This is a genomic window from Sphingomonas echinoides, assembly GCF_029623395.1.
Classification (GTDB): Bacteria; Pseudomonadota; Alphaproteobacteria; order Sphingomonadales; family Sphingomonadaceae; genus Sphingomonas; species Sphingomonas echinoides_A.
In genome coordinates, this window is the sequence record NZ_JAPYKK010000037.1 from 1 (window position 1) to 42,496 (window position 42,496).

Here is a 42,496-nt window from a genome sequence, read left to right on the forward strand (position 1 = left end):
GCGAACCGCGATGCGTGGCTGTACAAGGGCAGCGACATCACCCCGGATGCGGAATGGAAGTTCGGCACGCTCAAGAACGGGCTGCGCTACGCGGTGCGCAAGAATGGCGTCCCGCCGGGCCAGATCGCGGTGCGGGTGCGGATGGACGTCGGCTCGCTGTACGAAACCGATGCCGAACGTGGCTATGCGCACATGATCGAGCATCTGTCGTTCCGCGGATCGCAATATGTGCCCGATGGCGAGGCGAAGCGGATCTGGCAGCGGATGGGCACGACCTTCGGGTCCGACACCAACGCACAGACCACGACGACGCAGACCGTCTACAAGCTCGATCTGCCGAGCGCGACTGCCGCCGGGATCGACGAGAGCCTCAAGATCCTGTCGGGCATGGTGTCGCGCCCCAACATCACCCCGACCGCGCTCAACGCAGAACGCCCGGCCGTGCTTGCCGAACAGCGCGAGGCCCCGGGGCCGCAGGTGCGTTTCGTCAACGCCCTCAACGCGACCTTCTTCGCCGGGCAGCCGCTCGCGGATCGTTCGCCGATCGGTCATGTGAAGGAGCTCGAAGCCGCGACTGCGGAAAGCGTCAAGGCGTTCCACGATCGCTGGTACCGCCCTGAACGTGCGGTCGTGGTCGTCGCGGGCGATTTCGATCCGGCACAGCTCGAGGCGATGGTCGCCAAGAATTTCGGTGACTGGCGCGGGACTGGTGCGGCGCCCAACGACCCGGATTTCGGCAAGCCCGATCCCAAGCAGCCGACCACCAAGGCGGTGGTCGAACCCGGCATCGCCTCCCGGATCGAAATGGCGATCCTGCGGCCGTGGCAGTACAATGACGATACGGTGATCTTCAACCAGAAGCGCCTCGTCGACTTCCTGGGGCTGTCGATCATCAACCGCCGGCTTGAAACGCTCGCGCGCTCGGGCGGCAGCTTCATCGCCGCGGCGGTGCGGCTCGACGATCCGTCACGCTCCGCAAATGGCACGTTCGTGACCATCTTGCCGGTCGGCAATGCGTGGGAACCTGCGCTCAAGGATGTCCGCGCGGTGATCGCGGATGCGCAGAAAACGCCGCCGACCAAGGCCGAAGTCGAGCGCGAACTCGCTGAGCAGCGCGTCCAGTTCCGCACGCAGGTCGACACCTATCGCGCCGAAGCGGGCGCGAAGGAAGCCGATGACATGGTCCAGGCGGTCGACATCCGCGAGACGACCACCTCGCCCGCGGTGATCCAGAAGGTGTTCGAGGATGCGGTGGCGAAAGGCTTCTTCGCGCCCGACAAGATCCTCGAATCGACCCGTCGTATCTTCGAAGGGACGCCGCCGCGCGCGCTCATCTCCACGCCGACCGCGGAGCAGGGGATCGAGACCTCGCTCGCCAATGCGTTGAAGGCCAACGTCAAGGGGCTGGCGACCAAACGCCGGCGGCAGGGTGCGGTCTCGTTCGACAAGCTGCCCAAGCTCGGCGCGCCCGCCACGATCGCGTCGACCACCCCGATCAAGCCGTTCGACATGCAGGAATATACGCTGTCGAACGGCGTCCGCGTGCTGGTGTATCCGACGACGTCCGAGGATAGCCGGGTCTATGTCCGCGTGCGGTTCGGCAATGGCTACAATGCGTTGCCGGTCGACAAGGAATCGCCCGCGTGGGCCGCCGACCTCGCGCTGACCGCGGGCGGCATCGGCAAGCTCAACCAGGGCGATCTGGATGCGTTGACGACGGGACGGCGGATCGGCCTCGATTTCGGGATCGACGAGGATGCCTTCACCTACAACGCACTGACCTCGCCGACCGACCTTTCCGATCAGTTGCGGATCATCGCGGCGGCAATCTCGTCGCCGGGTTGGGATCCGGCGCCCGTCGCGCGGGCGCGCAGCGTCGCCGTATCGGCCTATCCAGGGTATAGTTCATCGCCCGACGGCGTGTTGCAGCGCGACCTGGAGCGGTTGCTGCACGATGGCGACCCGCGCTGGGGTACGCCGAGCCTGCCCGCGATCGAGGGGACGACCCCTGCGAACTTCCGCGCCTTGTGGGAGCCGTTGCTCAAGACCGGTCCGGTCGAAGTGATGGTGTTCGGCGACATCAAGGCCGACGTCGCGATCGCCGCGGTGCAGAAGACGCTGGGCGCGCTCCCGCCGCGTCCTGCGACGCCCAATTTCGTCGCGCCCCCGGTCCGCTTCCCCGCGCACAACCAGACTCCGGTGGTCCGTACGCATGACGGCCCCGAGAATCAGGCGGCGGCAGTCATCGCCTGGCCGACCGGCAGCGGCGTCGCCGGGTTGACCGATGCGCGACGGCTCGACGTGCTCGCGGCGATCTTCAGCGACCGGCTGTTCGACCGGCTGCGGTCGCAGGCGGGTGCGAGCTACAGCCCGAACGTGTCGAGCAGCTGGCCGGTGGGTCAGCCGGGCGGCGGGCGCATTCTGGCGATCGGGCAGGTAGCGCCGTCGAACGTCCCGCTGTTCTTCAAGCTGTCGCGCGAGATCGCAGAGGAGCTGGTGTCCAAGCCGGTCGACGCGGATGAGCTGAAGCGGACGATCGGGCCGATGCAGCAATCGATCATGCGGCAATCGACCGGCAACCAGTTCTGGATGAACCAGCTCGACGGGGCGACCTATGATCCGGCGCGAATCGTCGCGTTGATGCGTCTTTACAGCGACATTTCGACGATGACCGCCGCGCAGTTGCAGGAAACCGCGGCGAAATATCTGCGTCCGGAGCGCGATTGGACGATGCAGGTGGTGCCCAAGTCGAAGTAACGCCGCTCCCATTCCTTCCGTCATGCTGAACTCGTTTCAGCATCCACCGCGCAATGGGCCCGGATCGGACTTGCTGCGCGGTGGACCCTGAAACGCGTTCAGGGTGACGCCGGGAAGGTTCTACTTCGCGGAACGGTCGAGCCGCTACCCCCGCGCCGTCGCCGATCTCGCCAGCGGCACCCGCATCACGCGGTCGTTCCCGGTCAAAAACAACGTCTTCCCGCCCTCGCCGAACGCGCCATTGGCGATCGGTCCGCCATGCGCGAACCGCGCGATCGGTTCGGCTTCGGGGGTCATCAGGTAGAACCCGCCCGGCGCGCTGCAGAACAGCGTCCCGTCTGCCGCAACCTTCATCCCGTCGGGAAGGCCGGGTCCCTTGAGCACCGACGCATCGAAGAACACCCGCCGCTTGAGCGGCAGCCCACGCGCGTCGAGGTCATAGGCCATGATCCGCGGTGCCTTGTCGTCCGATACCGACACGTAGAGCGTTCGCTCGTCGGGCGAGAGCGCGACCCCGTTGGGATAGGTCAGCGTGCCGTCGATCAGCACGGCCTCTCCGCCCGGTGTCCATCGGTACACACCGTTGTGCGGTAGCTCGCGCAGCGGCGATGTGGCGCCGTCGACCAGCCCATACGGCGGGTCGGTGAAGTAGATCGCACCGTTCCGCGCGATGTGGAGGTCGTTGGGGCTGTTGAACCTTTTGCCCTGATAGCGATCGACCAGCGGCGCGCGCTTCTTGGCTACGAAGTCGTAGCGCATCAGCGCGCGGCTGCCGCTATCGGCGATGACCAACGCGCCGTCGCGACCGAGCGCAAGCCCGTTCGATCCTGCCTCGCGGAACAGCTTGGGGTCGGGATTGGCGAGCCCCGAGGGCGTCAGGAACGGGGTGACACCGCCTGCGCGGGTCCAGCGACGGATCAGGTTGGCGGGAGGGTCGGAGAACAACAGCGCGTTGCTCGCGGGGATCCACACCGGACCTTCGGCCCAGCGGATCCCGCTCGCGATCGTCTCGATCCTGGTGCCCGGCGCGAGAAAGCGGTCTGCAAGCGGGGACAGCCGTTCGAGTGTCGGTTCGGTCATCGCGGCTGCCGCCGTGCCCGACCAGACCGGGATCGTGGCAAGCGCGGCCATGCCGCCGATCATCGTGCGGCGGTTGGGGTGCGTCGGCGCGTGTTCGGCGGGGTCGGGCAGGGAAGGCTGATACGACACGATGGGCGATGTCCGGATATGGCGGATGGTGACGGCATCCTCGCATCCGCCCCGACGTACGTCCAGCCACCACCGGTGGTCGGATTTAAAACGGATACGCATCAGTATGTTAGGACTTGTACAGCCCCTCCAGCCGCGCGCCATACACCTGTTTCAACACGTGCCGCCGGATCTTGAGCGACGGGGTCAGCTGCTCGTTCTCGATCCCGAACGGCTCGTCCGCCAGCACGAAGCGCCGGATCCGTTCGGTGAGCGACAGTTCGGCATTGACGCGTTCGACCGCGTGACCGAGCGCTGTGCGATATTCGCTGTTTTCGGCCAGCCGCGCGAAGTTGCACGCATCACCGTTCCGCGCGCACCATTGCTGGGTCCATTCGGGATCGGGGACGATCACCGCGACCATATACGGCCGCCGGTCGCCGAACAGCATCACCTGGGAAATCTCGGGTTGCAGCGTCAACATCCCCTCGACCTTTTGCGGCGCGACATTCTCGCCCTTGTCGTTGACGATGATGTCCTTCTTGCGATCGGTGATCTGGATCCGGCCCTTGGTATCGATCACCCCGATGTCGCCGGTGTGGAGCCACCCGTCCTTGAGCACGCGCGCGGTCTCCGCGTCGTTGCGCCAATAGCCCTTCATCACCAGCTCGCCACGCACGAGGATCTCCCCGTCTTCGGCGATGCGCACCTCGGTGTTGGGGAGCGGGGGGCCGACCGTGTCCATCTTGATCCCGACCTTGGGCCGGTTGCACGAGATGACCGGCGCGGACTCGGTCTGCCCATACCCTTGCAGTACCGTGATTCCGATTGCGTCGAAGAAGGTCCCGACCTCGGGCGTCAACGGCGCGCCACCCGAGACCATCGCCTTGATCCGCCCGCCGAAGCGCTTCTGGATCTTGGGCCGAAGCGTCGCCGCCAGCAACAAATCCATCGGCTTGTCGAGCAGCCCGGCCTTGCCCGCCGCCCGCTTGCTCCCGAGCGCCTCGGCCCGCCCGAGCAGATAGGTCGAGAGTTTGCCCTGTTTCTCGACCGCCTTGGAAATGCGCGCACGGAGCAGTTCGAACAGTCGCGGCACGACCACCATCATCGTCGGGCGGACTTCCTCGATATTCGCGGCGAGCTTGTCGAGGCCTTCCGAATAATAGATCTGCGACCCCAGCGCGATCGGGAAGAACTGCCCGCCGCTATGTTCATAGGCGTGGCTCAGCGGCAGGAACGAGAGGAAGATCTCGTCGTCCCAGCCGAAATCCTCCGAGATGATCGTGCAGCAGCCGAACACATTGTGGAGGATCGCGCCGTGATGCTGCATCACCCCGCGCGGCGCGCCGCCGGTGCCGCTGGTGTAGATGATGCACGCGGTATCGTCGCGCGTCGCCGTGGTGCGGATCGTCGAGGGTTCGGCGGCATGGTCCGCGAGCAATTTGTCCCAATGGTGGAATTCGAGCGCGCCCTGCTGGCCGCTGCGCAGATCCTCGATGCTGATCACGATCTTGGCGGTCGACGCGCGGATCGCGGCGGGGAGCAAAGTCTTCGCAAGCTTCGCGGTCGAGACGATCACCGCCTTCGCGCCCGAATTCTCGATGATGTGGGTGTGGTCGCGCTCGGTATTGGTCGTGTAGGTCGGCACGGTGATGCACCCCGCCGCCATGATCGCGAGATCGGCGATGCACCATTCGGGACGGTTCTCGCTCACCAGCATGACGCGGTCGCCCGGCACCAGCCCGATCGCCTTCAGCGCCGCCGACAGGCTGGCGACTTCGCGCGCGGTCTGCGTCCAGCTGCGCGAGCGCCAGGCGCCGCCCGCCTTGTGCCAGAGGAACGGCGCGTCGCCTTGCTCGGTCACACGCGCGAGGAACATCGCAACGAGGTTGGGGAAGGTTTCAAGAGTACGCATCGGTCTCTCCCTTTGGCGCGTCGTGTTCGACTGCGCGTGTGTCTTCGGACGGCTTATTCGGGCGGACGGTTGGCGAGCGCGCCGACCCGGACGATCTCGGTCCTGCGCCCGTCCTCGCCGATCGCGACGCCTTCGCTACGCGGATCGGCCGCACCGACCCAGCGGCCATCCACGCGTTCGATCGCATTCGCCTTCAACCCGAGCGGCGCGCTCACCACGCGTTCGCCGAGCGCGCGGAGCGCCGGGATCATCGCGTCGAGCTGCGTGCCCTTTTCCGCCGCCGCGGTCTGGCCCGGAGCATAGAGCAAACCGAGGCCGATCGCATCCTGCGCGCTCATCTTCCAGTCGAGCACCGCGATCAGCGCCTTGGATACCTGCGCGATGATCGTCGAGCCGCCCGCCGCGCCGATCGCGATGCGGACCGATCCGTCGGGGTTATAGACGATCGTCGGCGACATCGAGCTGCGCGGGCGCTTGCCCCCGGCGACGCGGTTGGCGACGAGGTTGCCGTTCTTCTCCGGCACGAAATCGAAGTCGGTCAGCTCATTGTTGAGCTGCACGCCGTCGACCGAAAGGCCTGAGCCGAAATAGCTTTCGATCGTGGTGGTGACTTCGGCGACGTTGCCGCGCCGGTCGACCGTGACGAGATCGCTCGTGCCGGGAACGTCGGCATTGGGCGCGAGCTGGCGCGGCGGGGCGCCGGGGGGCGTGCCCGCGCTGACGCTCGGCATCGTGCGGTCGGGCGCGATCAACGCGGAGCGCTGTGCGAGATAGGCGGGGTCGAGCAAGCCCTTGGCGGGGACGTCGACCTTGTCGGGGTCGCCGAGATACATGTCGCGATCGGCATAGGCGAGGCGTTCGGATTCGGCGAACAGATGCCACGCGACCGGGCTGGTCTTGCCGAGGCCGGCCATGTCGAAGCGTTCAAGCTGCTTGAGGATCATCAGCACGCCGATCCCGCCCGATCCCGGCGGTCCCATGCCGCAGATCTTGTAGACGCGGTACGTGCCGCAGATCGGCGCACGTTCCTTCGCGCGGTAACCCGCGAGGTCGGCGAGCGTCATCTTGGACGGGTTGCGCGGCGAGGTGTTGACCGCCTTCACGATCTGCTGCGCGACCGCGCCCTTGTAGAAGGCGTCGGGGCCCCGCTTGGCGATTTTTGCGAACAACGCGGCTTGTGCGGGGTTGCGAAAGATCGTGCCGACCGCGACGGGTTGATCGCCGACGGGGAAGAACCGCGCCTGCGCGGCGGGATCGAGCCGGTCACTGAACCGGGCCAACCCGTTGTGGAGCCGCGGCGTGACCGTGAAGCCGAGCTGCGCGAGCTTGATCGCGGGGGCGAACAGGCGAGCCCAGGGGAGCACGCCGTAACGCTTGTGCGCGAGCGCCATCATCCGCAGGTTGCCGGGTACGCCGACGCTGCGCCCGCCCGGAACCGCTTGCGTAAACGGGAGGGGTTGGCCGTCCTTGCCATAGAACCAGCGTGCGTCGGCGGCGGCGGGGGCGGCTTCGCGTCCGTCGAAGCTGGTCGTCGCGTTGGCGCTCGCATCGTGGTGGACCATGAAGCTGCCGCCGCCGATGCCCGAATTCTGCGGTTCGACCACGTTGAGTGCGAGCATCGTCGCGATTGCGGCATCGGTCGCGCTGCCGCCGGCTTTCAGGATCTCGACGCCCGCCGCGGCGGCGCGCGGGTCGGCGGCGCTGACCATGCCGGTGCCGACCTGGGCAGCGGCAGGCTTTGGGTCAGTCCTGCGCGCGTCGAGCGCGGTCGGCGCGAGCAGGAGGAGGGCGAGGGTAACGAACGGCTTGTACATCGTTGTGACCGTAGCGGCCTTTATCGGGCAGGCAAGTTCGGGCGATGTCGGGAGCGCGCCCGGTCGGGCCTTACGGTTGGGTCGCGAGCAGATACTCCTGCCGCAGCGCATCGATCGGCTTCAGCCCCTCGCCCGTCTCGAAATGCCAGTAGGTCCAGCCGTTGCACGACGGTGCATTCTGCAAGGTCGCGCCTAGCTTGTGGATCGACCCCGTCGCGCCGCACAGGCTTTCCAGGCTGCCGTCGGCGCGGATCATCGCGCGGTGCTTGCGTCTGGCGTCGACCACGAACCGCCCGGGGGTGAGGAAGCCGTTCTCGACAAGCACCCCGAACGCGACCTTGGGCGCGGCCTTGGGGCTTTGCATCGTCTTGAGCATGCTCTCGTCGAGCGGGAGCGCGGCGGCGATGCGCTCCTCCGCAGCAGCGATATAGTCGGGCTCGCGCTCGATCCCGATCCAGCGCCGACCAAGCCGCTTGGCAACCGCACCGGTCGTGCCGGTCCCGAAGAACGGGTCGAGCACGACGTCGCCGGGTTTGGTGCAGGCAAGGAGGATACGGTACAGCAAAGCCTCTGGTTTCTGCGTCGGGTGGACCTTGATCCCGTCTTTCTTCAACCGCTCGGGCCCGCCGCAGACCGGGAACTCCCAGTCGCTGCGCATCTGGAGCTCGTCGTTGAGCGTCTTCATGCTGCGATAGTTGAAGGTGTAGCGTGCCTTCTCGCCCATCGACGCCCAGATCAGCGTCTCGTGCGCGTTGGTGAAGCGCGTGCCCTTGAAATTGGGCATCGGGTTCGACTTGCGCCACACGATGTCGTTGAGGATCCAGTAGCCGAGATCCTGGATCGCGGCGCCGACCTTGAAGATGTTGTGATAGCTGCCGATCACCCAGATCGCGCCATTGTCCTTGAGGATTCGCTTGGCTTCCGCCAGCCACGCGCGGGTGAACGCGTCATAGGCGTCGAGGCTGTCGAACTTGTCCCATGCGTCGGTCACTGCATCGACATGGCTGCCGTCGGGACGCGCAAGATCGCCGCCGAGCTGGAGATTGTAGGGCGGGTCGGCGAAGATCATGTCGACCGACTTGGCCGGGAGCGCACGCATCGCGGCGATGCAGTCCGAGCGCAGGATCTGGTCGAGCGGAAGCTCCGCCATCGGCACGATCGTCGGGCGCTTGCCGACCTTTATCTTTTCCAACACGCCCATAACCGCCGCCCCTGATTCACTGTCGCGCGCATCCCTGCGAATCTGGGGACTCGCGTCAAGGGGCGATGCGTTAACCAGATTCGTCGCAGATTCGTTTGCCTTGCAGAACATTTCGGGAAGGCGACCAGATGTTGAGTCCGGACTTATCCACAGGCGCAACCGCTGGGGTGTGACGCAAAAGACTCGGGCCGACGCTATTTGCGCGGGGATTTCGCGCGGGCCGCGTCGATCACGGCGTCGACCTCAGCCACGACGCGCTCGGGCTTGATTCGGTGGATGTAATGCGAGGTACCCTTGACAATGCGGTTGGTGCCGATCGTCGACAGCGCCGCCAATCGATCATGCTCCTCGCTCCAGATCGCCGCCATGCGGGGCAGCTCGGCGCGCGCGGCGACCAAGTCGGGCGGCAGGTCCGGGCCATCCGATGCGGTCAACACGCGCAGCGGCATTGCGCCATACCGTCGGCGCGGATCGACCACCATCGCGCTGCTCCGGTCGAACGATTCACTCAGCGACACCTGGCTGCGGAACCGCGCGGGGTCATAACTGCGCTGCGTGATGGTGGCGCGCAGCAGCGGCGGGAAGTCCGCCGGATATTTCACGCAGCGACTGACCTCGGTCGAACTATGATCGGCACCGCCGACCAGATCGGCACAATGCCGCATCGCGCGCAGGCCGCCCGCCTCATATTCGGCACCAGCCGCGGTAAAAGCGGGAAGCTCGCGCGCAAATTGCGCCGCTTGGCCCGGGAAGCTCGGATCGACCAGCACCATCCCGGCGACCTGACCGCGATGCCGGTCGGCGAAGCGCAACGATTCATACGCCCCCATCGAATGCCCGACCAGCACGTAGGGCCCGGCGATCCGGCCCCGGCGCAGCGCGGCTTCGAGGTCGGCGACGGTGGCATCGACGGTTTGCGTCGCCTCGCTCGGGCTGCTCAACCCAAACCCGGCACGATCCCAAGCGCAGACGCGGGTGTGCTTTGCGATATCGGGTTGGATCAAGCTCCACGACACGCCCCAATCGCCCAACCCGGCAGTCAGGATCACGGTCGGGCTGCCAGTACCCATGCAGGTCAGATGAATCGTCCGACCGTCCGCCAACCGTACCGAGTCCACGCCGCTGGCATAGGCATCGAGCGCCGGGTTGGTCACGGGCTTTGGCGAGGGGACTTGCCCCGAGGCGTCGGTACCCAGCAGCACGAACGCGCCGATAAGGATGGGGCCGAGGCGCTTCATATCCTAATTTCCGATGCTCAGGGTTGGCTCAGCGTGTGTAACAGATCAAACGACGCCGCAACGGGCGCGAAGCTGCGCCGATGGAGCGGGCACGGTCCGTGTTCACGCAAAGCACGCAAGTGATCCGGGGCGCCGTAGCCTTTATTGCTGTGCCAGCCATAGTGCGGGTAGGCCTTGGCATAATCGAGCATCAGCGTGTCGCGCGTGTGCTTGGCGATGATCGAGGCAGCGGCGATCGACAGACTGATGGCATCGCCCTTCACGATCGGGCTGGCGGCGAAATCCCATCTGGGCAAGCGGTTGCCATCGACCAACACATGGCCCGGCGCGCAGCCGAGCGCTTCCACCGCCAGCGTCATCGCCTTCATCGTCGCCCAATAGATGTTGAGCACGTCGATCTCGTCCGCCTCGACGATCCCGATCCCGACCGTCGCGCAGTCGCGCAGCCGGTCGTGAAGTCGCAGCCGCTCGGCGGCGGAGAGCTTCTTCGAATCGTTGATTCCGCGCGGGATGCCCTTGGAGGGCAGGATCACCGCGGCGGCGACGACGGGCCCGGCGAGCGGACCGCGTCCCGCTTCGTCGACACCCGCAACGGGTGCAAGGCAGAGTTTTTCGTGTTTGAGGCTAGGCATCAGGCAACCGCCATGGCGGATAGCGGCGGTTCTCGCCAGCATGGTAGAGACAGACCATATTCCCCGCAGGGTCGCGCAGCCGCGCCTCACGCCACAGCCAGCTTTGGTCGGTCGAGAGTTGATCGAAGACGATCCCGGCCGCCTGCAATCGTGCGACGGTGGCATCGAGGTCGTCGCATTCGAAGAACAGCGTTGCCTGCGCTTTCTGCTCGATCGACAGCGTCGCACCACCTGCTGTCTCGAACCGCGCGTAATGGTCTGCGCTTTCCACGATCTGGCGAAGCCCAAGGGCCGCATAAAAGGCACGCGATGCGGCGTGATCGGTGCTGCGCACGGTCACTTGGTTGAGCCGCAGATCCGCGCCGAGGTCGAGCCTGACCGCCTGATGCCCCATCGGACCGTGTCCACCCCCGAGGCCGGGCGCATCACGCAACGCCAGCCGCACGAAGGTGCGCGCCGCCTCGACCGCCTGTGGCAGCGACTGCCCCTGGCCGAGCAGGGTCGCAACCGCCGAGGCGAGCGTGCAGCCGGTGCCATGCGTGCTGGTCGTCTCGATTCGCGGGGCGGACCAGCGTGTGATTTCCCCGTCCGGGCCGATTAGGCGATCGACGACGTCGGCGCCTTCGACATGGCCGCCCTTGGCGAGCAACCGGCAGCCATGCGCCAGGACCGCTGCCTCGCCGCCAAGCGCCGCCAGCTCGGGCGTGTTGGGCGTGACCACTGTGGCGATCCGCATCAAACGCGTGAACGCCGCGATCGTCGCGGGGTCGGCGAGCGTCGCGCCGCTGGTCGCGATCATCACCGGATCGAACACCACCGGCACGTCGAGCGCTTCGAGCCGGTCCGCGACCGCATCGGCGGTTTGGGCGGATCCGATCATCCCGATCTTCACCGCATCCACGCCGATGTCGGACAAACAGGCATCGATCTGCGCAAGCACCATCTCGGTCGGCACAGGCATCACCGCCTGAACGCCACGCGTATTCTGCGCGGTGATTGCGGTGATCGCGGTCATTGCGTGGCCGCCGAGCATCGTGACGGTCTTGATGTCGGCCTGGATACCGGCACCACCGCCCGAATCCGATCCTGCAATGACAAGAATGCGGGGGGTCATGGGCGGCATCGCAGCTGGAAGGTTAGGGGGAAGTTAGGGGTAACCGCCTGCACGATCCGCATCCTCCGGTCGCCGTCGAACCGAACAGTCGCGATCGCACAGAGATGCGGGTTCAAGTGACATGACGCGGGGATCGTCGTACGAAACGGCGGTTGTAGAACAGGCCTGATGGGCGCTCCGGCCGTCAACCGCGGCCCTTCGCCTCCGCCTGCCGGTGATAGCGCACGGTGCCCGCCGGGTGCCGCGCCAGCGCCTCGTCTACCCGCGCCGGGCGGTCCATCAGTTCGCCGCCGCAATTGGAGCAGCGATCGTCAAGCTTCTCGGCGCAGGGTGCGCAGAAGGTGCATTCGAACGAACAGATGAAGGCACCCGCTTCGTCGGCGGGGAGGTCGGTGCCGCAGCGTTCGCAGTCAGGGCGCATTTCAAGCATGACGGGGTTTTAGCGGGGGTTTTGCGCGGCGTCACCCCGCTGCGGGGGACTGCCGGGGCCCCTCGCGTCTGCCGTGTTCCAGCGGGAATCCAGAGCCAAGCAAGACAACGGCTTGCGGTTTTCGCGATTCCTGTTCTCCGGTCTTCGCAGGAGAACCGGGGGAATCGCATTACCCCGCCGCGGTCCGCACCGCGTCGCAGATCCGGTCGACCACCGCTTCGACTTGTGCGGCGTCGTCGCCTTCCGCCATCACGCGGATGACGGGTTCGGTGCCCGAGGGGCGGATCACCAGGCGGCCCTTGCCCCTGAGCTCGGCCTCGGCGTCGGCGATCACCGCCTTGACCGATTCCGCCTCGAGCGGCTTGCCGCCCGCGAAGCGGACGTTCTTGAGCAATTGCGGGAGCGGTTCGAAGCGGTGGAGCAATTCGCTTGCTGGCACGCCGGACCGCGCCAGTTCTGCGAGGATCTGGAGCGCTGCGACGAGCCCGTCGCCGGTCGTCGCATAGTCGGACAGGATGATGTGCCCGGACTGCTCGCCACCGACATTGTACCCCTGTGCGCGCATCGCCTCGAGGACGTGGCGGTCGCCGACCTTGGTGCGGATCAGCCCGATCCCCTGCGTCGCGAGATGGCGTTCGAGCCCGAGGTTGGACATGACCGTCGCGACCAGCCCGCCGCCCTTGAGGCGCCCGGTGCGCGCCCAGCTGCTCGCGATCGTCGCCATCAGCTGGTCACCGTCGACGACATGGCCCTTTTCATCGACCACGATCAGCCGGTCGGCGTCGCCATCCAGCGCGATGCCGAGCTGCGCGCCGGTCTCGACCACCGTGTCACACAGCGTCTTGGGGGCGGTCGATCCGACCCCGTCGTTGATGTTCTTGCCGTTGGGCGTCACGCCGATCGCCACGACGTCCGCGCCGAGTTCCCACAGCGCGGTGGGTGCGACGCGGTAGGCCGCGCCGTTCGCGCAATCGACGACGATCTTCATCCCGTCGAGGCGCAGGTTCTCCGGGAAGGTCGATTTGGCGAAATGGATGTAGCGCCCCTGCGCATCGTCGACGCGCCGCGCGCGGCCGATTTCGGGGGCGGGGCTGAGCGGGATGGCACCGTCGATCAGCGCCTCGATCGCCGTCTCGTCCGCGTCCGACAGCTTGTAGCCGTCCGGACCGAACAATTTGATGCCGTTGTCGGCATACGGATTGTGGCTCGCCGAGATCATCACGCCGAGGTCGGCGCGCATCGATTGCGTGAGCATCGCGACCGCGGGGGTCGGCATCGGACCGAGCAGCACCACGTCCATCCCCACGCTGGTGAACCCCGCAACCATCGCGGATTCGAGCATGTAGCCCGACAGGCGGGTGTCCTTGCCGATCACGACACGGTGGCGGTGCTCGCCGCGGCGGAAGTGCGCGCCCGCCGCCATGCCGACCTGCATCGCCATCGCCGCGGTCATCGGGGCGGTGTTGGTGAGGCCGCGAATTCCGTCGGTACCGAAATATTTTCTTGCCATTACGCGCGCATCCGTTCGGTTATGTGCGTTGCACTCATAAGCGGCCAAAACGGACCGCGCATCTTCAAAAAGGGCTTGCATGTCGCAATCCAGCCGTATCCTGTTGTCGCTCATCCTCGGGCTTGCCGTCGGCGCCGCGCTGGCGGGCTGGGCGCCGGGGGCAGTGGCGCTGACGGTGGAGATCGCCGGACCGATCGGGACCGCGTGGCTCAACGCGTTGCAGATGACGGTGCTGCCACTGGTGTTCTCGCTGCTCGTCACCGGGATCGCCGCGACCGCTGAGGCGGCGCGCAGCGGCGCGGTGGCGGCGCGCGCGATCGGGGTGATCCTGTGCGTCATGGTGTTCAGCGCGGTGATGGCGGCCATCCTGACGCCGCTGTTCCTGAACCTCGCGCCGATGCCCGCCGCGTCGGGTGTCGCGCTGCGCGCCGCGCTGGCGGGTACGGCGCCGGCGGGTCCGGTCCAGCCGCTTGGTGAATTCCTGGTCGGGATGGTGCCGAGCAACGTCGTCGCGGCGGCGGCGAACGGCGGGTTCCTGTCGCTGATCCTGTTCGCCTTGGTGTTCGCCTTTGCGCTCGCCCGGATCGCGCCCGAGCCGCGGGCGTTGCTGATCACCTTCTTCTCGGCGATCCGCGACACGATGCTGGTGGTGATCGGCTGGATCATCTGGATCGCGCCGATCGGCGTGTTTGCGCTCGCGGTGACGGTCGCCGCGAAGACCGGGACCGCCGCGGTCGGCGCTTTGCTGCATTACATCGTCACCGTGTCGAGCGTCGGGGTGGTGGTGTCGCTGTTCGCCTTCCCAATCGCGATATTGGGCGGGCGCATCGCGTTGACCCGGTTCGTGCGTGGTGCGGCGCCCGTGCTGGCGGTGGCGATGAGCACGCAATCCTCGCTCGCCAGCCTGCCAGCGATGTTGCGCAGTTCGGAGGACATGGGCGTGCCGGTGGCGACTTCGGGCGTCGTCCTGCCGATCGCAGTGGCGATGCTGCGTGCGACGGGGCCAGCGATGAACCTTGCGGTTGCGGTCTATGTGGCGAACTGGTTCGGCGTCGAGGTCAGCTTCGCCACGCTGTGCGCGGCGACCGCGGTCGCGGTGCTGACGTCGCTGGGGTCGGTCAGCCTGCCCGGACAGATCAGCTTCATCGGCGCGATCGCGCCGATCGCGGTGACGCTGGGGGTGCCGGTCGCGCCGCTCGGGTTGCTCGTCGCGGTCGAGACGATCCCCGATATCTTCCGCACGATGGGGAATGTCGTGATGGACCTCGCGGTGACGCTGACCGTCTCGGCGCGGAGTGCGCTCGCACCGATGAGCAGCGCGGACGCGTTGTTGCAGGACCGCGCGGGCTAGCGCTGTTTGGGGCTTCTCACGGAACGGGAAGAGGGCAGGGCATCAAACTCTAGCGGTTGGCCCGGTTCGACCCGTCACTTTGCGCCGTAGCCGTTGTACAGCAGCCCGAAGAAGTCGCCCTTGTTCCACCGCGGTCGGGCATCGCCATCGGCGATCTCGCGCGCGATCGCGTAGTTGGCGTTGACGAAGCGGATGCCCTGCGCCCAGTCGATCGGTTGCGACAGGTCGTCTGACACCTGGTGGTAGCGGTGCGCGAAGAACTCCGCGGTCGCGGCCTTGCCCGGACCCTTCTGCCCCGGCCACAGGAATACCGACGGCACGCCTTGCTGGACGAAGCGGTAATGATCCGAGCGGACGAAGATCCCCTGCGCCGGGTCGGGATCGGGCGACATCGTCACCCCGAGCGTGCCCACCGCCTTCGCGACGATCGGTCCCAGCGTCGAGCGATCCGCGCCGAACACGGTCATGTCCTCGAACGGATAGGACAGGATCGGCATGTCGAGATTGACGTCGGCGACGATGCTCTTGATCGGCACGGTCGGGTGGCGCGCGAAATAGTCCGAGCCGACCAGACCCTTTTCCTCGGCGGTGACCGCGAGGAACAGGATCGAGCGGCGCGGCGGCTTGCCTGACGCCTTGAAGCGTTTCGCTTCCTCGATCAGCGCGGCGATCCCGACCGCATTGTCCTCCGCGCCATTGTAGATCAGGTCGCCCTTGCCCTCGGCCTTGACCCCGAGATGGTCGAGATGCGCGGACAGCACGACGACTTCCTTGCCAAGCGTGGGGTCGCTGCCGCGGATCATGCCCGCAACATTCGCGCTGGTGCCGGGCTCGAAGCTCGTCCGCAACGCGACCGCAAGGCTCGCGCCGAGGGGGTCGGCGGTGAAGCGCGCCTCGGCGTCGGTGCTCTTGGCCAGGATTGTCTTCCACGGCGTTCGCGCGCCCGCGAACAGTTTCGCCGCGCCGGTCGCGCTGAGCGTCGCGAGCTGCGGTGCGCCGGTCATGTCGCCGGTGCCGTCCGCCTTGGCCCAGGTCGTCCGCGCGCGATCCCAGGCGCCGCCTGCGGGGGGCAGCGCGGCGGGTGTCAGCAGGATCGTACCGACCGCGCCATGCGCCGCGGCGATCGCCGCCTTGGTCGCGCCGCTCTGGAAATGCGCGCGTTCCTCGCTCTGGAAGCTGGCCGGCGCGCCCGCAAAGAAGGCGACGATCTTGCCGCGCACGTCGACGCCGGCATAATCGTCGCGCTTGTAACGCGGCGCGACGATCCCGTGCCCGACGAACACCACCGGCGCATCGAGCGTGGTCCGCGCCGCACCCGCGACCGCGCCGGGGGTGAAATCGTCCCCGAACAGCAGCGGTTGCGGGCCGGACCCCTTGCGCGTCAGCACGATGTCGCCGTGGTCGGCGGCGCGATAGGCGACGAGCGGGACCTTCTGGAGATAGCCGCCGTCCTGCCCGGCGGGGACCAGCCCTGCCGCGAAGAATTGCGCCGCGACATATTCCGCCGCGATGGCATATTCGGGGCTCGCCGCCTCGCGCCCGCGCATCGCGTCCGAGGCGAGGAACAGGACATGCGCCTTCATCTGCGCCTGATCGTCGGGCAAGGCCGCGGGTGCGGTTTGCGCAGAGGTGGCGGGCGCGAGGACCAGCGTGGCGAGGACCGCGAGAAGGGCTTTGTGCATCATTCCCTCGGGGTAGCAGCGGCGCGGCGGGAGGCAAGCGGGTAGCGCAGGCGATTTCGGTGGCATGGCGGCATTCCGCTGCCTACATCTTTGACCATGCTCGATATCCAGACCAGCCTCGCCCAACCGCACGTCACTCGTCGCGCGGATTACACGCCGCCGGACTGGCAAGTGCCCGAGATCTCGCTCGATTTCGATCTGGACCCGGCGCGGACGCAGGTTCGCGCGACGCTGACGGTGGAACGCAGCGATGCGCATCATCGCCCGCTGCGGCTCGACGGCGAAGGGCAGACGCTGCTGTCGGTGATGGTGGACGGCGTCGCGATCAACGAATGGGTGATCGAGGACGGCGCGCTCGTGCTGCCGCTGACCGGCGCGTCGCATGTCGTCGAGACGGTCGTCGAGATCGCACCCGATCGGAACACGCAGCTGATGGGGCTCTACGCTTCGGGCGGCAATCTCTGCACCCAGTGCGAGGCGGAGGGCTTCCGCCGCATCACCTTCTTCCCCGATCGCCCCGACGTGCTCAGCCGCTACAGCGTGCGGATGACCGCGGACAAGGCGCGCTATCCGGTGCTGCTCGCGAACGGCGATCCCGTCGCGCAGGGCGACGCAGGCGACGCGCGGCATTGGGCGGAGTGGAACGATCCCTTCCCCAAGCCGTGCTATCTCTTCGCGCTGGTCGCGGGCGATCTCGCCGTCAACCGGGGCACGTTCGTCACCAGCTCGGGCCGGACGGTCGAGCTCGGCATCTGGGTTCGCGAGGGCGATCTGCAGCGCACGCATCATGCGCTCGATGCGCTCAAGACGTCGATGGCGTGGGACGAGCGGGTCTATGGCCGCGAATATGACCTCGACGTGTTCAACATCGTCGCGGTCGACGACTTCAACTTCGGCGCGATGGAGAATAAGGGGCTCAACGTCTTCAACAGCCGCTACATCCTGGCGGACCCCGACACCGCGACCGATTACGATTACGACGCGATCGCCGCGGTCGTGGCGCACGAGTATTTCCACAACTGGTCGGGCAACCGCGTCACCTGCCGCGACTGGTTCCAGCTGTCGCTGAAGGAAGGCTTCACGGTTTACCGCGACCAGACCTTCTCCGCCGACCAGGGCTCGGCGGCGGTCAAGCGGATCGAGGACGTGCGTGGGCTTCGCGCGGCGCAATTCCCGGAGGACGCCGGGCCGCTCGCGCATTCGATCCGCCCCGATGCGTATCAGGAAATCTCGAACTTCTACACCGCGACGATCTATAACAAGGGCGCCGAGATCATCCGGATGCTCGCGACGATGCTGGGCGCGGAGCGGTTCCGTTCGGGCACCGATCTGTATTTCGACCGGTTCGACGGGACGGCGGCGACCTGCGAGGACTTCGTGGCGAGCCTCGAGGACGCGAGCGGGGTCGATCTCAAGCAATTCCGCAACTGGTACGGGCAGGCGGGCACCCCGCGCGTCACGGCGTCGTTGACCCACCATCTGGGCTCGGCGCGCGCCGAGCTGGTGCTGACGCAGCGCACCCCGCCGACGCCGGGGCAAGCTGACAAGCTTCCGGTCGTGCTTCCGCTCAAGATCAAGCTGTTCGGCGCGGAGACCGGCCATGCGCTGACCGACGAGCAGACGATCCTGCTGACCGATGCCGAGCAGACGATCGTGTTCGAGACCGTCACCGAGCGGCCCGTCCTGTCGATCAACCGGGGCTTTTCCGCCCCTGCCATCATTGCGACCGACCGGACCGCCGAAGACCTCGCGTTTCTCGGCGCGCATGACGACGATCCGTTCGCGCGCTACGAAGCGCTGCAGCAGTTGATGCTCGACACGCTGGTCGAGGGTGCATCGAACGGTCGCGCGGATCATGCCGCCGTGGTTGCGGCGGTGCGGGGAACGCTTGCGGATGCAGCGCTCGATGCCGCTTTCATCGCTGAGGCAGTGCTGCTGCCATCGGAGAGCTTCATCGGCGATCAGTTGGCGATCGTCGATCCCGAGGCGATCTTCCGTGCGCGCGAGGCGCTGCGGCGCGACATCGGGCGCGGGCTCGAGCAGCAATGGCGCGAAGCGTATGACCGCTCGCAAAGCGACGGCGGCTATGTCTATTCGCCCGAAGCGAAGGGCCAGCGACGGCTCAAGGCGGTCGCGCTGGGGTATATCGCGGCATCGGGCGCGGTGGATGCGGGCGACCTCGCGTTTGCGCAGTTCGAGGCGGCGGACAACATGACCGACCGGCAAAGCGCGCTCGCGACGCTGGTCGGCGGGGATGCGCCGCAGCGCGAGCCCGCACTCGACATTTTCTACAACCGCTACAGCGACAATGCGCTGGTGCTCGACAAGTGGTTCTCGGTACAGGCGATGGCGCCGCGCGACGATACCGGCGCGGCGGTCGAGGCGCTGTCGCGGCACCGCGACTTCACGCTGGCCAATCCCAACCGCGCGCGGGCGTTGATCGGCGCGTTCGGGGTCAATCAGCGCGCGTTCAACGCGGCGTCGGGGGCGGGCTATCGGTTCCTGGCGGACCAGCTGATCGCGCTCGACAAGCTCAATCCGCAGACGGCGGCGAAGCTGATTCCGCCGCTCGGGCGTTGGCGGCGGTTCGATTCGGCGCGGGCCGGGTTGATGCGGGCGGAACTGGAGCGGATCGTGGCAACGCCGGGGCTGTCTAAGGACATGTTCGAACAGGCGTCGAAGAGTCTGGAAGGGTAAGGGGGTCGTCCCCTCTCCTCACACCGTCATCCCCGCCACTTCCGTTATCCCCGCGAAGGCGGGGATCCATACTGGCTGGCGGTGCCCGTCTTATAAGCCGCTAGTATCAATGGTTTCCCGCCTTCGCGGGAATGACGGGGTTACTGTTTGTGGGAACGACGCAAAAAGCTCAGCGCGTCGCGGCAACCTGCGTGCGCGTAGCGGCATGCGCACCTTCGACAGGATGCAGCGTCACAAGCGCGATCGCGCCCAGCGCGAAACCGCCAACGAACTGCCAAACGAAATCCGACTTCAGGATGCTGCGCATCGTCTTACCTCTTCGCAACGGCAAAAGTGCCCATCGCGTCACGGCTCACATCGTCCTGATGCTGCACCGCGACAAGAGATAATTCGCAAACTCAGCGTTGCCGAAAGCTGAACGATCGTTTCGGCTGCGGTTCACCTCAAGGCGGCGCACGCCGCCTGGATCCGCTCGCATGCCGACGTGAGCAACGCATCCGACGTCGCGTAGGAAATCCGCATCGCGGGCGACAGGCCGAACGCCGCGCCCTGCACCGCCGCGACCTTCGCGTCGTCGAGCAGATAGGCGACCATCGCTTCGTCCGTGTCGATCAGCTTGCCCGATGGAGTCGACTTGCCGATCAGTGCGGAGAATTCGGGATAGACGTAGAAGGCGCCGTCGGGCTTGGGGCAAGTGATGCCTTCGGCAGCGTTGAGCATGCCGACGACGAGGTCGCGCCGCACCTGGAACGCCGCCGCGCGCTCCTTGAGGAATGACTGGTCGCCGTTGAGCGCCGCGACCGCCGCGGCCTGCGCGATCGAGCAGGGGTTGCTGGTCGATTGCGACTGGAGCTTGGCCATCGCCTTGATCAACCACGATGCTCCACCCGCATAGCCGATCCGCCAGCCGGTCATCGCATAGGCCTTGGAGCAGCCGTTGACGGTGAGCGTGCGCTCGTAGAGCGACGGGCAGACCTGCGCGATCGTCGCGAAGTCGAAACCGTCGTACAGGATGTGCTCGTACATATCGTCCGAGAAGATCCAGACGTGCGGGTGCCGTTCGAGCACGTCGCCGAGCGCCTTCAATTCGGCAGCGGTATAGGCGGCGCCGGTCGGGTTAGACGGCGAGTTGAGGATGACCCACTTGGTCTTGGGCGTGATCGCCGCTTCGAGCTGCTCGGGGAGCAGTTTGTACCCTTGTGCGGGGCCGGCCGCGACGAACACCGGCGTGCCGCCCGCGAACAGCACGACGTCGGGGTAGCTGACCCAATACGGCGCGGGGACGATGACTTCGTCACCTGCCTCGACCGTGGCGACGATCGCGTTGAACAGCGTGTGCTTGCCGCCGACGTTCACGGTGACCTGGTCGGTCGCGTAGGTCAGGCCGTTGTCGCGCGCGAATTTTGCGACGATGGCAGCCTTCAACTCGGGCGTGCCGTCGACGTTGGTGTACTTGGTCTGGCCGTCACGGATCGCCTTGATCGCGGCTTCCTTGACGAAATCGGGGGTGTCGAAATCGGGCTCGCCCGCCCCCAGGCCGATCACGTCGACGCCCGCGCGCTTCAATTCCTGCACCCGCGACGTGATGGCAAGCGTCGGCGACGGCTTGATACGGTTGAGCGCGGCGGAGGGATTCATAGCAATGAGCCTTGGTCGGGTGGCAACGGACGCGCGAGCGCTTATCGTGCGAAGCGCGACGCCGCAACCGTTCGTCGCGCACGAATCAGTCCGCGAAGCGCGTTGCCGATGAAAAATTCGTTCGTCAGGTCCGCATGGGTGAGATGCCCTTCCACCGCGCGACCGCTCGCCAGCAAGTCGGCGCGCAACACCCCCGGCAACAATCCGTCGGCGAGCGGAGGGGTTACCAGCACATCCCCGCGCGGCACGAACAGCGAGGTGAAGCTTCCTTCGGTCAACCGGCCGTCCGGGCGTTCGAACACGACCTCGAAACAGTCGGAGTCTCGTCGCGCGGTATCGTAGAAGCTTCGGTCGCTCGTTTTGTGGCGCAGTCGGATGTCCGCCGGGGCGACCGGCAGGGGCACGACCTCCACGCTGACCGGTTCGGCGAGCACGGCGGGCATCGCGCCGATTTCGACTGCGACGGCCCCGCTCGGCGACAGCACGAGCCGCACGCGCGCGGCGGTCCGCAACCGGAAGGTCGCGGCCTGCAACTCGTTGCGCGCGATATGCCGGTCGAAGGCGAAGTCGAACGTGCGCGCACTTTCCGCCAGGCGCGCGAGATGCGTCTCCAGCAGCAACAGACCCTGGTATGGGTCGAAGGCCATCGTCTCGATCAGGTCGAAGCGCCGGACGTCGTGCGTCAGAAACGCGAGTTTGGCCTTCGCCTCGTCCCATTCCGCCGCGGGACTCGAATCGGCGACGATCCCACCGCCGGCGCCCAGGTCTGCGGTGTCGGCACCCTTGCGCCACGCGACGGTCCGGATCGCAACGTTCGCCATCGCATCGCCGGTCGCATCGAAGCGAGCGATCGTGCCGGTATAGAGCCCGCGCGGGCTGGCTTCGATCCGGGCGATGGCGTGCATCGCGGCGATCTTGGGGGCGCCCGTGATCGACCCGCACGGGAAGAGCGCCGCGAGCACGTCGACCGCATCAGAGCCTGCCGCAAGGTCTGCGGTGACGGTGGAAACCATCTGATGAACGGTGGGATAACTCTCGACCGCGAACAGGCTCGGCACGGCGACCGACCCGGGGCGGGCGATTCGCGCCAGATCGTTGCGCATCAGATCGACGATCATCAGGTTCTCGGCGCGTTGCTTGGGGTCCTGCGTGAGCGCGGCGGCGGCTGCGGCATCCGTGGCGTAACCAGCTTCGCGCCGCGCCGTGCCCTTCATCGGGCGACAGGTCAGCCGATCCCCCTCCAGCGCGAAGAACAGTTCAGGCGACAGCGACAGGATCGTCGCGTCGCCGGTATCGATCAACGCGCCGAACCCGGCCCCCGCCCGCGTCCGCAGCCGGGCGTAGAGCGACAACGGGTCGCCGTGGACCCGCATCCGCGCACGATAGGTGAGGTTCGCCTGATACAATCCGCCCGCGACGATTTCCGCTAGCACCGCCGCAAACTGCGAGTCGTAGGTCGAGAGTGCAATCTCGGGTTCGGGGGGCGCGTTCCACGCACCGGCGGGGTCGGGGAGCAAACCGGGAACGTCTTCGGGCGCGATCGTGCGATAGCCGTTAAACAGCCCGAACCACGCCAGCGGGAGCGATACGTCTCCCTCCGGAGCCACTCGACCGAGTGCGGGGTCGAACGCGGCCGCGGCATCATAAGCAAAATAGCCCACGGCATCGAGCCCGGCCTTGCGGGCCTCGCGCAGCGCCATCAGGACCGCGTCGATCTCGTTCAGGGTCTGTGCCGTAAGAATCCGAACTGGCTCAACATACAGACGGGCCGGCGCCCCGTCTGCGCGGGCATCGTCGAGCAATACGAAGGGCTTGGTTTGAAGACTGAGCATGGCTGGTTGCCAGATGCCCCGCTTGGCGCGTCCGGGGCAACCCCCGGCGTACGGTCTTTGTGCGAGGCTAGCGGATCCTTGCCCGACTTGCTCCAGCACCCTATCCATCGGTGATGAGCATTCCACCCCTCCGCGCAGCGATTGTCCCGGTTACGCCGCTGCAACAGAATTGCACGTTATTATGGTGTACGGCGACGATGCGCGGTGCGTTCGTCGATCCCGGCGGCGACCTGCCCAAATTGCGCGCGGCGGCGGCGCAGCACGGCGTGACGATCGAAAAGGTCATCCTGACGCACGGCCACATCGACCATTGTGGCGAGGCGAAGCCGCTTGCGGACGAATATGGCGTAGCGATCGAGGGGCCGCACGAAGAGGACCGCTTCCTGACCGCGACCCTGTCCGAGAGTGGGGCGCAATACGGCATTCCGGGGATCAATTTCGAACCCGACCGCTGGCTGGTCGAAGGGGATACGGTGACCGTCGGCGATCTCGTGCTCGACGTTTACGAAACGCCGGGGCACACGCCGGGGCACGTCATTTTCCACCATGCCCCATCGAAGCTCGCGATCGTCGGCGACGTGCTGTTCGCCGGATCGGTCGGACGAACTGATTTTCCACGCGGCAGCCATCCACAACTGATCGAATCGATCGTCACGAAACTATGGCCGCTGGGCGATGAGACGACGTTCCTGCCCGGCCACGGCCCGGCAAGCACGATCGCGCACGAGCGGGCTACCAACATGTTCGTCAGCGACGCCGCACTGGCGGCCTGAGCCACGGTCGGCCTGAGCGGTCGAGCGGGAATACCCGCGACCGCTCAGATTTCCGATCGGGACAACGTAGTCTTTAGCCCGCCGGGGCCACGCTCGGCGCCACGACATGCGTGGCAGGATGCCCCATCAGCGGCACCGCGATGGCATAGCCGCCAAGCCCGAGCAGCAAGCCAAAGGTCACGATCGTCCCGATCATCCGCCCGATCTTCAGGCCATCCATCCCCAGCGCGTGCAGAATGCGCGCGATCAGGAAGGCGGCGCTTGCCGCCCACAACCACCACGAGCTGCCCGATGTGAACTCGATCAGGGCGATCAGGATCAGGATGAAAGGCGCGTATTCGACAAAATTGGCTTGAGCGCGCATCCGGCGAATCAGCATTTCGTTGCCGCCATCGCCGATCATGACCTTCGACTTGGTCCGGACCGCCCCGATGCGAATCGCAAGCCAGAGGTTGATAATCGCCGCAGCGCCCGCGGTTGCGAGCGAGATCGTCATGTCTGAACCGGATATCATCGCAAATTGTCCCCTTATTCGCAGATCGAACCCGTCGCACGCGCGGGCAGCGCTTGCAACGCCGCGCAGAATCGCTATAGCCCGCCATCTTCGCGAGATGTCTGGCCGCCGGTGCCGCTTGCGCGGTCGACCATGACGTCGATTGCGTCGTACCTGGTTCGGGCTTATCGCACCGGTTTAGACAAGTATAAGGTTTCGCCGAAATGGCCGTCCCAAAAAGAAAAACCACGCCGTCCAAGCGCGGCATGCGTCGTTCGCACGACTCGCTGACCATTGCGTCGTTTCAGGAATGCCCGAACTGCGGCGAACTGAAGCGTCCGCATAACCTCTGCACGGCGTGCGGCCATTATAACGGCCGCGAGATCGTCTCGGTCGAAGGCTGATCCTGACGGGATCGGCAACGGATCGTGCCATCGGGCGTGTACAGGGAGCTGCCAGCGTGACGAACAGCTCCCGTATCGCGATCGACGCGATGGGTGGCGACGAAGGGCTGGCAGTCGTGCTGGCCGGAGTCGCCCGCGCACGCCAACGGTTCCAGGATATGCATTTCCTGCTCGTCGGTGACGAGGAGGCGATCGCTGCCGAACTCAAACGGCATCCGGATCTCGCTCCGCACGTTGAAATCGTGCATGCGCCCGAGGTCGTTGGGTCCAGCGAAAAGCCTACGCAGGCGATTCGCCGGTCCAAGAAGACGTCGATGGGGATCGCGATCGATCTGGTGAAGCAGGGTAGGGCCGCCGCGTGCGTCTCCGCTGGCAACACCGGCGCGATGATGGCGATGGCGAAGCTGTCGCTGCGGATGATCCCGGGAATCGATCGCCCTGCGTTGGCCGGTTTGATGCCGACGCTGGGGGATAACGATACCGTCGTGCTCGATCTCGGTGCCAACACCGAGTGCGATGCACGAAACCTCATCCAATTTGCCGTGATGGGGGCCGCGTACGCGCGCACTTCGCTCGATCTCGCGCGTCCGCGAGTCGCGCTGCTCAACATCGGCAGCGAGGACCAGAAGGGGACCGACGTGATCCGGGATGCGGCGCAGGCGTTGCGCCATGCATCGCATCTCCCGTTGCAGTTCACCGGCTTCATCGAGGGCGACAAGCTGTCGCGCGGCGACGTCGATGTGATCGTATGCGACGGATTTTCCGGCAACATCGCGCTCAAGACCGCCGAGGGCACCGCGCGATTCGTTGCGGACTTGCTCAAGCGGGCGTTCCGGTCGTCAGTTCGTTCGAAGATCGGGTTCCTGATCTCCAAGCCCGCGACCGACCTGTTGCGGCATCATCTCGACCCTAACAATCACAATGGCGCGGTTTTCCTCGGCCTCAATGGGCTGGTGGTCAAAAGTCATGGCAGCGCCAATGCGATTGGCGTGGCGACTGCGATCACTGCCGCCGCCAAGATGGTGCGGGATGACCTGACTCGGCGAATCGTCGAGGACTTGCGTGAATTCGAGGCGAAGGCAGCATGATACGTTCGGTAATCGTCGGGACCGGTTCGGCCCTCCCGGCGCGGCGCGTGTCGAATGCGGAACTCGCCGAAACCGTCGATACGACCGACGAATGGATCGTCGAGCGCACCGGCATCCGGTTCCGCCATATCGCCGCCCCAGACGAGACGACTGCGACGCTCGCGGCGGATGCGTGCCGGGCCGCGCTTGGCGCTGCCGGTCTGGCTGCACAGGACATCGACCTGATCGTACTCGCGACCGCGACGCCGGACCAGACCTTTCCGTCGAGCGCGACCAAGGTTCAAGCAAGTCTGGGCATTAACGACTGCGTGGCGTTCGACGTCGCGGCGGTCTGTTCGGGTTTCCTCTACGCGTTGCAGGTCGCCGACAGCATGATCCGCGCCGGTTCGGCACGCCGTGCGCTGGTGATCGGTTCGGAGACGTTCAGCCGCATCCTCGACTGGGAGGATCGCACGACCTGCGTCCTGTTTGGCGACGGGGCCGGCGCGGTCGTTCTCGAAGGTCAGGACAATGGCGATGCGGGCGCGCAGGGGCGCGGAATCCTGTCGACTCGTCTGCACGCGGACGGACGGCATAACGAACTGCTCTACGTCGATGGCGGCCCCTCGACCACCGGAACGGTCGGCAAGGTGCGCATGAAAGGCCGCGAGGTGTTTCGCCACGCCGTCGTCAATTTGGCGGGTGTGATGACCGAGACCCTGGCAGCGTGTGGCCTTTCGGCCGAAGATGTCGATTGGGTCGTACCGCACCAGGCCAATGCCCGGATCCTCGATGCCACCGCGCGCAAATTGGGGCTTTCTCCCGACAAGGTCGTCGTCACGGTCGATCAACATGCCAACACGTCTGCTGCATCGGTTCCACTTGCGCTCGACACTGCGGTAAAGGACGGCCGGATCAAGCGGGGTGACTTGATCGTGCTCGAAGCAATGGGCGGCGGTTTCACTTGGGGCGCCGCAGTCGTCCGTTTTTGAGGCAGACGTTGTTACGCTTCTGTAACTAGAGCTTTCCGTTTGTACCTTCTGTGTGTTAGACCAACGCCTTGCCGCTTGGGGAGGGATACCGGAATGGCACCTGCAGGAACGTTGACACGGGCAGATCTTGCCGAAGCACTACATCATCAAGTCGGACTGTCGCGCGCGGACTCGTCGCGACTGGTCGAACAGATCTTGTCGCACATGTGCGGATCGCTCGCGAAGGGTGAGAATGTGAAGATCTCGGGGTTTGGGACCTTTGTCCTACGAGACAAGGGGGAGCGCGTCGGTCGCAACCCAAAGACGGGAATCGAAGTTCCCATCGCGCCGCGTCGTGTACTGACATTTCGGGCCAGCCAGATGATGCGCGATCGCATCGTCGAAGCAGACTGAGCTTTACCATGACTGAAATGCCAACGCCGCCGATCAAGGCGGAAGGGGCTTACCGTACGATCGGCGAACTATCGCGCGATACGGGTCTGCCGCAGCATATTCTGCGCTATTGGGAAACGCGTTTCCCGCAACTGAGGCCACTTCAACGCGCTGGTAACCGGCGCTATTATCGTCCGACCGACGTGGCGCTGGTGCAGCGCATCGCAAAGATGCTCAACGAGGATGGCTATACCATTCGCGGGGTGCAGCAGGCCTTGATGGCGGAGCGCAAACGTCCCGTTGCCAGGGCGCCGTTGCCCGCCGCGAGTTACGGCACGATCCTCGCCGTGCGCGAGGCCTTGGTCGAGGCATTGGAGCAGGACGCCGCGGCCTGAGGGCGCTCGCGCCGGACTCACCCGCCTCCGTTCGGCCTGAGCGCAGTCGAAGGCCCTTGCCTTACGCGCGGTGCTTCGAATTCGCTCAGCCCGAACGGACGCTGGCTATTGCTTCAAGGCTCAGCGTTCGCGCGTCGCCGCGAACGTGACCTTGGGATAGCGATCCGCGACATAGCCGACGTCCCAAGCGGTCTTCGCCATATAGACCGGGTTATTGTCGCGATCCTTCGCCATCGACGTGCGGTTCAAGTCCATGAACGCCTTGAGATCCGCCGGATCCGCCGCCGACACCCATCGTGCGGTGTCATACGGCGCCATCTCTAGCCCCGCATCGACCTTATACTCCGCCTCAAGCCGCGACAGCAGCACCTCGAGCTGAAGCTGCCCGACCACCCCGATGATCCAGTTCGACCCGATTTCGGGATAGAACACCTGCGTCACGCCCTCTTCGGCCATGTCGTCGAGTGCCTTGCGCAACTGCTTGGTCTTGGTCGGGTCCTTCAATGCGACGCGGCGCAGGATTTCAGGCGCGAAGTTGGGCAGCCCGGTGAAGCGCACGTCCGCGCGCTCGGACAAAGTATCCCCCACCCGCAGCGTGCCGTGGTTGGGAATACCGATGATGTCGCCGGGAAACGCCTCGTCCGCCAGTTCGCGCTCGCGCGCGAAGAACAGGATCGGCGAGTGAATCGCGATCGGCTTGCCGTGGCCGGTCGGGGTCAGCTTCATGCCGCGCTTGAAGGTGCCCGAACACAGCCGCATGAACGCGATGCGATCGCGGTGATTGGGGTCCATGTTCGCCTGGACCTTGAACACGAAGCCGGTGACGTCGGCACGCTCGGGGAGCACCTGCTCGGGTTCGGCGGGTTGCGGGCGCGGACCGGGTGCGTGGCGACCGAGCGCGTCGATCAGTTCGGCGACACCGAACTCCTTCAGTGCCGACCCGAAATAGACCGGGGTCTGGTCGCCGCCACGATAGGCCTCGACATCGAACGCGCCATAACCGCCGAGTGCAAGCTCGGACTCGTCCTGGAGCAACTGCAGCCCCGCCGGGGTCAGCGTCGCTGCGAGCGCGGGGTCGTCGAGCCCGGTGAAGCTCAGCGCCTTGCCGAGGAACTCGCGGCTCGGCCCCTCGGGCTGGCTCAGGCTGTTGGCGTGGAGATCGTACACCCCCTCGAAATCGCTCCCCATCCCGACCGGCCAGCTCATCGGCGTGACATCGAGCTGAAGCATCTCGGCAATCTCGTCGAGCAGTTCGAACGGCGGGCGCCCCTCGCGATCGACCTTGTTGACGAAGGTGATGATCGGCACCGAACGCAACCGGCAGACCTCGAACAGCTTGCGCGTCTGCGCCTCGATCCCGCGCGCGGCGTCGATCACCATGACCGCGGAGTCGACTGCGGTCAGCGTGCGATAGGTGTCTTCGGAAAAGTCCTCATGGCCCGGCGTGTCGAGCAAGTTGAAGGTCAAACCGTTGCGTTCGAACGTCATCACCGACGACGTCACCGAGATGCCGCGCTGCTGCTCGATCTTCATCCAGTCCGAACGCGCACGCCGGTTCTGCCCGCGTGCCTTGACTTCGCCGGCAAGATGGATCGCGCCGCCGAACAGCAGCAGCTTTTCGGTCAGCGTGGTCTTGCCGGCGTCTGGATGGGAGATGATCGCGAAGGTGCGGCGGTCGGACGTATGATTCATCGCTGCGCTGTAGCGCCTCAGCCCTCCAACGTCACCTGCAACCCACAAGCGAGCGTAGCGCCCGGCGCGATCTCGACGATGCCCGGTTTCTCGCGGATGTCGCCCGCGAAGCCCGCCGGGTCGGCGATGCCGTGCCACGGCTCGATACAGATGAACGCGGCACCCGGCTTGGTCCAGATCCCGAGCATCGGCATGTCGGGGAAATCGACGCGAAGCTGCGGCCCGGTCGGCGCACCATAAAGCACGCTGCGCGAACGGACCGAATCCCAGATCAGCGCATCGCGGTCGAACAATGCATCATCGAGCGCGAGCGTGCGACCGTCGAGCGGGGACGGACGGCGTTGTTCGATGATGGCGTTGCCCGCGAGTTCGCGCAGGGCCTCGGGTTCGTCCTCCGCGAAGACGATCCGGTGCTCGCCGCGCGGGAGACCGTAGGGCAAAGGCCAGGCGAAGGCGGGGTGGAAGCCGAAGCTCGCGGGGAGGCTGGTGTCGTTGCGGTTCTCGATCTCCACCCCGATCGCGAGCGTCGCGTCGGTGATCGTGTAGGTCACGCGCAATGCGAAAGCGAAGGGATAGGCAGCGCGAGTTTCTGCATTGTCCTCGAGCAGGAACACCGCGCGCGTTGCGTCGTGTTCGATCAGCGTGAACAGGCTGCGGCGGGCGAAGCCATGCTGTTTCATCGGATAGGCGGTGCCGTCGACGTGCAGCACGTCGCCGTTCAATCGCCCGACGACCGGGAACAGCAGCGGCGCATGGCCCGCCCAGAAGGCAGGATCGGCGTTGGTCATCAATTCGCGGCCGTCCGCGTCGTGAAGATGCGTCAGTTCCGCGCCGAGCAGATTAATCGCGGCGGACAAATGCGGCGTGGCGATGCGGATGAGTTCGGGTGCAGACATCGGACCATTCCTTCGAAGCGGATCAACGCGCCCTATCCATCGGGCTGGGGTCACGCCAGCGCATCGGTGGGTTCGGACCAGAATTCAAGCAGATGGCAGCGGCGTTGATCAGCCGTCGACGCCAACCGCAGCCGCTACATTTGTGAAACCGTCGCGTTCTAGCGCCTTTGCCAGGCCATGTGTGATCCTCTGCGCCAGGCCCGGTCCGCGATAGACCAGCGCGCTGTACAGTTGGACCAGGCTAGCCCCGGCGCGGATGCGGGCATAGGCTTCGTCCGCACTGTCGATCCCGCCTGCCGAGATCAGCGGCATCGCGCCTCCGGTCGCCGTGCGAAAATCGCGCAACCGCTGGCGTGCGAGCGGTGCAAGCGGTGCGCCCGACAGGCCGCCCGTCTCGCCCGCATTGGCCGAGCGCAGGTCGGGGCGCGAGATCGTCGTGTTGCTGACGATCAGCGCATCGACGTGATGGTCGATCGCCGCGCGCGCGATCGCGTCGATCGCGGACGCGTCGAGATCGGGGGCGACCTTGAGGAACAGGCGGGGTGTCTTGCCGATCCGGCGCGCATCGTCTGCGGCGGCGAGCAGGTCGGTCAGTTCGCGGCCATGCTGGAGATCGCGTAGGCCAGGCGTGTTGGGGGACGAGATGTTGACCGTGACGTAATCCGCGATCGGTGCCGCCGCCGCGACGCCGTGGGCGTAATCCGCGATCCGGTCGGGCGCATCCTTGTTCGCGCCGACGTTGATGCCGAGCACCCCGCGCCGCTTCGCGGCCTTCGCGCGGGGGAGGGCGGCGTGGATGCCGCCGTTGTTGAACCCCATCCGGTTGATGACGGCTTCGTCTTCGACCAGGCGGAACAGCCGCGGGCGCGGGTTGCCCGCTTGCGGGAGGGGGGTCAGCGTGCCGATCTCGACGCTGCCGAAGCCTAATCCGAAGAAGCCGTCGATCGCTTCGCCGTTCTTGTCGACCCCGGCGGCGAGCCCGAGCGGGTTGGCGAAATCAAGCCCGGCGACGGTGGTCCGGAGGATCGGGGCGCTTTTGGGGGGCTTACTGGCGAATCTGGACAGCAACGCGATGGTCAGGCCATGCGCCTGCTCCGCATCGAGCGCGAAAAGGGCGGGGCGGATGAGCGGGAAAAGCATGGGGCCTGATGACACTGGTGCTGGCCCGCGTCAAAGCGCGCCGGTGTGTAGCGAGCCGTCCCCCGCCTCGCTACCGTCATGCTGAACTTGTTTCAGCATCCACCGCGCTACGGGCACGGACCGGACTCGTGGCTCCGTGGACCCTGAAACAAGTTCAGGGTGACACCAGCCTTCGACAGGGGTTGACCGACTCACCCTGCACCCCCATCTGCAATCCTACCAATATCGTCCGATTGGAGCTTATGCGTCTTTCTAGCCTTGCCGACTATGCCGTCGTGATGATGTCCGCCGCCGCGCGACATTGCGGCTCGTCGGGTCGGCTGAACGCGACGCAACTTGCCGAGGAGACGGGGCTCCCGTTGCCCACCGTGCAGAAGCTCGTCAGCCGACTGTCTGCGGGCGGGCTGATCGAGAGCACGCGCGGCACCGGTGGCGGTTTCCGCCTCGCGCGCCCCGCCGCGGCGATCTCGCTTGCCGAGATCATCGAGGCGGTCGAGGGGCCGATTGCGATGACGACGTGTGTCGACGAGGGCCGTCACGATTGCGCGCTGGAAGGCGACTGCCGGGTCAAGCCGCACTGGAACGTCGTCAACGGCGCGGTCCGCGGTGCGCTCGATGGCGTCTCACTGGCCAGCCTGTCGAGGGCACCGGCATGACCGACACCACCTTCTTCCTTCGTGGCCTAGTGTCTTTGCGCGAGCCAGACTTTCTCGCACAAAGCCACAAAGCCACGAAGAATTTTAGATTAGCTGAACGCCGCCACGCGGCAGGGATTGCATGATGGCTACCAAGAATGCGCAGGCCTATGAGGCCGTCAACAAGACCTATGAGTGGGGCTTCCACTCCGACATCGAACAGGACTTCGCGCCCAAGGGGCTGAGCGAAGACACCGTCCGGTTCATCTCCGCCAAGAAGGGCGAGCCGCAGTGGATGCTCGACTGGCGGCTCAAGGCGTTCCGTTTGTGGCAGACGCTGGAATCGCCCGACTGGGCGAAGCTCAATCTCGAACCGATCGATTACCAGGACGCGTTCTACTACGCCGAGCCCAAGCCCAAGCCAAAGCTCGGTTCGCTCGACGAGGTCGATCCCGAGATCCTGCGCGTCTACGAGAAGCTCGGCATCCCGATCGCCGAGCAGAAGATGCTCGCGGGGGTTGAGGAGCTTGGCGAGGACGGCCAGCCCAAGCGACGCGTCGCTGTGGACGCCGTGTTCGACTCGGTTTCGGTCGCGACGACGTTCCGCAAGGAGCTCGAGGCCGCGGGCGTCATCTTCCGCAGCATTTCCGAGGCGATCAAGGAATATCCCGAGCTCGTTCGCAAGTGGCTCGGCCGCGTCGTGCCGATGACCGACAATTACTTCGCCACGCTCAACGCCGCGGTGTTCAGCGACGGGACCTTCGTCTACATTCCCGAGGGCGTCCGCTGCCCGATGGAGCTGTCGACCTATTTCCGCATCAACGCCGAGAATACCGGCCAGTTCGAGCGCACGCTGATCGTCGCCGACAAGGGCTCGTACGTCTCGTATCTCGAGGGCTGCACCGCCCCGATGCGCGATGAGAACCAGCTTCACGCCGCGGTGGTCGAGCTGGTTGCCCTCGACGATGCCGAGATCAAATATTCGACCGTCCAGAACTGGTATCCGGGCGACGAGAACGGCAAGGGCGGGATCTACAATTTCGTCACCAAGCGCGCGCTGTGTCAGGGTAAAAACTCGAAGGTGTCGTGGACGCAGGTCGAGACCGGCAGCGCGATCACGTGGAAATATCCGTCGTGCGTGCTCAACGGCGAGAATTCGGTCGGCGAATTCTACTCGGTCGCGGTCACCAACAACCGCCAGCAGGCGGATACCGGCACCAAGATGATCCACAACGGCAAGGGATCGCGCTCGACGATCGTGTCGAAGGGGATCTCAGCTGGGCGGTCGGACAATACTTACCGTGGCTTAGTGCGGGTCGCGCCGGGTGCGGAGGGTGTTCGTAACTTCACCCAGTGTGACTCGCTGCTGCTGGGCGACCAGTGCGGCGCGCATACCGTGCCGTATATCGAGGTGCGCAACCCGTCGGCACAGATCGAGCATGAGGCGACCACTTCGAAGATCTCGGACGATCAGATGTTCTACGCCATGCAGCGCGGGCTCGATTCGGAGAGCGCGGTTGCGTTGATTGTCAACGGGTTCGCCAAGGAGGTGCTGCAGCAGCTGCCGATGGAATTTGCGGTTGAAGCGCAGAAATTGCTCGGGATCTCGCTCGAAGGCTCGGTGGGGTGAACTTCGCCACACACCGGCGTGACGCTGGAAATATTGATACGAATTTGCGGAAGACAGATGCTTAAAATCACCGACCTCCACGCCGAAATCGATGGCAAGGAAATCCTCAAGGGCTTGAGCCTGCAGGTAAATGCGGGCGAGGTCCATGCAATCATGGGCCCGAACGGCGCGGGTAAGTCGACGCTTGGCTATGTGCTTGGCGGGCGGCCGGGGTATGAGGTTACGTCCGGCAGCGTCGAATTTGACGGACAGAATCTGCTCGAGATGGAACCGCATGAGCGCGCTGCTGCGGGGCTGTTCCTGGGTTTTCAGTATCCGGTTGAAATTCCCGGCGTTTCCAACGTCCAGTTCCTGCGCGAGGCGCTCAATGCGCAGCGTAAGGGGCGGGACGAGAAGCCTTTGTCGGGCGCCGAGTTCCTGAAACTCGCGCGGGCGCAGGCCGATGCGCTGAGCATGGACCAGGATATGCTCAAGCGCCCGGTAAACGTTGGTTTTTCCGGCGGCGAGAAGAAGCGCAACGAGATGGTGCAGATGGGGATCGTCGATCCCAAGCTCGCGATTCTCGACGAGACCGATAGCGGGCTCGACATCGATGCGCTGCGGATTGTTGGTGAAGGCATCAACCGAATCATGCGGAAAAGCGACAAAACGGTGATCCTTATCACCCATTACGAGCGGCTTTTGAGCTATGTTGCACCCGATTTCGTGCATGTTTTGTCGGCTGGGCGCATCATTCGTTCGGGCGGGCCGGAACTCGCGGCGGAGCTGGAGCGCGAAGGCTATGCGGGGGTGGTTGCGTGAGCGCGCGCAACACAAAGCCCCTCCCCTTCAGGGGAGGGGTTGGGGTGGGGCAGTACAGTGCACTGCATTCCGATGGTACTCTCTGCGAGGCTTCCCCCACCCCCAGCCCCTCCCCTGAAGGGGAGGGGAGATGAACTTGCTCGCCGTTCCGACCCGCCGCGATGAGACGTGGCATTATAGCAACCTCGAGGCGGTCGCGTCGGTCTGGCCCGTCCAGACCGAAGTGATCGACGTGCCAGCAGGCACATCGATCGCGCGCGTGATCGTGCAGGACGCCGCGACCGACACCGTTGCGATCCGCGATTACCGCGTGATCCTGCGCGAAGGCGCGACTGCGACGTTTCATGTGCTTAACACCGGCGGCAGTTTCGGGCGCGTTGCGATCGACGTGACGTGTCACTCGGGCGCGCATTTCGAGCTTGGCGGCGCGATGCTGGGGACGGGGGAGCAGACGCTCGAGATCGTCACTACGCTCAACCACATCGAGCCCAACGCGACTTCCAACCAGGTGGTGCGTACGGCGCTCGGCGGGCGGGCGACGGGGTCGTATCTCGGCAAGGTTGCGGTCGCGCGGCATGCACAGAAGACCGATGCGTCGCAGAGCGTCAAGGCGATGCTGCTCAGCCGCACCGCGACCGCGAATGCCAAGCCCGAGCTCGAAATCTATGCCGACGACGTGAAGTGCGCGCATGGCGCTACCGTTGGCGAGCTGGATGCCAATGCTTTGTTCTACCTTGCGTCGCGCGGGATTGCGCCGGCGCAGGCGAAGGTGATGCTGCTGGGCGCGTTTATCGGGTCGGTGTTCGACGGGATCGATGATCCGGCCGAGCGCGCGCGGGTCGAGGCGGCGGCGCAGGCTGCGTTGGAGCGGTTGTTGTGAGCGCGCGTGATCTGCTCCCCTCCCTGCAAGGGAGGGGCCGGGGGTGGGTTGGCCCATTGGACGGGCCGCGTTCACCCCTCATGCCGACCCACCCCCGACCCCTCCCTTTCAGGGAGGGGAGGAGATGAACGTGATGACCGCATCGACAACCGCCGCGCTGGATCATGTTGCGGATTTCCCCGCCATCCCAACCGGCTGGGCGTATCTCGATACCGCCGCCACCGCGCAGAAACCGCAGCCGGTGATCGACGCGATCACCCGCGCCTACGACTCGTCCTACGCGACCGTACACCGCGGCGTGTACCAGCGTTCCGCCGACATGACGCTCGCCTATGAAGCCGCGCGCCGCAAAGTCGCGAGCTTCCTGGGTGCGGGCAGCGCGGACGAGATCGTCTTCGTCCGTGGCGCGACCGAGGGGATCAACCTCGTCGCGCACAGCTGGGCGGGGACGCAGCTCAAGGCGGGCGACCGTATCCTGTTGTCGCAGCTCGAGCATCACAGCAACATCGTGCCGTGGCAGATGGTGGCCGAGCGGGTCGGCGCGCAGATCGACGTGCTGCCGCTGACCGCGGATCACCGGATCGACCTCGACGCGATGGCGGCGATGATTACGCCGCAGCACAAGCTCGTCGCGCTCGCGCATGTGTCGAACGTGCTCGGCTCGGTGCTCGACGGCAAGCGCGCGGCGGAGATCGCGCATTCGGTCGGCGCGAAGATCCTGCTCGACGGGTGCCAGTCGGTCCCGCGGATGCGCGTCGACATGGCCGCGCTCGATTGCGATTTCTTCGTCTTCTCCGCGCACAAGCTCTACGGCCCGACCGGGATCGGCGTGTTGTGGGCGCGACCCGAACTGCTCGAGGCGATGCCGCCGTATCAGGGTGGCGGGTCGATGATCGACAGCGTCAGCTTCGAACGCACCACCTACGCGCCGCCCCCGGGTCGGTTCGAGGCGGGAACGCCGCATATCGTCGGCGCGCTCGGGCTGCACGCCGCAATCGATTATGTCGAGTCGATCGGGCTCGACCGGATCCACGCGCACGAAACCGCGCTCGTCACGATGACGCGCGAGGCGCTGTCGCAGATCAACTCGCTGACGCTGTTCGGCCCGGAAGACTCTGCCGGGATTGTCAGTTTTTCGATTCAGGGGGTGCATCCGCACGACATCGGCACCATCTTGGACGAAGCGAAGGTGGCGGTACGTGCCGGCCATCACTGCGCACAGCCGCTGATGGCATCGCTCGGTGTCGATGCGACGGCTAGAGCGAGCTTCGGTGTCTATAACACCGCCGCAGACGTCGAGGCGCTGGTCCGCGGGATCGAGCGCGTGACGCGAATTTTTGGGTAGGACTTTCACATGAGTGACCGGATCGAGATCGAAGAGGTGACGGGCGTCGAGCAGCCCCCGCGCGCCCGCGTCGAAGCTGCAACCGAGACGTTCGAGCGCAAGCGCGACTATCTCGAAGGCTTTCTCACGCAAAAGCCGCAGGCCGATGCTGCGGGTGCGCCCGGCGGCGCGGTGTACGAAGGCGTGATCGAAGCGCTCAAGGACATTTATGACCCGGAAATCCCGGTCAACATCTACGACCTGGGCCTGATCTACGGCGTCGAAGTGACCGAAGCGGGCCATGCCGTCGTGATGATGACGCTGACCACGCCGCATTGCCCGGTCGCGGAATCGATGCCGGGCGAAGTCGAGCTGCGCGTCGGGTCGGTCCCCGGGGTCGGTTCGGCCGAGGTCAACCTCGTCTGGGATCCACCATGGGATCCGGCGAAGATGTCGGACGACGCAAAACTCGAACTGGGGATGCTGTAATGGCGACGATCGCCCGCCCGCGGCCTGCCGCGCTCAACCTGACGCCGTCGGCCGAGGCGCGGATCGCGGAATTGATGCAGCGCGCCCCGGCGGAGGCGATCGGCGTCAAGCTGTCGACGCCCAAGCGCGGGTGCTCGGGCCTCGCCTATTCAGTCGATTACGTCAGCGAGGCGAAACCGTTCGACGAGCGGATCGATACGGCGGGCGGGACGCTGTTCGTCGACGGTGGTTCGATCCTGTATCTGATTGGTTCGACGATGAATTGGGTCGAGGACGACTTCACCGCCGGGTTCGTGTTCAACAACCCGAATGCCAAGGGCGCGTGCGGGTGTGGCGAAAGTTTTACCGTATAAGCAGCTCGATTGGTGCTTTGTCTTGGTTAATGCCCTTTAAATCCGTGCTGCAGCGCGGTAACGCCTTTGCGACGTCATAAGATCGTGAAGGAATCTCTCGATGGCCATTAAACCCCTGCGCAAGGCTGTTTTCCCGGTTGGTGGCCTGGGAACTCGGTTCCTTCCGGCGACCAAGGCGGTCCCCAAGGAAATGCTCCCCGTCGTCGATCGTCCGTTGATCCAATATGCGGTCGATGAAGCGATCGAAGCCGGCATCGAGCAGATGATCTTCGTCACCGGCCGCGGCAAGTCCGCGATCGAGGACCATTTCGATATCGCTTATGAGCTCGAAGCGACGATGTCCGCACGCGGCAAGTCGCTCAAGCTGCTCGAGCAGACGCGGCTTGCGCCGGGTGCGGTCGCTTATGTCCGCCAGCAGGAGCCGATGGGGCTTGGCCATGCGGTGTGGTGCGCGCGCGACATCGTCGGTGACGAGCCGTTCGCGGTGCTGCTCGCGGACGATTTCATGGTCGGCGAGCCGGGCTGCCTCAAGCAGATGGTCGCGGCCTATGAGCAGACCGGTGGCAACATTATCTGCGCGCAGGAAGTCGCCGACGACATGACGCACATGTACGGTGTCATCACGCCGGGCGCGCGCGATGGCGCGCTGACCGAGGTCAAGGGTCTGGTCGAGAAGCCCGCAGCGGGCACGTCGCCGTCGAACCTCGCGGTGATCGGGCGTTACATTCTCCAGCCCGAGGTGATGCGGATCCTGGAGACGCAGGGCAAGGGTGCCGGCGGCGAGATCCAGCTGACCGACGCGATGGCACGGATGATCGGCGACCAGCCGTTCCACGGGCTGACCTTCCAGGGCAAGCGCTACGATTGCGGCGACAAGGCGGGCTACATGACCGCGAACCTCGCGGTCGCGCTGACCCGGCCCGAGATCGCCGAGACGGTCCGCGTGTTCGCGGTCGACTTGCTGAAGTAAGACCCTTCGCGGGCAGCGCGGCGTCTTCGCCGACGCTGCCCGTGCGGCTTCAGGCGGGGCGCTTCGCGGTGATGTAGCGGTGCTCGTTTCCCTCAAGACAGATTGCGGTCAACAGGCCGCTCGCATAGGCGCCCGTGTCGATCCCGATCCGGTTCGGGCGTTCGTCGGGTGTCTGGCTGATCGTGTGGCCATGGATGACGAAGGCGGGGTGCTGGACCGTGCTGTCCAGGAACGTCTCGCGAATCCAGCGCATGTCGGCGGCCTTCTGGTCTTCCAGCGCGACGCCCGGCTTGATCCCGGCGTGAACGAACAGATAATCCCCGAAGCGAAACGAGTCCGCGAAGCTTGCGATGAACGCGAGATCGCGTTCCGGCACCACCGCGCGGATCATGCGCGCGACGGTCGCCGCATCACAGGTGGCGAACGCATCGACCTCGACGCCGTAGCTTTCGGCGAACTCATACCCGCCGAAGCTCAGCCAGTCGAAGATGCTGTCCTCGTCCGCACCCAGGACGCGCAGCAGCATTTCCTCGTGATTGCCCATCAGGAAGACCGGATCGGGCAGATTGGCGCGGTTACGCGAGAGTAGCTGCAGGACGCCACAGGAATGCGGGCCGCGATCGATCAGGTCGCCGAGGAAGACGACGCGCTCGGTCGCGCACGGGCGGGCGCGGCGATCGGCTTGGATCTCGTCCAGCAGATCCAGCAGCAGATCGAGCCGTCCGTGCACGTCGCCGATCGCGTAGATGCGGCTGTCGGGCGGCGTCGTCGGCGGGGTGCGCTCGGTCTTGAAGAGGTTTCGGAACAATCGCACGGTCGGCTTTCTGTCGCGGATCGGACGGGACGACGTGCCCGTCGCGGTATCGCGCTAGAGGAAGAAGACGCCCTCCAGCACCGTCACGCACTGGCCGCCGAGAACGACCCGGTCGCCATCCAGCCGACACGTCAGATGCCCGCCGCGCGCGCTTGCCTGATAGGCGGTGAACCGGTCGCGGCCCAGCCGTTTCGTCCAATAAGGGGTCATCACTGCATGCGCCGATCCGGTCACCGGGTCCTCGTCGATCCCAGCACCGGGGGCGAAGACTCGGCTGATGACGTCGGTGTCGTCGCCGGGGGCGGTGACGATCGTCAGCACGTCGGGTTCGGCGCTCCCCGAGACCACCGGGTCCGCCGAGGACGGACGGCCGAGCGCGCGGAAGTCGGGGTCGAGCGCGCGGATCTGCGCGGCGTTTTCGAGGACGATCAGCGCGTAGCGGTTCGGGTGCCACAGCGTCTCGACCGCCGAGGTTAGGCCAAGCGCGGCGACGATATGGGGCAACGGGCTCGGGTCGGCCGCCCAGGCGGGGAGCGCGAGTTCATAGCCGTCGCCCGCCCGCGTCACCGACAGGATTCCGGCCTTGCGGGTGCGGAAGCGCACCGTCGTCAGCGCCGAGTCGCTGGTCAGCACGTGATGCCCGCTCGCCAGCGTCGCGTGGCCGCACAGCACGACCTCCGACGTCGGGGTGAACCAGCGCAGTTCGAATTCGCTCGCGCCGGTCGTGTCGGGAACGAGGAACGCGGTTTCGCTGAGGTTGTTCTCGGCGGCGATCGCCTGAAGGACCGCGTCGTCGAGCCACTCGGTCAGCGGCATGACGGCGGCGGGGTTGCCCTCGAACGGCTTGGTCGCGAACGCGTCGATCTGTGCGATGGGGAGCTTCATACCCGTTTTCCGAACCAGTGGGGGGTGACGTCCGCCTCGACCAGCGGATTGTCGGTATCGACATGCCCTTCGGGATCGAGGTGAATCAGCACCTCGACCTTGGGGAAGGCGCGGCGCAGCGCGACTTCGACGCCCTCGACGACATGGTGTGCCTGAGCGACGGTCATGTCGCGCGCGACTTCCATGTGGAATTGCGCGAAGTCATGCGCGCCCGAATGCCGCGTGCGGAAATCGTGGATGCCCTTGATGCCGGGCTGGCGTGCGGCGACCTCGATGAAGTCGCGGCGCATGTCCTCGGGCCATTCCTTGTCCATCAGCTGGTCGATCGCGTTGGACGAGGCGCGGAACGCGCCGTACGCCAGCCACAGCGCGATCACGATCCCGAAGATCGGATCCGCGCTGCGCCACCCGAGATACTGGTCGAGCACCAGCGCGATGATGACCGAGCCGTTGAGCAGCACGTCCGACTGGTAATGGACGTTGTCCGCGACGATCGCGACCGACCCGGTCTGGCGGATGACGGCGCGTTGATACGCAAGCAGCACCAGCGTCGCGAGGATCGCGATGATCGACACGCCGATGCCGAATTCGGCGCCCTTGGTCGGCTCGCTGCTCCCGAAGGCGAGCACCGCGCGCCAGCCGATCCCCGCGGCGGAGGCGGTGATCAGCATCACCTGGAACAGCGCGGCGAGCGCTTCGGCCTTGCCGTGCCCGAAGCGATGGTCGTGGTCGGCGGGCTGTGCCGCCAGCCGCACGCCGTACAGCGTGACGCAGCTCGCCAGCAGGTCGAGCCCCGAATCCGCGAGGCTGCCGAGCATCGCGACCGATCCGGTCGTCCAGGCGGCATAGGTCTTGAGCGCGATCAGCCCGCACGCCATCGCCACGCTGGCGAGCGCGGCGCGCACCGTATGCGGGATCGCGAGACGCTGTTCCTCGGTCATGGGTAGAGCAATCCTTCCGACCAGTTGCCGTCGGCGTCCGGCGTGAACAGGCGGCGTTCGTGAAGCCGGTGTGCGCGATCCTGCCAGAACTCGATCCGTTCGGGGACCACGCGGTATCCGCCCCAATGCGGCGGGCGGGGGACGTCGCTGCCGGCGAACCGCTCAGTCATGCGGGTGAAGGCCGCCTCGAACGTGTCGCGCGTGTCTAGAGGGCGCGATTGCTCGCTCGCCCACGCACCGAGTTGCGAGTCGCGTCCACGGGTGGCGAAATAGGCGTCGGACTCGGCATCGCTGACGGGTGCGAGCGGGCCTTCGATGCGGATCTGGCGGCGGAGCGACTTCCAGTGGAAGAGCAGCGCAACCTGCGGATTCTCCGCGATCGCGCGCGCCTTGCGGCTTTCGCGGTTGGTATAGAAGACGAAGCCGTCGGGGCCGTGGCCCTTGAGCAGTACCATCCGCGACGACGGGCGCCCGGTGGAATCAGCAGTGGAAAGCGCCATCGCATTCGAATCGTTCGGTTCGCTCGCGCGCGCTTCGGCATACCAAGCATCGAACAGCGTAAAGGGGGTGTCGGCCATCGCGGTTCTGTAACGCGGCGCGGGCGGTGCGTCACCCTTGGCGTGTTGCGAGAACGGGACATGACCCGAATGCGGAACATCTACCCCGTCCGGGGATTGAATCGCATTCGCAACGACGGAGCGCGGACGATGGCGGCACGGGCCTATTGGCAGGGACAGATCCGGCTCGCGCTGGTGTCGATTCCGGTCGAAATCTACAGCGCGACCAAATCGGGCGCGCAAGTCAGCTTCAAGCAGATCCACGAGCCGAGCGGCAAGCCGATCCATTATGACAAGGTCGTCACCGGGGTCGGCCCGGTCGACACCGATGAGATCATGAAAGGGTTCGAATATGAGAAGGGCTCGTATGTCCTGCTCGAGCAGGACGAGATCGACGCGGTAAAGCTCGAATCGAAGAAGACGCTCGAGCTGACGCAGTTCGTCGATGCGAGCGAGATCGACGTGCTCTATTACGAGAAGCCGTATTTCGTGGTGCCCGCCGATGATCTTGCGGAGGAAGCGTTCATCGTGCTGCGCGAGGCGCTCAGGCGGACCAAGAAGGTCGGGCTTGGGCAGCTTGCGATGCGCGGGCGGGAGTATGTCGTCAGCTTGAAGCCGTGCGGGCGCGGGATGGTGCTCGAGACGCTGCGCTACGCTGATGAGGTCAACAAGGCGCAGGGGTATTTCCGCGATATTCCCGACGACGAGCCCGACGCTGACTTGATGGATCTGGCCGAGGCGCTGATCGAGAAGAAGAGCGGCGCGTTCCATCCGCAGGATTTCCACGATCGTTATGTCGATGCATTGCGCGATCTGATCGAGCGTAAGCGCAAGTCGAAGGGCGGCAAGATCATCGAGGACAAGGGCGGGGATGCGCCCGCCAAGGGATCGAACGTGGTCGATCTGATGGCGGCGCTGAAGAAGTCGATGGGAGCGAGCGGGGCGAAGGCGGAGGACAAGCCGGCGGCGAAGAAGGCGCCGGCCAAGCGGACGC

General features: G+C 65.8%; 40 protein-coding genes. 19 read left to right on the forward strand and 21 right to left on the reverse strand.

The window, feature by feature from the left end; translation table 11 throughout:
- A partial coding sequence (locus QBJ92_RS17165) for a M16 family metallopeptidase (RefSeq protein ID WP_277970912.1) occupies positions 1–2,757 on the forward strand: 2,757 nt, incomplete at its 5' end.
- Positions 2,758–2,901: 144 nt separating this feature from the next.
- Here the strand turns inward: QBJ92_RS17165 and QBJ92_RS17170 are convergent.
- The 9 genes from QBJ92_RS17170 to glmM all read right to left on the reverse strand — a co-directional run bounded on the left by QBJ92_RS17170 (position 2,902) and on the right by glmM (position 13,799).
- Positions 2,902–3,900 carry an SMP-30/gluconolactonase/LRE family protein gene (locus tag QBJ92_RS17170; protein WP_431358429.1) on the reverse strand — a complete coding sequence of 333 codons (999 nt, stop codon included), beginning with the start codon at positions 3,898–3,900 and terminating at the stop codon, positions 2,902–2,904.
- A 175-nt stretch (positions 3,901–4,075) separates the two neighbouring features.
- A complete protein-coding gene (locus QBJ92_RS17175) occupies positions 4,076–5,860 on the reverse strand; it encodes an AMP-dependent synthetase/ligase (protein WP_277970913.1) in 1,785 nt (594 codons plus the stop codon).
- A gap of 53 nt (positions 5,861–5,913) precedes the next feature.
- Positions 5,914–7,674 carry a gamma-glutamyltransferase gene (gene ggt, locus QBJ92_RS17180; protein WP_277970914.1) on the reverse strand — a complete coding sequence of 587 codons (1,761 nt, stop codon included), beginning with the start codon at positions 7,672–7,674 and terminating at the stop codon, positions 5,914–5,916.
- 70 nt (positions 7,675–7,744) lie between these two features.
- A complete protein-coding gene (locus tag QBJ92_RS17185; protein ID WP_277970915.1) occupies positions 7,745–8,875 on the reverse strand; it encodes a site-specific DNA-methyltransferase in 1,131 nt (376 codons plus the stop codon).
- Positions 8,876–9,069: 194 nt separating this feature from the next.
- Positions 9,070–10,113: an alpha/beta fold hydrolase gene (locus tag QBJ92_RS17190; protein WP_277970916.1), complete on the reverse strand. Its 1,044-nt coding sequence runs from the start codon at positions 10,111–10,113 to the stop codon at positions 9,070–9,072.
- Positions 10,114–10,130: 17 nt separating this feature from the next.
- Positions 10,131–10,745 (reverse strand): ribonuclease HII, encoded by a 615-nt coding sequence (locus tag QBJ92_RS17195; RefSeq protein WP_277970917.1) that lies wholly within the window; start codon positions 10,743–10,745, stop codon positions 10,131–10,133.
- The gene (gene thiD / locus QBJ92_RS17200) at positions 10,738–11,859 is read right to left on the reverse strand and encodes a bifunctional hydroxymethylpyrimidine kinase/phosphomethylpyrimidine kinase (protein WP_277970918.1); all 1,122 of its coding nucleotides are present in this window, start codon (positions 11,857–11,859) and stop codon (positions 10,738–10,740) included. The genes QBJ92_RS17195 and thiD overlap by 8 nt, the downstream gene beginning before the upstream one ends.
- A gap of 184 nt (positions 11,860–12,043) precedes the next feature.
- On the reverse strand, positions 12,044–12,289 hold the full coding sequence (locus QBJ92_RS17205; protein WP_277970919.1) for a DUF1272 domain-containing protein: 246 nt from the start codon (positions 12,287–12,289) through the stop codon (positions 12,044–12,046).
- Positions 12,290–12,458: 169 nt separating this feature from the next.
- On the reverse strand, positions 12,459–13,799 hold the full coding sequence (glmM, locus tag QBJ92_RS17210) for a phosphoglucosamine mutase (RefSeq protein WP_277970920.1): 1,341 nt from the start codon (positions 13,797–13,799) through the stop codon (positions 12,459–12,461).
- Positions 13,800–13,878: 79 nt separating this feature from the next.
- Between glmM and QBJ92_RS17215 the strand changes: the two genes are divergently transcribed.
- Positions 13,879–15,150 carry a dicarboxylate/amino acid:cation symporter gene (locus QBJ92_RS17215; protein ID WP_277970921.1) on the forward strand — a complete coding sequence of 424 codons (1,272 nt, stop codon included), beginning with the start codon at positions 13,879–13,881 and terminating at the stop codon, positions 15,148–15,150.
- Between the two features lie 74 nt (positions 15,151–15,224).
- Here QBJ92_RS17215 and QBJ92_RS17220 read toward each other — a convergent pair whose 3' ends face one another.
- Positions 15,225–16,832 (reverse strand): M28 family peptidase, encoded by a 1,608-nt coding sequence (locus tag QBJ92_RS17220; protein WP_277970922.1) that lies wholly within the window; start codon positions 16,830–16,832, stop codon positions 15,225–15,227.
- Between the two features lie 96 nt (positions 16,833–16,928).
- Here QBJ92_RS17220 and pepN point away from each other — a divergent pair, with 96 nt between their 5' ends.
- Entirely contained in the window at positions 16,929–19,529 is a 2,601-nt protein-coding gene (pepN, locus tag QBJ92_RS17225; protein ID WP_277970946.1) for an aminopeptidase N, read from the forward strand.
- A gap of 169 nt (positions 19,530–19,698) precedes the next feature.
- Here pepN and QBJ92_RS17230 read toward each other — a convergent pair whose 3' ends face one another.
- The 3 genes from QBJ92_RS17230 to pabB form a co-directional block, all read right to left on the reverse strand.
- A complete protein-coding gene (locus QBJ92_RS17230; protein ID WP_277970923.1) occupies positions 19,699–19,836 on the reverse strand; it encodes a hypothetical protein in 138 nt (45 codons plus the stop codon).
- Between the two features lie 131 nt (positions 19,837–19,967).
- Entirely contained in the window at positions 19,968–21,167 is a 1,200-nt protein-coding gene (locus QBJ92_RS17235) for a pyridoxal phosphate-dependent aminotransferase (RefSeq protein ID WP_277970924.1), read from the reverse strand.
- 41 nt (positions 21,168–21,208) lie between these two features.
- A complete protein-coding gene (pabB, locus tag QBJ92_RS17240; protein ID WP_277970925.1) occupies positions 21,209–22,999 on the reverse strand; it encodes an aminodeoxychorismate synthase component I in 1,791 nt (596 codons plus the stop codon).
- A gap of 113 nt (positions 23,000–23,112) precedes the next feature.
- Between pabB and QBJ92_RS17245 the strand changes: the two genes are divergently transcribed.
- On the forward strand, positions 23,113–23,772 hold the full coding sequence (locus QBJ92_RS17245) for an MBL fold metallo-hydrolase (RefSeq protein WP_277970926.1): 660 nt from the start codon (positions 23,113–23,115) through the stop codon (positions 23,770–23,772).
- Between the two features lie 73 nt (positions 23,773–23,845).
- Here QBJ92_RS17245 and QBJ92_RS17250 read toward each other — a convergent pair whose 3' ends face one another.
- Positions 23,846–24,268: an MAPEG family protein gene (locus QBJ92_RS17250; protein WP_277970947.1), complete on the reverse strand. Its 423-nt coding sequence runs from the start codon at positions 24,266–24,268 to the stop codon at positions 23,846–23,848.
- Between the two features lie 221 nt (positions 24,269–24,489).
- Here QBJ92_RS17250 and rpmF point away from each other — a divergent pair, with 221 nt between their 5' ends.
- The 5 genes from rpmF to QBJ92_RS17275 all read left to right on the forward strand — a co-directional run bounded on the left by rpmF (position 24,490) and on the right by QBJ92_RS17275 (position 27,495).
- Positions 24,490–24,669, forward strand: coding sequence for a 50S ribosomal protein L32 (rpmF, locus tag QBJ92_RS17255; protein ID WP_277970927.1), 180 nt, complete (start codon positions 24,490–24,492; stop codon positions 24,667–24,669).
- 56 nt (positions 24,670–24,725) lie between these two features.
- A complete protein-coding gene (gene plsX, locus QBJ92_RS17260) occupies positions 24,726–25,757 on the forward strand; it encodes a phosphate acyltransferase PlsX (RefSeq protein WP_277970928.1) in 1,032 nt (343 codons plus the stop codon).
- Entirely contained in the window at positions 25,754–26,728 is a 975-nt protein-coding gene (locus QBJ92_RS17265; RefSeq protein ID WP_277970929.1) for a beta-ketoacyl-ACP synthase III, read from the forward strand. The genes plsX and QBJ92_RS17265 overlap by 4 nt, the downstream gene beginning before the upstream one ends.
- Before the next feature lie 93 nt (positions 26,729–26,821).
- Positions 26,822–27,121 (forward strand): integration host factor subunit alpha, encoded by a 300-nt coding sequence (locus tag QBJ92_RS17270; protein ID WP_277970930.1) that lies wholly within the window; start codon positions 26,822–26,824, stop codon positions 27,119–27,121.
- Between the two features lie 8 nt (positions 27,122–27,129).
- Positions 27,130–27,495 (forward strand): MerR family transcriptional regulator, encoded by a 366-nt coding sequence (locus QBJ92_RS17275; protein WP_277970931.1) that lies wholly within the window; start codon positions 27,130–27,132, stop codon positions 27,493–27,495.
- A 120-nt stretch (positions 27,496–27,615) separates the two neighbouring features.
- Here QBJ92_RS17275 and QBJ92_RS17280 read toward each other — a convergent pair whose 3' ends face one another.
- The 3 genes from QBJ92_RS17280 to QBJ92_RS17290 all read right to left on the reverse strand — a co-directional run bounded on the left by QBJ92_RS17280 (position 27,616) and on the right by QBJ92_RS17290 (position 31,223).
- Complete coding sequence (locus tag QBJ92_RS17280) at positions 27,616–29,187, reverse strand: peptide chain release factor 3 (RefSeq protein WP_277970932.1); 1,572 nt, start codon at positions 29,185–29,187, stop codon at positions 27,616–27,618.
- Between the two features lie 17 nt (positions 29,188–29,204).
- A complete protein-coding gene (locus QBJ92_RS17285) occupies positions 29,205–30,083 on the reverse strand; it encodes an aldose 1-epimerase family protein (RefSeq protein WP_277970933.1) in 879 nt (292 codons plus the stop codon).
- A gap of 108 nt (positions 30,084–30,191) precedes the next feature.
- Positions 30,192–31,223: a quinone-dependent dihydroorotate dehydrogenase gene (locus QBJ92_RS17290; protein ID WP_277970934.1), complete on the reverse strand. Its 1,032-nt coding sequence runs from the start codon at positions 31,221–31,223 to the stop codon at positions 30,192–30,194.
- Positions 31,224–31,465: 242 nt separating this feature from the next.
- Between QBJ92_RS17290 and QBJ92_RS17295 the strand changes: the two genes are divergently transcribed.
- The 9 genes from QBJ92_RS17295 to galU all read left to right on the forward strand — a co-directional run bounded on the left by QBJ92_RS17295 (position 31,466) and on the right by galU (position 38,305).
- The gene (locus QBJ92_RS17295; RefSeq protein WP_277970935.1) at positions 31,466–31,879 is read left to right on the forward strand and encodes an SUF system Fe-S cluster assembly regulator; all 414 of its coding nucleotides are present in this window, start codon (positions 31,466–31,468) and stop codon (positions 31,877–31,879) included.
- On the forward strand, positions 31,876–32,004 hold the full coding sequence (locus tag QBJ92_RS17300) for a hypothetical protein (protein ID WP_277970936.1): 129 nt from the start codon (positions 31,876–31,878) through the stop codon (positions 32,002–32,004). Before QBJ92_RS17295 ends, QBJ92_RS17300 begins: the two co-directional genes overlap by 4 nt.
- A complete protein-coding gene (gene sufB / locus QBJ92_RS17305) occupies positions 32,004–33,488 on the forward strand; it encodes a Fe-S cluster assembly protein SufB (RefSeq protein WP_131530406.1) in 1,485 nt (494 codons plus the stop codon). Before QBJ92_RS17300 ends, sufB begins: the two co-directional genes overlap by 1 nt.
- Before the next feature lie 57 nt (positions 33,489–33,545).
- Positions 33,546–34,289 (forward strand): Fe-S cluster assembly ATPase SufC, encoded by a 744-nt coding sequence (gene sufC, locus QBJ92_RS17310; RefSeq protein ID WP_277970948.1) that lies wholly within the window; start codon positions 33,546–33,548, stop codon positions 34,287–34,289.
- A 130-nt stretch (positions 34,290–34,419) separates the two neighbouring features.
- Positions 34,420–35,169 carry a SufD family Fe-S cluster assembly protein gene (locus tag QBJ92_RS17315; RefSeq protein ID WP_277970937.1) on the forward strand — a complete coding sequence of 250 codons (750 nt, stop codon included), beginning with the start codon at positions 34,420–34,422 and terminating at the stop codon, positions 35,167–35,169.
- A gap of 124 nt (positions 35,170–35,293) precedes the next feature.
- Complete coding sequence (locus QBJ92_RS17320; RefSeq protein ID WP_277970938.1) at positions 35,294–36,514, forward strand: cysteine desulfurase; 1,221 nt, start codon at positions 35,294–35,296, stop codon at positions 36,512–36,514.
- Positions 36,515–36,523: 9 nt separating this feature from the next.
- Positions 36,524–36,982 (forward strand): SUF system Fe-S cluster assembly protein, encoded by a 459-nt coding sequence (locus QBJ92_RS17325; RefSeq protein ID WP_010162122.1) that lies wholly within the window; start codon positions 36,524–36,526, stop codon positions 36,980–36,982.
- A complete protein-coding gene (locus tag QBJ92_RS17330; protein ID WP_277970939.1) occupies positions 36,982–37,335 on the forward strand; it encodes a HesB/IscA family protein in 354 nt (117 codons plus the stop codon). Before QBJ92_RS17325 ends, QBJ92_RS17330 begins: the two co-directional genes overlap by 1 nt.
- A 100-nt stretch (positions 37,336–37,435) precedes the next feature.
- Positions 37,436–38,305 (forward strand): UTP--glucose-1-phosphate uridylyltransferase GalU, encoded by an 870-nt coding sequence (galU, locus tag QBJ92_RS17335; protein WP_277970940.1) that lies wholly within the window; start codon positions 37,436–37,438, stop codon positions 38,303–38,305.
- A gap of 49 nt (positions 38,306–38,354) precedes the next feature.
- Here galU and QBJ92_RS17340 read toward each other — a convergent pair whose 3' ends face one another.
- From QBJ92_RS17340 to pdxH, 4 genes are read right to left on the reverse strand one after another with little or no spacing between them, the layout of a single operon-like run.
- Positions 38,355–39,119 (reverse strand): metallophosphoesterase, encoded by a 765-nt coding sequence (locus tag QBJ92_RS17340; RefSeq protein ID WP_277970941.1) that lies wholly within the window; start codon positions 39,117–39,119, stop codon positions 38,355–38,357.
- Positions 39,120–39,173: 54 nt separating this feature from the next.
- Complete coding sequence (locus QBJ92_RS17345) at positions 39,174–40,004, reverse strand: PhzF family phenazine biosynthesis protein (protein ID WP_277970942.1); 831 nt, start codon at positions 40,002–40,004, stop codon at positions 39,174–39,176.
- Positions 40,001–40,945, reverse strand: coding sequence for a cation diffusion facilitator family transporter (locus tag QBJ92_RS17350; RefSeq protein WP_277970943.1), 945 nt, complete (start codon positions 40,943–40,945; stop codon positions 40,001–40,003). Before QBJ92_RS17350 ends, QBJ92_RS17345 begins: the two co-directional genes overlap by 4 nt.
- Complete coding sequence (gene pdxH, locus QBJ92_RS17355) at positions 40,942–41,523, reverse strand: pyridoxamine 5'-phosphate oxidase (RefSeq protein ID WP_277970944.1); 582 nt, start codon at positions 41,521–41,523, stop codon at positions 40,942–40,944. The genes QBJ92_RS17350 and pdxH overlap by 4 nt, the downstream gene beginning before the upstream one ends.
- Positions 41,524–41,652: 129 nt before the next feature.
- On the opposite strand from pdxH, the gene QBJ92_RS17360 reads away from it, so the two are divergent.
- A partial coding sequence (locus QBJ92_RS17360) for a Ku protein (protein WP_277970949.1) occupies positions 41,653–42,496 on the forward strand: 844 nt, incomplete at its 3' end.

Bases quoted from the DNA above. Each gene is read 5' to 3' on its own strand.
- QBJ92_RS17170 (WP_431358429.1), bottom strand. From the start codon at position 3,900: ATGATCGGCGGCATGGCCGCGCTTGCCACGATCCCGGTCTGGTCGGGC.
- QBJ92_RS17175 (WP_277970913.1), bottom strand. From the start codon at position 5,860: ATGCGTACTCTTGAAACCTTCCCCAACCTCGTTGCGATGTTCCTCGCG.
- ggt (WP_277970914.1), bottom strand. From the start codon at position 7,674: ATGTACAAGCCGTTCGTTACCCTCGCCCTCCTCCTGCTCGCGCCGACC.
- QBJ92_RS17185 (WP_277970915.1), bottom strand. From the start codon at position 8,875: ATGGGCGTGTTGGAAAAGATAAAGGTCGGCAAGCGCCCGACGATCGTG.
- QBJ92_RS17190 (WP_277970916.1), bottom strand. From the start codon at position 10,113: ATGAAGCGCCTCGGCCCCATCCTTATCGGCGCGTTCGTGCTGCTGGGT.
- QBJ92_RS17195 (WP_277970917.1), bottom strand. From the start codon at position 10,745: ATGCCTAGCCTCAAACACGAAAAACTCTGCCTTGCACCCGTTGCGGGT.
- thiD (WP_277970918.1), bottom strand. From the start codon at position 11,859: ATGACCCCCCGCATTCTTGTCATTGCAGGATCGGATTCGGGCGGTGGT.
- QBJ92_RS17205 (WP_277970919.1), bottom strand. From the start codon at position 12,289: ATGCTTGAAATGCGCCCTGACTGCGAACGCTGCGGCACCGACCTCCCC.
- glmM (WP_277970920.1), bottom strand. From the start codon at position 13,799: ATGGCAAGAAAATATTTCGGTACCGACGGAATTCGCGGCCTCACCAAC.
- QBJ92_RS17215 (WP_277970921.1), top strand. From the start codon at position 13,879: ATGTCGCAATCCAGCCGTATCCTGTTGTCGCTCATCCTCGGGCTTGCC.
- QBJ92_RS17220 (WP_277970922.1), bottom strand. From the start codon at position 16,832: ATGCACAAAGCCCTTCTCGCGGTCCTCGCCACGCTGGTCCTCGCGCCC.
- pepN (WP_277970946.1), top strand. From the start codon at position 16,929: ATGCTCGATATCCAGACCAGCCTCGCCCAACCGCACGTCACTCGTCGC.
- QBJ92_RS17230 (WP_277970923.1), bottom strand. From the start codon at position 19,836: ATGCGCAGCATCCTGAAGTCGGATTTCGTTTGGCAGTTCGTTGGCGGT.
- QBJ92_RS17235 (WP_277970924.1), bottom strand. From the start codon at position 21,167: ATGAATCCCTCCGCCGCGCTCAACCGTATCAAGCCGTCGCCGACGCTT.
- pabB (WP_277970925.1), bottom strand. From the start codon at position 22,999: ATGCTCAGTCTTCAAACCAAGCCCTTCGTATTGCTCGACGATGCCCGC.
- QBJ92_RS17245 (WP_277970926.1), top strand. From the start codon at position 23,113: ATGAGCATTCCACCCCTCCGCGCAGCGATTGTCCCGGTTACGCCGCTG.
- QBJ92_RS17250 (WP_277970947.1), bottom strand. From the start codon at position 24,268: ATGACGATCTCGCTCGCAACCGCGGGCGCTGCGGCGATTATCAACCTC.
- rpmF (WP_277970927.1), top strand. From the start codon at position 24,490: ATGGCCGTCCCAAAAAGAAAAACCACGCCGTCCAAGCGCGGCATGCGT.
- QBJ92_RS17265 (WP_277970929.1), top strand. From the start codon at position 25,754: ATGATACGTTCGGTAATCGTCGGGACCGGTTCGGCCCTCCCGGCGCGG.
- QBJ92_RS17270 (WP_277970930.1), top strand. From the start codon at position 26,822: ATGGCACCTGCAGGAACGTTGACACGGGCAGATCTTGCCGAAGCACTA.
- QBJ92_RS17275 (WP_277970931.1), top strand. From the start codon at position 27,130: ATGACTGAAATGCCAACGCCGCCGATCAAGGCGGAAGGGGCTTACCGT.
- QBJ92_RS17280 (WP_277970932.1), bottom strand. From the start codon at position 29,187: ATGAATCATACGTCCGACCGCCGCACCTTCGCGATCATCTCCCATCCA.
- QBJ92_RS17285 (WP_277970933.1), bottom strand. From the start codon at position 30,083: ATGTCTGCACCCGAACTCATCCGCATCGCCACGCCGCATTTGTCCGCC.
- QBJ92_RS17290 (WP_277970934.1), bottom strand. From the start codon at position 31,223: ATGCTTTTCCCGCTCATCCGCCCCGCCCTTTTCGCGCTCGATGCGGAG.
- QBJ92_RS17295 (WP_277970935.1), top strand. From the start codon at position 31,466: ATGCGTCTTTCTAGCCTTGCCGACTATGCCGTCGTGATGATGTCCGCC.
- QBJ92_RS17300 (WP_277970936.1), top strand. From the start codon at position 31,876: ATGACCGACACCACCTTCTTCCTTCGTGGCCTAGTGTCTTTGCGCGAG.
- sufB (WP_131530406.1), top strand. From the start codon at position 32,004: ATGGCTACCAAGAATGCGCAGGCCTATGAGGCCGTCAACAAGACCTAT.
- sufC (WP_277970948.1), top strand. From the start codon at position 33,546: ATGCTTAAAATCACCGACCTCCACGCCGAAATCGATGGCAAGGAAATC.
- QBJ92_RS17315 (WP_277970937.1), top strand. From the start codon at position 34,420: ATGAACTTGCTCGCCGTTCCGACCCGCCGCGATGAGACGTGGCATTAT.
- QBJ92_RS17320 (WP_277970938.1), top strand. From the start codon at position 35,294: ATGAACGTGATGACCGCATCGACAACCGCCGCGCTGGATCATGTTGCG.
- QBJ92_RS17325 (WP_010162122.1), top strand. From the start codon at position 36,524: ATGAGTGACCGGATCGAGATCGAAGAGGTGACGGGCGTCGAGCAGCCC.
- QBJ92_RS17330 (WP_277970939.1), top strand. From the start codon at position 36,982: ATGGCGACGATCGCCCGCCCGCGGCCTGCCGCGCTCAACCTGACGCCG.
- galU (WP_277970940.1), top strand. From the start codon at position 37,436: ATGGCCATTAAACCCCTGCGCAAGGCTGTTTTCCCGGTTGGTGGCCTG.
- QBJ92_RS17345 (WP_277970942.1), bottom strand. From the start codon at position 40,004: ATGAAGCTCCCCATCGCACAGATCGACGCGTTCGCGACCAAGCCGTTC.
- QBJ92_RS17350 (WP_277970943.1), bottom strand. From the start codon at position 40,945: ATGACCGAGGAACAGCGTCTCGCGATCCCGCATACGGTGCGCGCCGCG.
- pdxH (WP_277970944.1), bottom strand. From the start codon at position 41,523: ATGGCCGACACCCCCTTTACGCTGTTCGATGCTTGGTATGCCGAAGCG.